The sequence below is a fragment of the Aeromonas sp. 25-AL00135 genome (assembly GCF_054052385.1).
The window spans coordinates 55,877-103,519 of record NZ_JBSTYQ010000017.1 but is presented as its reverse complement, the minus strand read 5'-3'; the positions used below and the strand labels follow the sequence as shown (position 1 = coordinate 103,519).

At 60.1% G+C, this 47,643-nt stretch carries 42 protein-coding genes, 4 tRNA genes and 1 riboswitch (1 of these 47 running past the window's edge); of the genes, 28 read left to right on the top strand and 18 right to left on the bottom strand.

Going from position 1 to position 47,643, the window contains the following annotated elements:
* Positions 1-373: 373 nt before the first annotated feature.
* Entirely contained in the window at positions 374-778 is a 405-nt protein-coding gene (locus tag ACW5XC_RS16255) for an RNA recognition motif domain-containing protein (protein WP_236727580.1), read from the top strand.
* Between the two features lie 7 nt (positions 779-785).
* On the opposite strand, the gene murI is transcribed toward ACW5XC_RS16255, so the two are convergent.
* From murI to nhaR, 3 genes are all read right to left on the bottom strand, one after another.
* Positions 786-1,589, bottom strand: a complete 804-nt coding sequence (gene murI, locus ACW5XC_RS16250; protein WP_042054392.1) for a glutamate racemase — start codon at positions 1,587-1,589, stop codon at positions 786-788.
* Between the two features lie 110 nt (positions 1,590-1,699).
* Entirely contained in the window at positions 1,700-3,565 is a 1,866-nt protein-coding gene (locus tag ACW5XC_RS16245) for a TonB-dependent receptor domain-containing protein (RefSeq protein ID WP_042054390.1), read from the bottom strand.
* A 52-nt stretch (positions 3,566-3,617) separates the two neighbouring features.
* A riboswitch (cobalamin riboswitch) is annotated at positions 3,618-3,795 on the bottom strand.
* A gap of 35 nt (positions 3,796-3,830) precedes the next feature.
* Positions 3,831-4,733 (bottom strand): transcriptional activator NhaR, encoded by a 903-nt coding sequence (nhaR, locus tag ACW5XC_RS16240; protein WP_042054389.1) that lies wholly within the window; start codon positions 4,731-4,733, stop codon positions 3,831-3,833.
* A gap of 109 nt (positions 4,734-4,842) precedes the next feature.
* On the opposite strand from nhaR, the gene ACW5XC_RS16235 reads away from it, so the two are divergent.
* The 4 genes from ACW5XC_RS16235 to ACW5XC_RS16220 all read left to right on the top strand — a co-directional run bounded on the left by ACW5XC_RS16235 (position 4,843) and on the right by ACW5XC_RS16220 (position 7,770).
* Positions 4,843-5,769, top strand: a complete 927-nt coding sequence (locus ACW5XC_RS16235; RefSeq protein WP_042054388.1) for a sodium-dependent bicarbonate transport family permease — start codon at positions 4,843-4,845, stop codon at positions 5,767-5,769.
* Positions 5,770-5,773: 4 nt separating this feature from the next.
* A complete protein-coding gene (locus tag ACW5XC_RS16230; protein WP_005321666.1) occupies positions 5,774-6,076 on the top strand; it encodes a P-II family nitrogen regulator in 303 nt (100 codons plus the stop codon).
* 63 nt (positions 6,077-6,139) lie between these two features.
* A complete protein-coding gene (gene purE, locus ACW5XC_RS16225; protein WP_042054387.1) occupies positions 6,140-6,649 on the top strand; it encodes a 5-(carboxyamino)imidazole ribonucleotide mutase in 510 nt (169 codons plus the stop codon).
* Complete coding sequence (locus ACW5XC_RS16220; protein WP_042054386.1) at positions 6,646-7,770, top strand: 5-(carboxyamino)imidazole ribonucleotide synthase; 1,125 nt, start codon at positions 6,646-6,648, stop codon at positions 7,768-7,770. The genes purE and ACW5XC_RS16220 overlap by 4 nt, the downstream gene beginning before the upstream one ends.
* A gap of 73 nt (positions 7,771-7,843) precedes the next feature.
* On the opposite strand, the gene ACW5XC_RS16215 is transcribed toward ACW5XC_RS16220, so the two are convergent.
* From ACW5XC_RS16215 to fabV, 6 genes are all read right to left on the bottom strand, one after another.
* Entirely contained in the window at positions 7,844-9,034 is a 1,191-nt protein-coding gene (locus ACW5XC_RS16215) for an L-lactate MFS transporter (protein ID WP_005339218.1), read from the bottom strand.
* Positions 9,035-9,143: 109 nt separating this feature from the next.
* On the bottom strand, positions 9,144-9,875 hold the full coding sequence (locus ACW5XC_RS16210) for a LytR/AlgR family response regulator transcription factor (RefSeq protein WP_042054385.1): 732 nt from the start codon (positions 9,873-9,875) through the stop codon (positions 9,144-9,146).
* 46 nt (positions 9,876-9,921) lie between these two features.
* On the bottom strand, positions 9,922-11,595 hold the full coding sequence (locus ACW5XC_RS16205) for a sensor histidine kinase (RefSeq protein ID WP_042054384.1): 1,674 nt from the start codon (positions 11,593-11,595) through the stop codon (positions 9,922-9,924).
* 81 nt (positions 11,596-11,676) lie between these two features.
* Positions 11,677-12,861: a BaiN/RdsA family NAD(P)/FAD-dependent oxidoreductase gene (locus tag ACW5XC_RS16200; protein ID WP_080768653.1), complete on the bottom strand. Its 1,185-nt coding sequence runs from the start codon at positions 12,859-12,861 to the stop codon at positions 11,677-11,679.
* Positions 12,862-13,011: 150 nt separating this feature from the next.
* Positions 13,012-13,536, bottom strand: a complete 525-nt coding sequence (gene ftnA, locus ACW5XC_RS16195; RefSeq protein ID WP_005339225.1) for a non-heme ferritin — start codon at positions 13,534-13,536, stop codon at positions 13,012-13,014.
* Between the two features lie 92 nt (positions 13,537-13,628).
* Positions 13,629-14,816: an enoyl-ACP reductase FabV gene (fabV, locus tag ACW5XC_RS16190; RefSeq protein WP_042054382.1), complete on the bottom strand. Its 1,188-nt coding sequence runs from the start codon at positions 14,814-14,816 to the stop codon at positions 13,629-13,631.
* A 401-nt stretch (positions 14,817-15,217) separates the two neighbouring features.
* Here fabV and ACW5XC_RS16185 point away from each other — a divergent pair, with 401 nt between their 5' ends.
* On the top strand, positions 15,218-15,655 hold the full coding sequence (locus tag ACW5XC_RS16185; protein WP_005339229.1) for a universal stress protein: 438 nt from the start codon (positions 15,218-15,220) through the stop codon (positions 15,653-15,655).
* 192 nt (positions 15,656-15,847) lie between these two features.
* Positions 15,848-16,861 carry a tryptophan--tRNA ligase gene (gene trpS / locus ACW5XC_RS16180; protein WP_042054381.1) on the top strand — a complete coding sequence of 338 codons (1,014 nt, stop codon included), beginning with the start codon at positions 15,848-15,850 and terminating at the stop codon, positions 16,859-16,861.
* Here the strand turns inward: trpS and ACW5XC_RS16175 are convergent.
* Positions 16,840-17,799, bottom strand: coding sequence for a LysR family transcriptional regulator (locus ACW5XC_RS16175; RefSeq protein WP_042054380.1), 960 nt, complete (start codon positions 17,797-17,799; stop codon positions 16,840-16,842). The two genes, trpS and ACW5XC_RS16175, sit on opposite strands and share 22 nt — an antisense overlap.
* 91 nt (positions 17,800-17,890) lie before the next feature.
* Between ACW5XC_RS16175 and ACW5XC_RS16170 the strand changes: the two genes are divergently transcribed.
* Complete coding sequence (locus ACW5XC_RS16170) at positions 17,891-18,790, top strand: DMT family transporter (RefSeq protein WP_005357113.1); 900 nt, start codon at positions 17,891-17,893, stop codon at positions 18,788-18,790.
* Entirely contained in the window at positions 18,775-18,936 is a 162-nt protein-coding gene (locus tag ACW5XC_RS16165; RefSeq protein WP_005339236.1) for a hypothetical protein, read from the top strand. Before ACW5XC_RS16170 ends, ACW5XC_RS16165 begins: the two co-directional genes overlap by 16 nt.
* 124 nt (positions 18,937-19,060) lie before the next feature.
* Here the strand turns inward: ACW5XC_RS16165 and ACW5XC_RS16160 are convergent, their stop codons facing one another.
* Positions 19,061-19,522 (bottom strand): DUF6314 family protein, encoded by a 462-nt coding sequence (locus ACW5XC_RS16160; protein WP_080771398.1) that lies wholly within the window; start codon positions 19,520-19,522, stop codon positions 19,061-19,063.
* A 39-nt stretch (positions 19,523-19,561) separates the two neighbouring features.
* Between ACW5XC_RS16160 and ACW5XC_RS16155 the strand changes: the two genes are divergently transcribed.
* On the top strand, positions 19,562-20,416 hold the full coding sequence (locus ACW5XC_RS16155) for a carboxylate/amino acid/amine transporter (protein ID WP_042054377.1): 855 nt from the start codon (positions 19,562-19,564) through the stop codon (positions 20,414-20,416).
* A 6-nt stretch (positions 20,417-20,422) separates the two neighbouring features.
* On the opposite strand, the gene ACW5XC_RS16150 is transcribed toward ACW5XC_RS16155, so the two are convergent.
* Positions 20,423-21,286 carry a GGDEF domain-containing protein gene (locus ACW5XC_RS16150; protein WP_040069586.1) on the bottom strand — a complete coding sequence of 288 codons (864 nt, stop codon included), beginning with the start codon at positions 21,284-21,286 and terminating at the stop codon, positions 20,423-20,425.
* A 70-nt stretch (positions 21,287-21,356) separates the two neighbouring features.
* A complete protein-coding gene (locus ACW5XC_RS16145) occupies positions 21,357-22,070 on the bottom strand; it encodes a 3-deoxy-D-manno-octulosonic acid kinase (RefSeq protein ID WP_005339249.1) in 714 nt (237 codons plus the stop codon).
* A 222-nt stretch (positions 22,071-22,292) separates the two neighbouring features.
* Between ACW5XC_RS16145 and ACW5XC_RS16140 the strand changes: the two genes are divergently transcribed.
* The 8 genes from ACW5XC_RS16140 to ACW5XC_RS16105 all read left to right on the top strand — a co-directional run bounded on the left by ACW5XC_RS16140 (position 22,293) and on the right by ACW5XC_RS16105 (position 30,259).
* Positions 22,293-23,345, top strand: coding sequence for a glycosyltransferase family 9 protein (locus ACW5XC_RS16140; RefSeq protein WP_042054393.1), 1,053 nt, complete (start codon positions 22,293-22,295; stop codon positions 23,343-23,345).
* 303 nt (positions 23,346-23,648) lie between these two features.
* Positions 23,649-24,275 carry a guanylate kinase gene (gene gmk / locus ACW5XC_RS16135; RefSeq protein WP_042054375.1) on the top strand — a complete coding sequence of 209 codons (627 nt, stop codon included), beginning with the start codon at positions 23,649-23,651 and terminating at the stop codon, positions 24,273-24,275.
* A 79-nt stretch (positions 24,276-24,354) separates the two neighbouring features.
* A complete protein-coding gene (rpoZ, locus tag ACW5XC_RS16130) occupies positions 24,355-24,630 on the top strand; it encodes a DNA-directed RNA polymerase subunit omega (protein WP_005307060.1) in 276 nt (91 codons plus the stop codon).
* A 131-nt stretch (positions 24,631-24,761) separates the two neighbouring features.
* On the top strand, positions 24,762-26,879 hold the full coding sequence (gene spoT, locus ACW5XC_RS16125) for a bifunctional GTP diphosphokinase/guanosine-3',5'-bis pyrophosphate 3'-pyrophosphohydrolase (RefSeq protein ID WP_005339255.1): 2,118 nt from the start codon (positions 24,762-24,764) through the stop codon (positions 26,877-26,879).
* A 44-nt stretch (positions 26,880-26,923) separates the two neighbouring features.
* Positions 26,924-27,655 (top strand): tRNA (guanosine(18)-2'-O)-methyltransferase TrmH, encoded by a 732-nt coding sequence (gene trmH, locus ACW5XC_RS16120; protein WP_005355744.1) that lies wholly within the window; start codon positions 26,924-26,926, stop codon positions 27,653-27,655.
* Positions 27,655-28,314: a CatB-related O-acetyltransferase gene (locus ACW5XC_RS16115; protein ID WP_042054373.1), complete on the top strand. Its 660-nt coding sequence runs from the start codon at positions 27,655-27,657 to the stop codon at positions 28,312-28,314. The genes trmH and ACW5XC_RS16115 overlap by 1 nt, the downstream gene beginning before the upstream one ends.
* Positions 28,314-29,354 (top strand): alpha/beta fold hydrolase, encoded by a 1,041-nt coding sequence (locus ACW5XC_RS16110; RefSeq protein WP_042054372.1) that lies wholly within the window; start codon positions 28,314-28,316, stop codon positions 29,352-29,354. The genes ACW5XC_RS16115 and ACW5XC_RS16110 overlap by 1 nt, the downstream gene beginning before the upstream one ends.
* An 89-nt stretch (positions 29,355-29,443) precedes the next feature.
* Complete coding sequence (locus ACW5XC_RS16105) at positions 29,444-30,259, top strand: Cof-type HAD-IIB family hydrolase (RefSeq protein WP_005339262.1); 816 nt, start codon at positions 29,444-29,446, stop codon at positions 30,257-30,259.
* 34 nt (positions 30,260-30,293) lie between these two features.
* Here ACW5XC_RS16105 and ACW5XC_RS16100 read toward each other — a convergent pair whose 3' ends face one another.
* The 5 genes from ACW5XC_RS16100 to ACW5XC_RS16080 form a co-directional block, all read right to left on the bottom strand.
* Entirely contained in the window at positions 30,294-30,809 is a 516-nt protein-coding gene (locus ACW5XC_RS16100; protein WP_042054371.1) for a ricin-type beta-trefoil lectin domain protein, read from the bottom strand.
* A gap of 179 nt (positions 30,810-30,988) precedes the next feature.
* A tRNA-Pro gene (locus ACW5XC_RS16095) sits at positions 30,989-31,065 on the bottom strand.
* A gap of 76 nt (positions 31,066-31,141) precedes the next feature.
* A tRNA-Leu gene (locus tag ACW5XC_RS16090) sits at positions 31,142-31,227 on the bottom strand.
* 20 nt (positions 31,228-31,247) lie between these two features.
* A tRNA-His gene (locus ACW5XC_RS16085) sits at positions 31,248-31,323 on the bottom strand.
* Between the two features lie 51 nt (positions 31,324-31,374).
* A tRNA-Arg gene (locus tag ACW5XC_RS16080) sits at positions 31,375-31,451 on the bottom strand.
* A gap of 232 nt (positions 31,452-31,683) precedes the next feature.
* Here ACW5XC_RS16080 and ACW5XC_RS16075 point away from each other — a divergent pair.
* From ACW5XC_RS16075 to ACW5XC_RS16030, 10 genes are all read left to right on the top strand, one after another.
* On the top strand, positions 31,684-32,280 hold the full coding sequence (locus ACW5XC_RS16075) for a TetR/AcrR family transcriptional regulator (RefSeq protein WP_005339267.1): 597 nt from the start codon (positions 31,684-31,686) through the stop codon (positions 32,278-32,280).
* Positions 32,277-33,410, top strand: coding sequence for an efflux RND transporter periplasmic adaptor subunit (locus tag ACW5XC_RS16070; protein WP_005355753.1), 1,134 nt, complete (start codon positions 32,277-32,279; stop codon positions 33,408-33,410). The genes ACW5XC_RS16075 and ACW5XC_RS16070 overlap by 4 nt, the downstream gene beginning before the upstream one ends.
* A 15-nt stretch (positions 33,411-33,425) precedes the next feature.
* Positions 33,426-36,506 (top strand): multidrug efflux RND transporter permease subunit, encoded by a 3,081-nt coding sequence (locus ACW5XC_RS16065; protein ID WP_042054370.1) that lies wholly within the window; start codon positions 33,426-33,428, stop codon positions 36,504-36,506.
* A gap of 118 nt (positions 36,507-36,624) precedes the next feature.
* On the top strand, positions 36,625-38,592 hold the full coding sequence (locus ACW5XC_RS16060) for an ATP-binding protein (protein WP_042054368.1): 1,968 nt from the start codon (positions 36,625-36,627) through the stop codon (positions 38,590-38,592).
* Positions 38,593-38,668: 76 nt separating this feature from the next.
* Positions 38,669-40,018, top strand: a complete 1,350-nt coding sequence (gene gorA, locus ACW5XC_RS16055; protein WP_042054367.1) for a glutathione-disulfide reductase — start codon at positions 38,669-38,671, stop codon at positions 40,016-40,018.
* A 359-nt stretch (positions 40,019-40,377) separates the two neighbouring features.
* Positions 40,378-42,072, top strand: a complete 1,695-nt coding sequence (gene kdpA, locus ACW5XC_RS16050) for a potassium-transporting ATPase subunit KdpA (protein ID WP_042054365.1) — start codon at positions 40,378-40,380, stop codon at positions 42,070-42,072.
* A gap of 67 nt (positions 42,073-42,139) precedes the next feature.
* On the top strand, positions 42,140-44,197 hold the full coding sequence (gene kdpB, locus ACW5XC_RS16045; protein ID WP_052451215.1) for a potassium-transporting ATPase subunit KdpB: 2,058 nt from the start codon (positions 42,140-42,142) through the stop codon (positions 44,195-44,197).
* Between the two features lie 62 nt (positions 44,198-44,259).
* On the top strand, positions 44,260-44,787 hold the full coding sequence (locus tag ACW5XC_RS16040; protein WP_042054362.1) for a potassium-transporting ATPase subunit C: 528 nt from the start codon (positions 44,260-44,262) through the stop codon (positions 44,785-44,787).
* Between the two features lie 126 nt (positions 44,788-44,913).
* Positions 44,914-47,502 carry a sensor histidine kinase gene (locus ACW5XC_RS16035; RefSeq protein WP_042054360.1) on the top strand — a complete coding sequence of 863 codons (2,589 nt, stop codon included), beginning with the start codon at positions 44,914-44,916 and terminating at the stop codon, positions 47,500-47,502.
* A 58-nt stretch (positions 47,503-47,560) separates the two neighbouring features.
* Positions 47,561-47,643, top strand: partial view of a response regulator gene (locus tag ACW5XC_RS16030; protein WP_005355774.1) — the 5' end (the start) only. Its footprint extends 601 nt past the window's final position; 83 of the gene's 684 nt are visible here — the first part of the coding sequence; its start codon is at positions 47,561-47,563; its stop codon lies beyond the right edge, outside the window.

Below are 47,643 nucleotides of genomic sequence, written 5' to 3'. Positions count from 1 at the left end.
GGCGCTGCGATGACAAGACTTTTTTTGAAGAAAATCACGAAAATTTCAAATTATTCAATTAGAAACAGCTTATTCAGTGTATATATACAATGTTATCCACAATCCGGTTATTTCACTCCCATTTTAGCGTCATTTATGTCGCCTTTAGTGACCTTGGGAATGCCATACTGGAGCCGATAACCTCTCCCGAGTGGTCCATGGTAGCGCCAATCAGGAAAGCTGGTTACCATGGAGGTGAATATAGTGTTGCACCTTTTTTGCTTTCATTTACAAAAGGTCTTTTAAGATGAATTTATCCAAGTTTCCCGTATATATGCAGGCCGCAATCCTTGCTCTGGTATTGGCAGTGGTCGGCTACCTGGTTGCCTAGGCCCTGCAGTTCTCTTTGAAAGCGGAAGTGATTTTTGCAGCAGGTCTGGCCATCGGCGGTTTCGTGGTACCGCTGTTCCTGAAGCGAACCCCGGCTAATGTTGCCGAGTCGATCGCCAATCAGGAGACTTGCACCTTATATGTAGGCAACCTGCCCTATCGCGCCAATGAGATCGCAGTGCGCGAATTGTTTGCCGAACAGGGCCAGGTAATTTCCGTGCGGTTGATGAAAGACAAGGCAACCGGCAAGCGCAGAGGTTTCGGTTTCGTGGAGATGCCCGCCGCCGATGCCGCCAAAGCGATTGCCGCTTTGAATGATAAAGAGTATCAGCAGCGCACCCTCAAGGTGCGTGAAGCAAATGACAAACGTGATAAAGAGGAAAGAGAAGGTAGCGAAGCTGACGCCTAACCGCTCGTCAGAACCTAACCTCTTTCAGTGATGACAGCCCCCATGCTTGCAAGGGGGCTGTCAGTTTTTGGGCCTCCCCATCCAGCCGGGTACAGTAAGCCCTGGCAATCACCTCTTCTATATGTACAGGCTGCACGGCGGCATGCCCGCCATTGTTCAGCAACCAGGCCACCCGTTTGGCAACAGCACTGCCCGAGTCAATAAGCATGCATTGCGGCATCAGTTGCCCAATCTCTTCATTGAGTAGCGGGAAGTGAGTGCAACCGAGCACCAGCGTATCCGGCTTCTCCTCCCCTTCCAGCCAGTCGGCCAATACCTCGCGCAGCAGCGCCATATTGACCGGCAGGCCCGACAGCTTGTGCTCGGCTTCTATAACCAGCTCGGTGGTGCCCTTGAGCAGCACCCGCTTGCCGGGAGCAAACTGGGCGATCAGTTCGTGGGTATAGTCGCGGCTGACGGTGCCTGGAGTGGCCAGCAGACCGATACAACCGTTGCGAGTCTGTGCAGCGGCGGGCTTGATGGCTGGCACCACCCCCACCACGGGAATATCCAGAGCCTCACGCAAGGCCGGCAGCGCTATGGTGCTGGCCGTGTTGCAGGCAATCACCACCAGATCGATATGATGACGGGCTACCATGGTGGTCACCAAGCGGGTGCAGGCAGCAATCAGGGCGGGCTCGCTCAATTCACCATAGGGGAAGTTGGCGTTGTCGAAGCAGTAGAAATAGTTGTGTGCCGGCAGAACGCGGCGGATCTCGCGGTAGATGGTCAGGCCACCCATACCGGAATCAAACACGAGAATATTGGCCACTTGAGCTCCCCTTTGGTGCAAGGCGGCGATCATACTCCCGCCTGCCGCCAATAGAAAAGGCCCTGCCAATGGCAGGGCCTCGGTTTTTCAAAGATGAACCGAATAAAGCATCAGAAGCGATAATCGGCAGTCACTTTGAACTCGGTACCCGGTGAGGCATAACCATAGGCAGGGGCGTAATCACGATCGAACAAGTTATCTATACGCCCACCCAAGGTAAATTGCTGAGTCACCTCGTAACTGGTAGCCAGGTTCAACAGCGTATAGGCACTGAGTTCCACCCGCTGGCTAGTCGCCCAGTTGTTGTCATAGCGCTTGCCCACATAGAGCAGTTCAGCAGTTAGTGTTGCGGCATCGAATCGGGTATCTGCGATCCAGCTGCCTTTATGTTCAGCTCTACGCAGCAGCTGCAAATCCTGATTACCCGTATCTTTGGCTCTGGTGTAGTCGTAGCTCAAACGATGATGCACAGGTCCGGTGTCGATGCCGAGCTCCGTTTCCACTCCTTTGATATCCGCCGTGGTATTTTTGGGGTTGCAGGTGTAGCTCATGCTGGTCAGGCAATAAATCAGATTATCGATGCGGTTGCGATACAGATTCACAGACCAATCCCAGGCCGAATAGCGACCTGACAGGCCCAACTCCAGGTTTTTGCTCTCTTCCGGCTTGAGTGTCGGATTCTCAGACCCTGGATAATAGAGCTGGTTGAAGGTGGGGGCCTTGAAGCCAGTACCGTAACTCAACCGGACATTATGGTTCTCATCGATATCCAGCCCGCTGGCGGCAGACCAAGTGTTGTGACGACCATATTGCTGGTTGTCATCGGTACGACCTGACAGCTCCCACAGCAGCGCCTGCCAACGGTAGCTCCCTACGGCAAACAGACCGGTATTGTCGCGGTCGGGGGAATTGAAAGCTTTATTAGACCCTCGAGAGTCTGACTTCATCTCCTCACGCTGCCAATCTGCACCGCCTGTCAGGCTGACCCCTTCAATACCACTCCAGCTATTGATCCAGGATAAGCGTGTCAAACCTGTATGAATGGGCTGGCCAGTCTCTTCCCCATTACTCTCCAGCCAGTTCTTCAGCTTGTTCTCACCGTAACTGGCTTCAAATCGACTGATCAGATCCTTACTCTGGAACTTAAGACCACCGTCATATTGGAAAGCCTGAACCCGACTTTGATCTGATGATGGAACGCCGGGCGCAAGCCAGTCTTCACCACCATCTATATCAGTGAGGTTGTTATAACCCTGCGCGTTAATGTCGGCACTCCAAGCATCATTGAAACGGTGATTCAGACCAATCTGGCCATTCAAACCAGCAAACCCATCCCGATCAGGCTGTATAGGGGTAGAGCCATCTTGCGCCTTAATATCAAAACCATCGGTACGCTCGTAGCCGATCAGCATGTTCATATCGGTTTTTTGACCCAATGACTGAACCGTTTTGAGCTCGCCCTGACCATAGCCATGGCTGCCAGCACCGCCCTTCAGGTGTGTCTCGCTGCCATTCTTGGCGGATGTTTTGGTGATGAGGTTGATAACGCCGCCAATGGCATCGGAGCCATACACCGCCGCGCGTGGGCCACGGATATACTCGATGCGCTCGATATTGCCGAGCGGGATTTGGCTGAGATCAGGCGTACCCGCCACCATGGCTGCAATCGGACGACCATTCATCAAAACCAGCGAGTGGTTGGAGTTGGTTCCACGGATAAACAGGCTGCTGATGTGACCCCGGCCTCCCAGTGTCGCTATCTGCACACCAGGCAGGGTTTTCAGCAGTTCGGGCAAACTCTGAACCTGACGAGATTCGATCTCGGCACGATCGATCACCACAACGGGCGCCAGCACCGAGCTGACCGGTTGTTCCACGCGGTTGGCCGTAATGACCAGAGTTGGATTGATGGGGATGGTGGTTTGGGCAAACGCCGCCGTCGGCAACAGGGCAGCCGCCAGAAATTTCTTCGACATGAGAGATCCTTAAGTTCGCGTAAGTATCTACTTCGTGGCCGGTTTCTCTCGGCCCGAAATACGAACTCTGGCAGGTCTTCGGGCTCGGGGGCTAATGGCCTACGGCGACGGCTTCCCGCCTGACGGCAGTGCCCTGATGTCGCTTCGTTCCCCCTTACCGCTGCGCGCCAGCTCCGGATTTTCACCGGATTCCCTATTAAGCATGATGCGCCAAAGCGGGAGGATTATAGGCAGAGCCAAGCTGGATGTATAGCCATCCAGATTTCTATTTATTACCAGCCAGCGCTGCCAGCCGCCGCTGGGCCCCCTCCATTACCGCCTGCACCCCGGGATGGGAGAGATGGCGCCCTGCCGAGACCAGATAGTAAGAGAGTGTGACGTCGGTGAGGGTTGCAATCCGTTCCACCCCGTAGAGACGGCCAATCTCGTCAGCCATCGCCAGCGGTGCCGGGAAAATGCCCATCCCCGCCTTGCCAAACGACTTCATCAGGGTGGAGTCATCAAACTGCCCCACCAGATGGGGATGAATGCCCTGCTGGCGATACCACTCCAGCAGCCGATCGTGAGTGGCAGACTTCTCTCCGGGGATCAGCAACGGCAACCCCTCCAGCGAGGCGGGAAAGCCGTCCCGCGCCCGCGCCGCCAGCTCCGGGCTGGCAAACAGCGCCAGCGGGCTGCGCCCCAGCTCGTGGTTATAGCCACGCACGCCGCTGTCGGGAGGGAGCGGGCGATCGATCAGCACCATGTCGAGCTTGTGACGGGCCAGCTCGCTGAACAGCTGCTCGGCCCGCTCCTCGTGGCATACCAACCGCAGCGGGGTCGCCAGCGCCATGGCGGGAGCCAGCAGCTCGAACGCCAGGGTGCGGGGTACCGAATCGGCGATCCCCACCTGCATGGTCAGCTCCTGACTGGCGTGGCGCAGGGTGTGCTCCAGCTCGGCGCCGAGCGAGAAAATCGCCCCCGCCTGCTCCTGCGCCTGCCGACCCGCAGCGGTCAGCACCAGACGCCGCCCCACCCGGTTGAACAGCGCCACCCCGAGGGACTGCTCCAGCTCGGCCACCTGACCGCTGATGGTCTGCGGCGTGAGATGCAGCTGTTCGGCGGCCTGCGTCACGCTGCCGCTGCGCGCCACATGCCAGAAGTAGTAGAGCTGTTTGTAGTTGAGCATGCCATTCCCTATCAGTTTTTACCGAACAACCATCAGCGAGAATCTGATTTTATCGAAACATTGCGGGCTCTAGCATGCAACCATTATCTGAACTGCCCTGCGAACCATCATGCTGGACGTTGTTGTACTCTTCTTTCTGTTTGGTCTGCTGGCCGGTCTGGTGCGCTCCGAGCTCAAACTGCCGCCTGCCCTCTACGACACCCTCTCCCTCTTTCTGCTGCTGGCCATCGGCCTCAAGGGCGGCGTCGGTCTGGCCCAGCAATCCCTGCAACCTCTGATGCCACAACTGGCGCTAGTGATCCTGCTCGGCGTGGTGCAGACCCTGCTCGGCTTTGCCGTGCTGCGCCTCAAGATGAACCGGGTCGATGCCGCCGCCACCGCCGCCCACTATGGTTCGGTCAGCGTCGCCACCTTTGCGGTCGGGGTTAACTGGCTCACCGAGCGAGGCATCAGCTTTGAATCCCAGCTCTCCATCTTCCTCGCGGTGATGGAGATCCCCGCCATTCTGGTGGGCATAGTGCTGGCCCGCGGCATCAGTCGCGAGACCCGCTGGCGCATGCTGGCCCACGAGACCTTCCTCGGCAAAGGGGTGACCCTGCTGCTGGGCGGCATGGCCATCGGCTATCTGGCCGGGCCGGACGGAATTGCCCCGCTCAAACCGTTGTTTGTCGACCTGTTCAAGGGAGCGCTGGCGCTGTTCCTGCTGGAGATGGGCCTGATCGTCGCCCGTCAGTGTCAGGATCTGCGCCGCCACGGCCTGTTCCTGCTCGGCTTCGCCCTGTTGATGCCGCTCGCCTCGGCGGGACTGGGGCTGGCGGCTGGCCAGCTGATGGGCCTCTCTCTCGGCGGCCTGACCTTGCTGGCTACCCTAGCGGCCAGCGCCTCCTATATTGCCGTGCCGGCTACCATGCGCATCGCCGTGCCTCAGGCCAACCCGGGGCTGTCCCTCAGCGCCGTGCTGGGGGTCACCTTCCCGTTCAACATCATGCTGGGGATCCCGCTCTACCACAGCTGGGCCCGCCACTTCACGGAGTAGCCACATGCAGACCGAGACCCGCACCCTGCTGACCGTCATTACGGAAGCCAATCTGGAGCCGACCCTGCTGCGCACCCTCACCCGCGAGGGGCTGCGCGGCTACACCATCACAGATGCCCGCGGCCGGGGGGATCATGGCGAGCGCAACGCCAGCTGGAGCGAGAGCGGCAACATCCGGCTGGAGGCGATCTGCAGTCGGGAGCAGGCAGAGCGGCTGCTGGCCCACCTGCAGAGTCGCTACTACCCCGACTACGCCATGATCGCCTTTCTGCAACCGGTCGAAATCGTGCGACCCGAGAAATTCTGAGCCGGCTTGCCGGCTCTTTTTGTTTACCAAAAGCAAACGTTTAACAGCAAGGAACAAATACACATGAACACCCCTCCGCTGATCGGCCTGGTAATGGGCTCCGACTCCGACTGGCCCGTGCTGCAGGCCGCCGCCCGCATCCTCAAGGAGCACGGCGTGCCCTACGAGGCACAGGTGGTCTCGGCCCATCGCACCCCGGATCTGCTGTTCGAGTATGCCGCCACTGCCCGCGAGCGCGGCCTGCGCGCCATCATCGCCGGGGCCGGTGGTGCCGCCCACCTGCCGGGTATGGTCGCCGCCAAGACCACATTGCCGGTGCTGGGGGTGCCCATCCCCTCCCGTCATCTCAAGGGGATGGACTCCCTGTTCTCCATCGTGCAGATGCCCAAGGGGGTGCCGGTCGCCACCTTCGCCATCGGCGAGGCGGGGGCCGCCAACGCCGCCCTGTTCGCGGTCTCTCTGCTCTCGGTCGCCCGAGATGACGACGCCCCCCGCTACCGGCAGCAGCTCGACGACTTCCGTACCCACGAGCGCGACCGGGTGCTGGCGCTGCAACTGGAGGAGCCGACATGATAGTGCCACCCGCCACCCTCGGCATGCTGGGGGGCGGCCAACTTGGCCGCTACTTCGTGATGGCCGCCCACCGCCTCGGCTACAAGGTGGTGGTACTGGATCCCGATCCGGCCAGCATCGCCGGTGCCGCAGCCGATCACCATATTGTCGCCCCCTATGACGACCAGACCGCCCTGCTCGAGCTGGCCAGCCGCTGCGCCGCCATCAGCTGCGAGTTCGAAAATGTGCCAGCCGCCACCCTCGCGCTGCTCGAAAAACACAAGCCGGTGCGCCCAGGCGCCAGCGCGGTGCGCATCTGTCAGGATCGCCGCGAGGAGAAAGCCTTTCTGCGCGGTGCTGACATCCCGATCGCCCCCTATCTGGCGCTACTGCCGGAAGCGCCCATCCCCGCACAGGCCAGCGAAATCTTCCCCGCCATTCTCAAGACGGCCCGCGAGGGGTACGACGGCAAGGGGCAGTGGCAGGTGAGCGATCTGGATGAGCTGGCGACGGCACTGGCAGCCAGTGGCGTGCCCTGCGTGCTGGAAAAACGGCTGGCGCTGGAGGGGGAGTTTGCCCTGACCCTGGCCCGCAGCCCGAGCGGCGCCATCAGCTCCCTGCCACTGGTGCAGAACTGGCACTGCGGCGGCATTCTCGATCAGACCCGCTCCCCGGCCAATGTGCCGGTGCTGGAGAGCGAGGCCAAAGGGATCGCCGAACACATCATCGCCGCCCTCGATTATGTCGGGGTGCTGACGGTGGAGTTCTTTCTGGTGGAAGGTCGATTGCTGGTCAACGAGCTGGCGCCCCGCCCCCACAACTCGGGTCACCCCAGCCTCGATAACGCCGCATACAGCCAGTTCGAGCTGCAGGTGCGGGCCCTGTGCGATCTGCCGCTGCCAGAGCAGATCGCCGTGCGTCCCGCCCTGTTAATCAACCTGCTGGGGGATCTCTGGCAAAACGGCACGCCAGACTGGGCCGCCCTGCTGACGCTGCCCGTCCTGCATCTGCACCTCTATGGCAAGGGCGAACCCCGCCCCGGCCGCAAGATGGGCCATATCACGGTGACCGGTGACGACTGGTCAATGGTGGAAGAGAGCTGCCGTCAGGCCCGCCAGCTGCTGGGGCTAGCGCCGCGCTGATCGACCATCGGAAATGCAAAGACCCGGGCATGGCCCGGGTCTTTGCTTTTGCTTGCTGTGGCAGGGAGACTTATCAGGCCCGCTCGACCGCTACCGGTGCCGGCAGGCGGATGGTGAGGGAGAGCACCAGCGCCACCACCAGCAACACCAGGATCAAGTGGAAGGTCGCCATAAAGCCGCCAAACAGGGAGGCCACGATGGAGCCGATGATGCTGCCCAGACCAAAGCCCAGATAGATGACGCCGTAGTTCTTGGTCAGGTTGTTGAGACCGAAGAAGTCGCTCACCAGCGAGGGGTAGACGGTGATGGTACCACCGAAGCTGAACGCCACACAGGCGACCGCCACGAAGAACAGATTGGCATTGAGCGGCACGAACAGCAGCAGCGCCATGCCCGCCAGGGTAATCAGCTGGGCAATGGTGATGACCCGGATGCGGGACATCTTGTCGGAGAGGATACCCAGCACCAGACGGCCACCCAGGTTGGCCATGGCGATGATGGCGACGGCATTGGCGGCGACGACAGCAGGCAGACCCACCATCTTCTCGCCGATATCCTTGGCCACGCCGATAACGTAGAGGCCACTCATGCAGGCGGTGAGGAACATCAGCGCCAGCATCCAGTACTGCGGCTTGCGCATCGCCTCAGCCAGAGTGAAGTCACGGCTCTCGCTCTGCTGCACGGAAGCGGCCTGCTTGGGCGCATCCTTCATCAGCATGCCGCCCACCAGCACCATGGACATCGCAATCAAGCCCCACAGCTGGAAGGTGGTCTCAAGGCCGGAGCTGGAGAGCAGCAGCAGGTTGATGTATTTGAAACCGAGACTGCCGAGACCATAGGCACCGATGGAGCAGGCGGAGATGAGCCCCTTGCGCTCCGGGAACCACTTCACGCAGTTGGAGAGGGTCATCAGGTAGCCGGTACCGTCGGCAAAACCGACCAGAATGCCCGCACAGAGGTAGAGCATCGCCAGATTGCTGGCATGGGCGGTGAGGAAGAAGCCGATGCCGAGCAGCACGCCGGCGCCCAGGGTCACGTTGCGCACCCCGAACCGCTCCTGCAGTTTGCCCGCCATGGAGGAGGCGACCGCCAGCGACAGGCTGAGCAGGCCGAAGGCGAAAGCAACCTGACTCACCGGCTCGTCCAGCTTGTCGGAGAGCTGGGCGTTGAACAGGCTCCAGGTGTAGACGGAACCCAGTGCGAACTGGGTGATAATGGTACCGATCAGTGTCAGGTACCGGGTGCGATTCAGATCGATGGTCATGATGCGTCTCGGTCGATGGCCTTAAGGAAATTGAGGCCACTATAGGCAAGACGCAGTTCGCGCCGATCGATTAAGGCATGAAATGCAGATCGGCGGGAATGAATGACAATCAGAGCCGCATCAGCTGACGGAACGCCTTGATGTTGCTGCGACTGACCGGCACCTCGAACGGCAGATCATGGAGTCGGATGAGATAGGTGCTGTTAAACCAGGGGACTATTTCGCGGATCTTGTTGATGTTGACGCAGTAGGAGCGGTGGCAACGGAAGAACCCCTCGGCAGGCAGGCGGCTGACAAACTCGCTGATGGTCATGGTCATCACGTAGCGATCGTCGCGGGTGTAGACATAGGTGAGCTTCTCGTCGGCCTCGGCGTAGTAGATCTGCTCGCAGGGGGTGACGATGATGCGCTCCCCCTTCACCAGATTGACGGTGCGATTGTGCGCTGCCCCCGGCTCGCTCCCCTGCCCCGCCTGCGCCTTGCCCGCTAGCTCCAGCTTTTGCAGCAGGCTGATGAGGCGCGGCTCGTTGTAGGGTTTGAGGATGTAGTCGAACGCCTCCAGCTCGAACGCTTCCACCGCAAACTCCTTGTAGGCGGTGACGAAAACAATGTGGGGCGGGTGACTCGACTTGTGCAGGTTCTTGGCCAGCAGCAGGCCGTCGATGGAGGGGATCTGGATATCCAGAAACACCACGTCCACCTCGTGATCCTGCAGGTATTTGAATGCCTCCAGCCCATCCTCAAAGCTCGCCACTATCTCGATCTGGCTGTGCTGATTCACCAGATAGATGAGCTCCTCGCGAGCCAGATACTCGTCTTCCACAATGATCGCTTTCAGCATGACAACACCTCTCGCGGCACACATTTATCCTCAACCATGATGGCACTCAGCATGGCATCGATTCCTGATCCGGCAGATAGAAACTCACCTCGGTACCCGGTTCCAGCCGCTTGAGATGCAGGCCGTCGCCATAAAGCAGCTTGACCCGCTGATGCACGTTCATCAGGCCGATGCTGCGACTCTCCACCCGACCGGCGGCGACCCTGTCGATCACCGCCTGACTGATGCCGTAACCTGTGTCTCGTACCGATACCCGGATGCCGCCCGCCAGCTGCTTCACCTCGATGGTGACCCGGCCCGGCGCGCTGCGGGGCTGGATGCCGTGCAGGATGGCGTTTTCCACCAGCGGCTGCAACAGCAGGCTCGGCACCTGAATGTGCACGTCGTCCACCTCGAACACCACCTCCAGCTTGTCGCCGAAGCGGGCCTGCTCGATGGCCACGTAGTCGCGCACCTGCTGCAGCTCCTCCTGAATGTCGATAAGCTCATCCCCCTTGTTGAGGTTGTAGCGCAGGTAGTCCGCCAGATTGGCGATCAGCTGGCGCGCCTGCTGGGGCCGGATGCGGATCAGCGACGAGATGGCGTTGAGGGCATTGAACAGGAAGTGCGGGTTGATCTTGCTCTGCAGCGCGGTGAACTCCGCCTTGCGGGTCATCTCCTTGAGCTGCTCGATGCGCGACACCTCCATCTGGGTGGAGATGAGCTGGGAGAGGCCCACCGCCATCTCCCGCAGCGAACTGGTGATGCTGTGGGTGCGGCGGTAATAGATCTTGAGAGTGCCGCTCACCGAGCCGTTCTCCCGCAGCGGAATAATGATGACCGAGTGGAAATCGGAGAGGTGATACTGGCGCAGATCGTTGTTGATGATGATCTGGTCGAGCAGCACCGCCTGCTGGGTCATGCCGCTGATGGCGTGGTGCTCGTCCAGCTCGTAGTAATCCTTGCCCACCCCGACATAGGCCAGCACGTCATGGGTATCTGTGATGGCCACCGCATCGGCGCTGATGTCGCGCCGGATCACATCGCACACCTGACTGAGGGAGTGGCGATCGATGTTCTGGAAGAAAGGCAGCGTCTTGTTGGCGATATCGAGCGCCAGCTTGGCCTGCTTGGCGGCAATCAGCTCCTTCTCGTCATCCAGATCCTGCACCAGCTTGATAATAAGGCCGATGCAGAGCGCCCCGGCGATCATCGGATAGGCGATGTGGTTGACGATCTCCACACCGACTTCGTGGGGCTCGGTCAGCAGCCAGATGAGCAGCATGGTGAGCCCTTCGCAGAGCATCCCCGCCAGAATGCCGTAGAGCCAGAGCCGCGACTTGCGACAGCGCAGGTGCAGCCAGGTGGCGAGCAGACCGGCGATGATGCTGGCGATAAGGCAAGGGATGGAGGTGTGGCCATCCATATCGATGAGATAGCGGTGCAGGCCGGAGATGACCCCGGCCGGTATGCCGACCCAGGGGCCGAACAGGATGCCGCCGGAGATAATGGCAATGATCCGCACGTTGATCAGCGCCCCCTCTACCGGAATGCCGGTGTAGGTACTGAACACCGCAAACAGGCCGAAGATAGAGGCCACCAGCACCAGCTCCGCCGGGGTGTGATCCCGCTTCTGGAACAGCCGCTGGAACGGCCGGGTGCGGGTCAGGAAGAAGAGGGTCATCAGCATCAGCGCCGCCCGCTCGAACACCGCCAACAACATCATCTGATTCTCAAGCATCTGCGCTCCCTTGCGGCAACCCGACCGATCACCCTAACCCTGACCAATAAATCGGGGCCGGATAAACCAGCCCCTGTGACATCAACAGTACTGACCGGCCACCCAGCCGGAGGACCAGGCCCACTGGAAGTTGTAGCCACCCAGCCAGCCGGTCACATCCACCACTTCGCCGATGAAGTAGAGGCCCGGCACCTTGCGCGCTTCCATGGTCTTGGAGGAGAGCTCGTTGGTATCGACGCCCCCCAGGGTCACTTCGGCGGTGCGATACCCCTCGGTGCCGTTGGGCAGGATCTGCCAGTCACCCAGCAAATTGGCCACTGCTTCCAGCTCCCGCTCGTTGTACTGACGCATCGGCTTGCTGACCAGCTGACCCAGCTCCACCAACTTGTCGACGAAGCGCTTGGGCAGCTCGCGCCCCAGCACGGTTTTCAGCTCCTGCGCCGGGTGTGCCTGCGCCCACTCACGCAGGGCGGCCGGAATATCCAGCTCCGGCAGCAGGTTGATGTGGATCTTCTCGCCAGCGTGCCAGTAGGAGGAGATCTGCAGGATAACGGGGCCGGAGAGGCCGCGATGGGTAAACAGCATCGCCTCCTTGAAGCGGGTGCCATCCTCGGCGGTCACCGCCACCGGCAGGCTGATGCCCGCCAGATCGGCGAACGCCTCTTTCTCTGCCTGATGGAGGGTGAATGGCACCAGACCTGCGCGGGTCGGCAGCACCTTGAGGCCGAACTGCTCCGCCAGCTTGAAGCCATAAGGGGTCGCCCCCAGCTTGGGCATGGAGAGACCGCCGGTCGCCACCACCAGCGAGTGGCAGCCGATCTCACCCTTGCTGGTGGTCAGCAGAAAGCCCTCGTCCTGCTTGCTGACGGTGAGGATCTCGGTCTGGAACTGCAGGGTCACCCCGGCCCAGTCACACTCGGTGAGCAACACATCGACGATATCCTTGGCACTCTCGAGACAGAACAGCTGCCCCAAAGTGCGCTCGTGATAGTTGACCCCGTGGCGGTCCACCAGATCGATAAAGTCCTGCTGGGTGTAGCGGGCCAGCGCCGACTTGCTGAAGTGGGGATTCTCCGACAGGTAGGCGTGAGCACCCGCCTGATGGTTGGTGAAGTTGCAGCGGCCACCGCCACTGATGAGGATCTTGCGGCCCGGCTTCTTGGCGTTGTCGAGCACCAGCACGGAGCGGCCACGGTAGCCCGCCTGCGCCGCACACATCAATCCGGCCGCACCGGCCCCGATCACCACCACATCGACCTGCTTCATCATCACTCACTTATCAAAATAGAAACGGCACCTGGCCAGAACCGAGATCGCCTCTGGCAGAACACAACCATAGTGGCTGCCCACCAGAATAAACAACGGCCCTTAAAAGGGCCGTTATTGTACTGGCTGAACACTAAGTGTCCACGACTATCAGGCGTTGCTGTCCATGATGCTGGCAGGGGCGCCCTTGGCCAGTTCGGCCAGCTCCTTGTCGATGAAGTAGAGGCCTTTGCCATCTTCACCCACCAGACCCAGACGGTCGACGATGCTCTTGAACAGCTTCTCTTCTTCATGCTGCTCGGCCACATACCACTGCAGGAAATTGAAGGTGGAGTAGTCCTGGGTGGTGAAGGCTACGTGGGCCAAACCATTGATACACTTGGTGATGTGATACTCGTGCTCCAGAGTGGTACGGAACACATCGCCCAGCGACTTGAACTCGTGGGGAGGGGCATCAATGGCACCCAGCTTGGGCATGGCGCCGGTCTCGCTCACATAGGTGAACAGACGCTCCATATGCTGGCGCTCCTCGACCGCGTGCTGACGCAGGAAGGTCGCCGCCCCTTCAAAGCCCTTGTCTTCGCACCAGGCGCTCATCTGCAGATAGAGATTGGAGGAGTAGAACTCCAGGTTAATCTGCTCGTTCAACTTCTCGATCATGGCTTGGGCCAGCATCTTGTTTCTCCTCAGTGATTTGGTATCGATTGTCGCCACACTCCCGCCGCGAATCAACCCGCCAACGAGAGGGAGATCCCGTTTCTTTCAGCTCAGGGGGTCAGCTCCCTAAGGGAGGCGACATTCACCGGCGCTGCATAATCGACGCCCGGCAGCTCGAAGCCGTTGAGTTGCATGAAGTCCTGCCGCAGCCCTGCAAAGTCCCCCAGCGCATGAAAATTCTCCGGCGTCACCTTGGGCCAGAGCGCCGAAACGGCGGCCTGAATGGCCGGGTCGAGCTCGTGGTCATCCATCCGGATCAGCCGGTTACCATCGGCCACCACCCCATTGGGCCCGTACATCTTGGCGGCGAACAGTCGCTGCATCTGCTCGATGCAGCCTTCGTGCACACCGCGCTCCTTCATTACCCCCATCAGCAGGCCCAGATAAACCGGCAACACAGGAATATAGGCGCTCGCCTTGGTCACCAGCGCCTTGCAGACCGATACCCAGGCATGACCACCGATCTCCGCCAGTTGCAGGTTGATGGTCTCGGCGGTGGCGTGCAGATGCTCCTTGGCATAACCGATGGTGCCATCCCGATAGAGGGGATAGGTGGATTCGGGGCCGATATAGGAGTAAGCGACGGTTTGCGCGCCGGGGGCCAGACAGTCGGCCTGCTGCAACGCCTGCATCCAGAGCTGCCAATCCTCGCCCCCCATCACGGTGACGGTATCGCGGATCTCCTCAGGCGTGGCGGGCGCCAGCGACTGCTGCACCAGGGTATCGCGCTCCAGATCCAGCCCCCAACCGCTAAATGGCTGGCCGGTGGTCTTGAGCACCGAGCGCACTTGCGTACCATCGGGCAGCACCCGGATACCGCTCGCCAGCGAATAGATCACCAGATCCACCTGCCCAAGCTGCTGGCAGATGGTGTCGATGGCCTGCTGGCGCATGCCGTTGGAGAAGGCATCGCCAATCAGGTTGATGGCGATACGCCCCTCCTGCTCCGCCTCCTTGCGAAACCAGATGTTGTTGTACCAACCGGCGCTACCCAATCCTTTGTCGGAAGGGCCACGCTCGAAGGAAATGCCGATGGTGTCGGCACCGGCCCCAAAGGCGAGAGCAATGCGCGACGCCAGTCCAAACCCGGAGGAAGCCCCCAGCACCAGCACCCGCTTGGGCCCATTGAACGGGCCCGCAGCCTTGATCCGTTCGATCTGCTGCTGCACGGCGGCGCGACAGCCGATGGGGTGACAGTTGCGGGCAACACAACCTTGAATCTGGGGATGAATGATCATGGGAAGGCCTCCAAAGAAACTGGCTACAGCATAACCAAATCGAAGGAGATTAACTTGATGCCGGATCGCTATCAGTCAGAAAAGCGGCAAGAAATGAGGCAGAAAAACAAAAGGGAGCACGTGGCTCCCCAAAGCGGTATTCAGATGCTTTTTGTTGTTTTGTGTTCATTGCGAAGCACGGGCCCATCCTATGCCTCTCCCCCCTGATCGGCAAGCCGAGGGGTGTGACCGGCGTCAAACTCTTGTTTAATTTATAGGCAAATAGTGGTTAATAACTGAGTGGCTGACCCTGTGTCACACGTCATTAAACTCATTTAAATCCCAAAACTGTGCCTGAGGCACCATTTTAGTTTCAGCAGAGATTGGTATAGTGGACTGAAGGATCGGTAAGGAGAACCCCCATGAGTGGAACAACCTATTACAAGCATATTCTGGCCGCGATCGACCTCTCTGAAGATAACCGCAAGGTGATCGACAAGGCGGTGGACAGAGCCCGCTCCAACGGCGCCAAGCTGTCGGTTATCCATGTCGATGTGGACCTCAAGGATCTCTACACCGAGATGATCGACATCGACATCGACAACGTGCAGGATCAGGTGATCGCCGAAGCGAAAGAGAAGCTGGAGGCATTTCTGGCCTCGGTGGACTATCCCATCGAGAAGAAGCTGGTGATCTGCGGCGATCTGAGCGAGCGGGTCAATCAGGCGGTCAAGGAGTACGAGATCGACCTGCTGGTGTGCGGCCATCGCCAGAGCTTCTGGAGCCTGCTCACCTCGAGCGCCCGTCAGCTGATGAATACGGTGCCCTGCGATCTGCTGGTCGTCCCCTTGCAGAAGTAATGAAACCGGCGTAGTTTGATTTGCTATGAATATGACCGCATTCAATCACAACTACTGGTGGTGCTGCTCCTAAACAGGCGGCACCGCGTTTCTATTGTAAATTTCCCAAAGAAAACACCGTGACCGCCGAGAGGCGGTCAACTGTTTTTATCCCTTTGTCGCCTCCCGGCTCACCCAACTGGAGAGAGTGACATGCACAACCCCGTAATCCTGACTGGCGATCGTCCCACCGGCAAACTGCACATCGGCCACTATGTCGGCTCCCTGCGCCAGCGCGTCGAAGCCCAGCACCACTACCGCCAGTTCGTGATGATCGCCGACTTGCAGGCGCTGACCGACAACGGCCACAACCCGGCCAAGGTGACCGACAACGTACTGGAGGTGATGGCCGACTATCTGGCGGTCGGCCTCGACCCGGCCAAGACCACCTTCTGTTTGCAGAGCGCCCTGCCCGCCCTCGCCGAACTCACCTGCTACTACCTCAATCTGGTCAGCGTCGCCCGGCTGGAGCGCAATCCCACCGTCAAGGCAGAGATCCAGCAGAAAGGGTTCGAGCGCACGCTGCCGGCCGGTTTTCTGGTCTATCCGGTCAGTCAGGCCGCCGACATCACCGCCTTTCGCGCCAGCCATGTGCCGGTCGGGGAAGATCAGCTGCCGATGCTGGAGCAGACCAACGAAATCGTCCGCCGCTTCAACTCTCTGGTAGGCAAAGAGGTGCTGACCGAATGCCAGCCGATCCTGAGCGACACCGGCCGCCTGCCCGGCATCGACGGCAAGGCCAAGATGTCCAAGTCTCTCGGCAACACCATCGAGCTCGGCATGTCGGCGGAAGAGGTCAAACAGGCGGTGTTCGCCATGTATACCGACCCCAACCACCTCAAGGTGAGCGATCCCGGTCAGGTGGAGGGAAATACGGTGTTCGCCTATCTCGATGCCTTCCATCCCGACAAGGCGCTGGTCGCCGAGATGAAGGCGCACTACCGGCGCGGCGGACTGGGGGACATGCGCTGCAAGCAGGTGCTCAATGACTGCCTGCAGACCCTGCTCGCCCCGATGCGGGAGCGCCGTGCCGCGGCCATTGCCGACAAGAAGATGCTGCTGGAGCTGCTCTATCAGGGCACCGAGCAGGCTCGCATCATCACCGATGAGGTATTGGCGGAGGTGAAAAGCGCCATGGGGCTCGACTACTTCGCCAGCATCCGCTGAGCGGGAGTACCGAGCGCATCGTCGCCGTAGAGGTCGTACACCAGCTGGTGCAGCAGGCTCTTGAACCAGCCGATCGCCTCGTCATGGGCGGTGAGCGGGTGCCCCGCCATCAGGTAGACGATGGGGATGGCGGGGTCGAGTTGATGCATCCGCAGCGGGTAGTAGCGGCAGAAGTGGCGCCCGATCATCTCGGGCACCACCACCAGATAGCGGCCGGTCGCCATCAGCGGCGGCACAGCCATAAAGCTCGGTAACCTGACCCCCAGCTCCCGCTCCACCCCGAAGCGAGCCAGCCAGAGCTCCACCATCGCCTGACTGTGACCCCAACTGGAGGTGTGGATGTGGGGACGGCTCACCAGCTCGACCGGAGTCAGCACATCGGGCAATTCGCTGCCAAGCGGCGACAGGCAGACCAGCGGGTTGTTGAACCACTCCTCCCGCCACAAGCGCGGTGAGAGGTGATTCGCCCCGGCGAAACCGATCACCAGATCCAGCTCACCCTTTTCCAACTCCCGCTCGTAGTTGCTATCGGCCAGCTCGCACACCTCAAGCCGACAGTGAGGGGCCTGCCGATGGAGCCGCTCCACCAGCACCGGCACCAGCCCGTGCTCTACCGAACCCGGGGTGGCAATACGGAAAATCCGCCGCGCAGTGGCTGGCTCAAACCCCTTGGCTTGCCGCAATCCCTGCTCCAGCATCGCCAGAGCCTGGCGCACCGGACCGGCCAGCGCCTTGGCCCGCTCGGTCGGCATCATCTCGCGCCGACTCATCACGAACAGCGGGTCATCCAGCGCCACCCGCAGCCGCCCCAAGGCGTGACTGACGGTGGATTGGGAGAGATGCAGCCGTTCGGCGGCACGGGTGACATTGCGTTCCTGCATCAGCATGTCGAATACGGCGAGCAGGTTGAGGTCGAGACGGGCGAGCGAGCTATCCATCGATATTTGCCATAGTTAAATGCCAACAATTCATTTTTACCATAGTAACAGATTGCCTAGAATGCGCTGGCTTAATACATCGGAGATTCAAATGCGTAGCTATCTGTTATTGCTGGCCATTGGCCTGCTGTGGGGTTCCCAATTCATTTTCATGCACCAGGCCGTTGCCGAGTTGCCCCCCATTCTGGTGGCTGCCGGTCGTGCCCTGTGCGGCAGCCTGACCCTGGGTCTGCTCTGCCTGTTCATGCGGCTCAAGAGTGAGCACACCCCGTGGCGCACCTATATGCTGATCGCCCTGCTGGATGCCACCATCCCCTTCATCATGGTCGCCTGGGGCCAACAGTATGTGGATAGCGCCATCGCCGCCGTGGTCATGGGCTGTATCCCGTTTGTGACCATTCTGGCTGCACCGCTGTTTATTTCTGGTGAAAGAATCACCAAAACCGGTCTGCTTTCCGTGATCATCGGCTTTGCCGGTGTGCTCACCCTGTTCTGGCCGAAACTCTCCCAGGGCATGAACGCCGGTCTGCTCGGTGCCATGGCCATCCTGCTGGGTGCCAGCTGCTTCGCCATCGGCCTGCTGATGATCAAGCGCTTTGCCAAGGACCATCCGGTAGTGGTCGCCCGCAATATCCTGATCTCCTCGGCAATCCAGTTGCTGCTGGTCGCCCCCTTCATGGTTGATCTCGGCAGCCTGACCCTGCCGAGCACCCAGGCCCTGAGCGCGATCACCGTGCTGGGTACCCTCTGTACCGGTCTGGTCTACTTCCTCTACATGGCGCTGATCCAGAAGGCCGGCCCGACGTTCGCCTCCTTCAGCAACTATCTGGTGCCGCTGTTCGGCGTGATGCTGGGTGCCCTGTTCCTCGGCGAGCAGATCCATCCCACCACAGGTGTTGCTCTGGCCCTGATCCTCGGCTCGGTCGCCATGAACCAGTGGGCGCAACAGCGTCGCATGCAGCGCGAGGTCTCCCTATGTCAGGCATCCTGACCACACTGTGCGGTGGTCTGGTACTGATTGCCGGCTGGCAGTATCGCCAGCGGCTGGCCGGGATCCTGGGCCTGCTGATGGTACTGCTGCCCTGGTTCTTCGATAGCAAGCTGCAAGCCATGCTGAGCTATGCCCTGAATGCCTGAAGTCCATCTCTGAATGTGTGACGAGAGTCTATCTCTCCTGTTTTTGGGACTGTTTTAAAAAACCTCCGATTTGTCCCCCGCTACCGGCGCTCTGCGCCGGTTTTTTTATGCCTGCCAGCCGGCGTCAGATCAGATAGCGATAGCTGAGTCGCTCGTTCTTGCGCGGCCCGGTGATCTGCCAGCTCAGCAGAAAACCACCGTCGATCTCGGTCAGCTCGGCGCTGTAGTGATCCGCCCCGCACAGATGGGGCTCGGCGGTCAGCCAGCGGCCATCCCCCTGCGGCAGCAGCTCGAACAGTTCGACCGGCGCCTCATAACGCAGATGGGAGAGACGGATCCCCCGTTCGCTGCGCTGCCACCAGAAGCGGTTGTGCATGGCGAGCTCCCTGCCATGAGGCGTGATGTAACGGCCCTGCTCGTTAAACAGCCAGCCCCCCTGATGATCGGTCACCTGCACACGCCCCTCGCCCCGACCATTCCAGTCGGTCGCCGACCCCTCGCTATTGCTGGCGGTAAAGGAAAATGCTCCGACCTGTGGCAATCGCGCCCATAAACGCTGGATTGCCGCTTCCATCTCGGCCATCATAGCCCCCTTAAAATTGACAACTGACGATAAATCAAACACATGAACTACTTGATAGGGGTCACCCTGCTCTGGTCATTCTCCTTCAGCCTGATCGGGGTCTACCTCGCCGGTCAGGTGGATGCCTACTTCTCGGTGCTGACCCGCATCGCCCTCGCCAGTCTGGTGTTTCTGCCCTTCCTGCGCCGCCGCTGGCTGCGCCCCGATCTTGTGGCCAAGCTGATGGCGCTGGGCGCCATCCAGCTCGGCATCATGTATCTCTTCTACTACCACTCCTTCCTGCTGCTGACGGTGCCGGAAGTACTGGTCTTTACCATCTTCACCCCCATCTACGTCACCCTGCTCCACGACCTGCTGGAGCGCCGCTTCAAGCCTGTTTATCTGTGGGGTGCCCTGCTGGCGGTGCTCGGGGCTGCCGTCATCCGCTTCGACGGCCTGACCGAAAGCTATGTGCTGGGATTTATGGTGGTGCAGGGGGCCAACCTCTGTTTCGCCCTAGGTCAGGTGGGCTACAAGGTACTGCTGGCACGGGAGGCGGAGCAACCGCCGCAACTGGCGGTGTTCGGCTGCTTCTATCTGGGAGCGCTGGTGATCGCACTGCCCGCCTGGTGGCTACTGGGCAAGCCGCAATACCCAACGTCAGGGTTGCAGTGGGGCATTCTGCTCTGGCTGGGGGTGGGAGCCTCCGGCCTCGGCTACTTCCTCTGGAACAAGGGGGCGACGCTGGTCACCAGCGGAGTGCTGGCCATTATGAACAATGCGCTCATTCCGGCCGGCTTGCTGGTCAATCTGCTGCTCTGGGGCAAGGATACCGACCTGACCCGGCTGACCATCGGCGGCCTGCTGATGCTGGCCTCGCTCTGGGTCTGCCAGCGTGACAAGCGCAGCCTACCCTGACCGCACTCAGCCGACGACGGTGTTGTGCTCCCGTCTGGCCTGACTGTGACAGCTGGCCAGCCGGGCCAGCAGATGATCGAGCTGCTCGCCAGCCTGACTCTGCACCAGCCCGATGCTGACGGTGACCGGCCGCTGTGACAACAGGCTGGCATCGGCAATCTCGAGGCGCAGCCGCTCGGCGATCTCCAGCGCACTCATCCGCTCGGTCTGGGAGAGCATCAGGATAAAACCGTCCTCATCCCAGCGGGCGAAGGGATCTTCCCGCCGCAGCTCGTGGCGCACGATACGCGCCAGCTTGGCCAGCATGGCGTCGCAAGCCGCTTCACCAAACAACTGCTGGATTTTGGCCATGTGATCGACCGAAAACTGCAGCAGACTGAAAGTGCCGCTCTCGGTCGCCAGCCGCTCTTCAAGCAGTTGCTCGAAACGGCCACGGCTCTCCAGTCCGGTCAGCGGATCGGTGCCATGTCGCTCCTCCACCAGCACGGCAGCGGGATCGAGGTGACGGACGACCCCCAGCAGATAACCCCGCTCATCACGACGCATCCGCTCTTCCAGCCGGATGTAGTGACCGTGATGATGCAGAATGCGGTATTCGAGGCGCAGACCGCTGCTACGGCCGCTCTGGCAGGCGAGCAGGGCATCTTCCAGCCGGGCAACATCGTCGGGATGCACGCGATCCAGCCAGCCGAGATCATCCGGCCAGCACTCTCCCAATCCCAACAGGCGCAGGCAGGAGGGATCACGCTGCAGTCCATGTTGGGCTGACCAGCTCCAGATCCCCGCCTCCAGCAGCGCCATGGCATCAGACAGCAGACCCGGATCAAGCCGGGCAGTCACATCGACCAAAGGTGTCTTGAGCATTTCCATGGGGCGCCTCGAAACAGGATCTGAATACCTGCTCAATAAGTAACATTGGCGTTCACGCCGAGCAACAGGGTCAGAGCGCTTTTCCCTGATACCCGTTCATCAAGGTCTGCCAGTTCTCCGGTACGAAGTGGAAACTGGTGTGCAGTTGAGACTCTTTATTGAATGAACGGAGCAAGCGTTCCAGATTGGCCTTCTGCCATTCGCCGGGGGAGCGGATCGCCCCCTTGTCAAAATCGATCACCCACACCTTGCCCTCTTTATCGAGCAGCAGGTTGTGGCTGTTGAGATCGGCGTGATAAACCCCGGCATCGTGCAGCTGACGCACCGTCTGGCCTATCTTGTGCCACACCTCGGTCGCCACCGGCCCCTGCTTGAGCAGCGCCACCATATCCTTGGCACCGCGAATTCGCTCGATCAGGATATCGGCGCGATAGAAGGGGCCCTGTTTGACCATGCGGGCACCAAACGGACGCGGCACCGGCAGCCCCAGCTCGCACAGCTTGGCCAGCAGGGTGTATTCGGCCATGGCGCGGCTCGACTCGACCCCTTCGAACCAGAAGCGATCCCGCACCACCTTGCCCACCATGCCGCCGCGATAGTAGTGGCGCAGCACCAGATGGCGGGACTCATCCTTGACGAACCAGGTCACTCCCCGTCCGATGGAAGTACCCACCACCTGACGGTTGTTCTGCCACCAGGCAGGATCGAATAACTGGGGAGAAGGGTCGCGAAAGGCCCCTTCGGCATACCAGCAGATCTGGTTGTGTTCGGTCTGTACTCGCATCGTGGAGATCCCGCTCGGTGGGTCATGGATCGCAATTTTTCAATTGGCGATGAGGCTGCCGCTCTGGCATGCCCGCAATAGTGGCCTTTAATCAACGACGTGCAGAAACAGGTCATGGCGCAGGGCCCGGCCTATCCCGGCTGACGATTGTGCGCAATTTTACAATCCAGAGGGGAGTTTGCATAATGCCATCCACCCTTTTTGCCAGCCGTGCGCCACAACATGCCGCTATTTCAAACGCCCCCCTCCTCCATCTGCATCCTGCGGCTCTCCGCCATCGGGGATTGCTGCCACGCACTGGCGCTGGTGCGCGTCATCCAGCGGGAGTGGCCACAGACCCGCATCACCTGGATCACCGGCAAAATCGAGGCAACCCTGTTTGCCGATCTGCCCGGCGTCGAGGTGATCCCCTTCGACAAGAGCAAGGGATGGCGCGGCTATCGCGATCTCTGGCAGACCCTCAAGGGGCGCAAATTCGATGCCCTGCTCCACCTTCAGGCGGCGATGCGGGCCAGCATCGCCACCCTCGGCATCAGCGCCAAGGTCAAACTCGGGTTTGATCGGGAGCGGGCCAACGACGGCCAGTGGATGTTCACCAACCACAAGGTGCCTTCGCCTGCCTCCCCCCATGTGCTGGACGGTTTCCTCGCTTTCGCCAAAGAGCTCGGCATCAAGGATCTGACCCCGGACTGGCAACTGTCCATCAGCGCCGATCATCAGGCGTGGGCAAGGGAGAAGATTGGCGGCAAACCGACTCTGCTGATCTGCGCAGCCGCCAGCAAGGCATTCAAAAACTGGACGGCCGCAGGCTATGCCGCGCTGGCGGATCACGCCGCCAACAAGGGCTTTCAGGTCTATCTCTGTGGCGGGCCTGCCAAACTGGAGCGGGATCTGGCTGCCGACATCCAGCGCTTAAGCCAGAGCAAGCCGGTCGATCTGGTGGGGCAGACCAACCTCAAGCAGCTGCTGGCGCTGATTGGCGAGGCGAGTCTGGTACTGGCCCCCGATACCGGCCCCACCCATATGGCCACCATAGTGGGCACGCCGGTGATCGGTCTCTATGCCCACCACAATCCGGCCCGCACCGGCCCATATCTCTGCCGCGACTACGTGGTCAGCGTCTATCAGGAGCTGGTCGAGCAGGAGACCGGCAAGCCGCTGGCCGAATTGAGCTGGCGCACCCGTCTCAAAGACCCGGAGGCCATGCGAAAAATCACCAGCGAGCAGGTGATCGCCGCCTTCGACCGCCTCTGTGCAGATCGTCAGCTGCCGTAGTGACAGAGCACCTCGGGAATTCCGAGCCATCAGGCAGGGATAACCTGATAGCCTCTGCCCTCAGCCAAAGGCACAATGCAGGCTGATGTGGGTTACGCTCCCGCAGCAAGCTACGAATACTTTGATCGGCTGGAATATGATTCCGGCCGTTTTTTTATTCGCCGCATTCTGGTAAAATTCGCCGCCTTTACATCCTCCTGACTCAAGAATTTTCCGCGTTTTGCGTTTGGCTGTCTCCCTTTCGGGCACAAGACGGCGGTCTCTGCTACAACCAAAACAGCGGTTTCGATTAAAGGTAATAATATGGCGCGACAAGGCACTCTCTATATCATCTCTTCTCCGAGCGGCGCGGGTAAATCCAGTCTGCTCAATGCCTTGCTGACCCAACATAACGCTGCGGGCAAGATGCAGCTGTCGGTTTCCCACACCACTCGCGCCACCCGCCCGGGCGAAGAGCACGGCGTGCACTACCACTTCGTCCAGGTGGAAGAGTTCAAGGCGCTGATTGAACGCGGTGATTTTCTGGAGTGGGCCGAAGTGTTCGGCAACTACTACGGCACCTCACGCGCCGCCATCGAAGCCTGCCTGGCCAAGGGGATCGACGTATTCCTCGACATCGACTGGCAAGGTGCCCGCCAGATCCGCGAGCAGATGCCGACCAAATCCATTTTCATCCTGCCCCCCAGCCGCGAAGAGCTGGAACGCCGCCTGATTGGGCGCGGTCAGGACAGTGCCGAAGTGATTGCCGGCCGAATGGCGAAAGCCATTGCCGAAATGGTGCACTACGACGAGTATGACTATGTCATTATCAATGAAGACTTCGAGCAGGCGCTGTTCCAGCTCAGGTCCATTATTGAGTGCCAACGGCTGGAGATGCGTCACCAGCAACAGGCTCAAAAAAACTTGCTGCAACAGCTACTGGCAGAGTAAGCCAAAAACAAGTAAACTTTTGCGTCATTTTTAAACACTGCTTTTCTAAATACAGAAAGCCCAAACACTGGAGTCCTGCATGGCACGCGTTACTGTAGAAGATGCTGTAAAACAGGTAGGTAACCGTTTTGACCTGGTGCTGGTCGCCGCGCGCCGCGCTCGTCAAATCGCGGTACAAGGCAAAGATCCCCTGGTCGACGAAGAGAACGACAAGCCGACTGTGATCGCCCTGCGTGAGATCGAGCTGGGTCTGGTGAACAATCAAGTGATGGACACCCAGGACCGCTACGAACAGCAAGAGCAGGAAGCCGCCGAGCTGGCTGCCGTTGCTGCCATCGCCGAAGGCCGCGGTTAAGTTATTCCTCCGGTTGGCACCCGCCCGGGTGCCGACTGTTCATCCCCATTTACAACCGCTCGAAAACCTCGCAAACTCAGGGCTATACCCTCAATTCCACGAATTGCCGTTTCACCGCTGCGGGGACTGTCTTGTATTTATTTGAAAACCTTAAAGAAATAGCCAGTTCCTACCTGCCGCCAGAGCAGGTTGAGAAGCTCAAGCAAGCCTATGTGGTGGCCCGTGATGCCCACCAGGGCCAGATGCGTTCCAGTGGCGAACCCTATATCACCCACCCTGTTGCCGTTGCCCGAATCCTGGGTGACATGCGCCTCGATCATGAAACCCTGATGGCCGCTGTGCTGCACGACGTCATCGAAGACACCTCTGTCACCAAGGCCGATCTGGCCGAACAATTCGGCAATGCGGTTGCAGAACTGGTGGCCGGGGTCTCCAAGCTCGACAAGCTGAAGTTTCGCGATCGCAAAGAGGCGCAGGCCGAGAACTTCCGCAAGATGGTGATGGCGATGACCCAGGATATCCGGGTCATTCTGATCAAGCTGGCCGACCGCACCCACAATATGCGCACCCTGGGCTCGCTGCGCCCTGACAAGCGCCGCCGCATCGCACGGGAAACCCTCGAAATCTTCGCCCCCATCGCCAACCGCCTCGGTATTCACACCATGAAGAACGAGCTGGAAGAGCTGGGCTTCGAGGCGCTCTATCCGATGCGATCCCGCGTGTTGCGCGAATCGGTGCGCCGCGCCCGTGGCAATCGTCGCGAGATCATCGACTCCATCCAGAGCGAAATCAGCGGTCGCCTGAAAGAGGCGGGGATCGAGCATCAGGTCAGTGGCCGCGAGAAGAACCTCTTCTCCATCTACAACAAGATGGAGAAAAAAGAGCTGCAATTTCATGAGGTAATGGATATCTACGCCTTTCGGGTCAAGGTGAAGGACATAGATACCTGTTACCGGGTACTGGGGCAGATGCACAGCCTCTACAAACCGCGCCCCGGCCGCTTTAAGGATTACATCGCCATCCCCAAGACCAACGGCTACCAGTCGCTGCACACCTCTCTGGTGGGGCCGCACGGGGTACCGGTGGAGGTGCAAATTCGCACCGAGTTCATGGATCAGATGGCCGACAAAGGGGTTGCCGCCCACTGGGCCTACAAGCAGGATGGCGACAGTTCGGGCACCACTGCCCAGATCCGCGCCCAGCGCTGGATGCAGAGCCTGCTGGAATTGCAACAGAGCGCCGGCAGCTCGTTTGAATTTATCGAAGGGGTCAAAACCGACCTCTTCCCCGACGAAATCTACGTCTTTACCCCCGAAGGGCGCATCATGGAGCTGCCCGCTGGCGCAACGCCGGTGGACTTTGCCTACACGGTGCACACCGATATCGGCCACGCCTGCGTCGGTTCTCGGGTCGACCGCCACCCCTACCCGCTCAGCAGTCCGCTGCACTCGGGCCAGACGGTGGAGATCATCACTGCGCCGGGCGCCCGCCCCAACGCGGCCTGGCTCAACTTCGTGGTGACCACCAAGGCGCGCTCCAAGATCCGTCAGTTCCTCAAAAACCTGCGCACCGAAGAGTCGGTGGTGCTGGGTCGCCGCCTGCTCAACCATGCGCTGGGCGCCAAGAATATCGAAGACATCCCCGAGCCGCGCATCAAACAGGTGCTGGCCGATACCAAGCATGAGAACCTGCAGGGGCTGCTGGCCGATGTGGGCCTCGGCAACGCCATGAGCGTCATGGTGGCGCGCCGTATGCTGGGGGATGAACTGCCGCCGGAAGAACAGCCCAAAACCAGCAGCAAGAAGATGCCGATCAAGGGTGCCGACGGCATGCTGGTCACCTTCGCCAACTGCTGCCGTCCGATCCCGGGGGATGCCATCATCGCCCACATCAGCCCGGGCAAGGGTCTGGTGATCCACCAGGAAGCCTGCCGCAACATCAAGGGCTACAGCAAGGAGCCGGACAAGTACCTGCCGGTGCAGTGGGAAGTGGACAAGGAGCAGGAACAGGAGTTCCGCACCGGTATCAGCATCGAGATCGTCAACCATCAGGGTGCGCTGGCCGAGCTGGCCAACGTGATTGCCGCCACCGGCGCCAATATTCACGCCATCAGCACCGAAGAGAAGGATGGCCGGGTCTATCAGGTCAGCCTGCTCATCACCACCAAGAGCCGCATCCACCTGGCCAACATCATGCGCAAGATCCGCGTCATGCCCAACGTGCTCAAGGTGAGCCGACAGAAGAACTGAACACAGGCGGCGCAAGCCGCCTGCTGCTTTTATTGAGACAAGCCATGACCCCCGAACGCTTCAAGCGCATCACCGACATGCTGGCCCAGCGTCAGCTCGATTTGACCGTCTGTATGGAAGAGGTACACAAACCTCACAATCTGGCCGCCATCGTGCGTACCGCCGATGCCATCGGCATCCACCGGGTACACGCCGTCTGGCCCAAAACCTGGATCCACAAGCGCAAGGGCACCGCCCGCGGCAGCCAGAACTGGGTGGATGTAAAACTGCACCCGGATATCGGCACAGCCGTTGCCGAGCTGAAAGCCTCCGGCATGCAGATCCTAGCGACCCATCTATCTGACAGCTCGGTCGATTTTCGCGCCATCGACTACACCAAACCGACCGCCATTCTGGTGGGTCAGGAAAAGCACGGCATCGGTGAAGAGGCGCTGGCGCTGGCCGACCACCATATCGTCATTCCCATGGTCGGCATGGTGCAGTCCCTCAACGTCTCGGTGGCTGCTGCCGCCATCCTCTACGAAGCCCAGCGTCAGCGCGAGCTGGCCGGTTGCTATCAGCGCGGCTGCCCGCTCACGCTGGAGGAGCAGAACAGCATCCTGTTCGAGGGGGGTTATCCTATCTATGCCCAACTCTGCAAAGAGAAAGAGATGCCCTACCCCCAGCTCGGCCCGGCCGGTGAAATTCTGGCGGACGAAGAGTGGTGGCAGCGGATGCAGCTGACCCGCAAAGGGTGGGCGCAGCAGAGCGAGCAGGACGACCTACAGGAGGAGTGATGGAAAACCCTTTTGGCAGCTGGCTGGAATCGCAAATCATCCGGGATCACCTGACCAACCCGAACATAGAGGCCGGCGACTACAGCTACTACTCCGGCTACTACCACGGCAAGCCGTTCGAGGATCACTGCGTCCGTTACCTGCTCGGCGATGGCTCGACCCGCGATACCTGGGAGAGCGGCCTCTGGGGCGAGGTGGATCGGCTGATCATCGGCAAATTCTGCTCCATCGGCTCGGGCGCCACCTTCATGCTGGCGGGCAATCAGGGCCACAGGCTGGATTGGGTCTCCACCTTCCCGTTCAACCCCGACACCTTTGGCGAAGGGGCCCGCAGCGGCTTTCTGCGCAAGGGAGACACCCGGATTGGCAACGATGTCTGGATCGGCTCGGAAGCGATGATCATGCCCGGCATCACCATAGGTGATGGCGCCGTCATCGCCACCCGCGCCGTGGTAACCAGGGATGTGGCCCCTTACACCATAGTCGGCGGCAACCCGGCTCAGCCGATCCGCCGTCGTTTCAGCGATGAGCAGATCCTCATGCTGCAAGAGATGCAGTGGTGGGACTGGCCCCTGCCTCGCTTGCAAACCAGCATGACGCTGCTCTGCTCGGGGGATATCGCCGCCCTTTATCACCATTGGCAACAGGAGTGTGCCTGATGAAATCCCTCTCTCTTTCCCTGTTGGCCCTGACCCTGTTTTCTGCCGGAGCCCTTGCCGTGACCAATACCTATCAGCTCACCAGCGAAGCCGATGTACCCAGCCTCTACCAGCAAACCCTGCCCGACTTCTGGCGCCAGCATGCGGTTGAAGGAGAGTTCAAGGGCAAGGATGGGGTGACCATCCGCTATGCCGCGCTGCGGCAGGAGAAGGTTGATCGCGCCATCCTCATCGTCAATGGCCGGGTCGAAAGCTACCTCAAGTATCAGGAGCTGGCGTGGGATCTCTGGCGTCAGGGCTACAGCCTCTATCTCATCGACCATCGTGGTCAGGGGATGTCCGACCGGATGCTGAATGACCCGCAGAAGGGATATGTCGACCAGTTCGACGATTATGTGGTCGATCTCAAGCAGTTTCACGACCAGATCATCATGGCGGACCAGCCTGCCAAGCTGTTCCTGCTGGCCCACTCCATGGGCGGCGCCATCTCGGCCCGCTATCTGGAACGCTGGCCCGATGATATCAAGGCGGCCGTGCTCTCCTCCCCCATGCTGGGCATCAATCTCGGCGGTCTGCCCAAGTGGCTGGCCAAGGGATTGGCGAGCACCATAGGCACGGTCGGCGGCTGGCTTGGCGAGCCTCCCTACGGCCCCGGTCAGGGCGCCTATCAGGATCACGGCTTTGCCGACAACGAGCTGACTCACAGTCAGTCCCGCTATCAGGCGTTTCGCCAAATCTACGAGCAGCACCCGCAGATCAAGCTGGGTGGTGCTACCGCGCACTGGATTTATCAGGGGATCACCGGTGCCGATGCCGCCATCGCCGATGCGGGCGCCATCAAAACCCCGCTGCTGGTGCTGCAAGCTGGCAACGACAGCGTGGTGGACAATGCCGCGCAGGATCGCTTCTGCACCATTGCCAGGTGCGAAGGGGGCAAACCACTGCGCATCGAGGGTGCCTGGCACGAGCTGTTTATCGAATCCGATGACAAGCGCCAGCCCGCCCTGACCGCGATGGTCGACTTTTTCGCCCGCTTCTGAGCTGGCTATTTTTTGTAACCCTAAATAAATGGGGTGACAGTGCGGGCTAAGGTAAACTGCCCCTGTTTTCAATCGATGCCGAGGTAATGATGTTCAAGGTAGTTGTATCCGATCTCGATGGCACTCTGCTCAACAAGCAGCACCAGATCTCTCCCCGTACCCGGGATACCCTGCACCGCCTGGTAGAACAAGGTGTGAAATTCGTGGTCGCCACCGGCCGTCATCATGTTGACGTTCGCAGCTTCCGCGATGCGCTGGGGATGGACATCTACCTCATTACTTCCAATGGCGCCGTGGTCCATGACAAACAGGATCAGCTCATTTTCAACCAGCCGCTGCCGACCGAGATCGCCGCCGAACTGATTGCGCTGGAGCGCGACCCCTCTATCCACCTCAATGTCTATCAGGGTGATGACTGGGTGGTGGAAGAGGAGCTGCCCTGGCTGCTGCAGTTCCACGACGAGTCAGGGTTCACCTACCGTCTGGTCGATGACCTGAAGCAGGAACCGAAAGAGCAGATCAACAAGGTGTTCTACATCGGCGACCACGAGAAGCTGCTGAAGATCGAGGCACACCTCAACCAGCGCTATGGCGACCAGCTCAACGTCACCTTCTCATTGCCGGACTGCCTCGAAGTGATGCACGCCGGGGTGCATAAGGGCAATGCGGTGCGTGCCGTGCTGGAGCAGAACGGGTTCGATATGTCGGAGGCGATCGCCTTCGGCGATGGCATGAACGACTTCGAGATGTTGACCATGGTGGGACGCGGCATCGTGATGGGCAACGCCCATGACCGCCTGAAAATGGCGCTGCCGGAGTATGAGCAGACCCTCACCTCTGACGAAGATGGCGTCGCCGTCTATCTGGAGAAGCTGTTCGAGCTGGAGAGCGTCAGCGCAGCCTGATCCTCTTCATCCCGACATTCGATTCAACAAAGCCTCACCATGTGAGGCTTTGTTTTTTCAGTGTTTCCAGCCAGGGATTGGGCCGCTGCCAGCTGAAGCTCTGGTTCGCCCCGCCGTAGCATTCAGCCAGCCGCAGCGGCGTGCCGGGGGTATGACGTCGCCCGGCCACATCGAGGCAGCGGGAGACCTTGCTATTGAACAGCCTGTCTTTCTGCCACTCCCACTGCGCCTGACCGTCACAGGGTGCCAGCATCACTTCGCTGTCGTTTTTGGCTTGCAAACAGAGATCCTGCAGGCGCAACTCACCCAGATCCCATTCGAACAGTTGATCGTCTTTTCCGCTGCAAGGTTGTGCCAACACCTTCTGCTGGGACACCGCAACGCAAAAATCACCGCTGGTCAGCAAGGGGGAGAGAGAACGCTCCTCCTGCGGTTGTGATGCAATGGAGCCCATCATCACATCGGTGGATGGCGGCTTGATGGTACAGCCCCCTAGCAGCAAGGCAGCCAGCATGGCGGGGGAGTAAGCAAAGGAAATTTTGTTATTCATGGAAAAATGCCTGAAATGGGCCGATGACATCCGGTTGTCAGTGACTCGAGGCTGAAGCATAACCGAAAGGCAGGGCGCGCTGCCCAAATAGAGTGTAAACAGACGTAACAGGGAGAGAGTACTGGCCCAGCGGAGGCCAGAAAGCAAAAAACCCCGCCTAAGCGAGGTTTTTCTAAATGTGGTCGGTGATAAAGGATTCGAACCTTTGACCCTCTGGTCCCAAACCAGATGCGCTACCGGACTGCGCTAATCACCGAGGCTATTTCTTTCAAAATAGTTTACTTCAAAAAAACAAAGACGACCTGATGGTCATCCTCGTCATACAGCAAGTATGGTGCGAAGAGAGGGACTCGAACCCTCACACCCGGGGGGCACTAACACCTGAAGCTAGCGCGTCTACCAATTCCGCCACCTTCGCGTACCTGACAAGCTGTAAAATGGGGTGGCTGATGGGGCTCGAACCCACGACAACCGGAATCACAATCCGGGACTCTACCAACTGAGCTACAGCCACCACAGCTGTTTTCGTTCCACAACAACGCCCGTTTAACCGACGCACTTTTGATGGTGCGCCCGACAGGATTCGAACCTGTGACCTCTGCCTCCGGAGGGCAGCGCTCTATCCAGCTGAGCTACGGGCGCTACGCTGTCGAACGGGGCGCATTATTAATGATGGTTGCTGGTTTGTCTACACTTTTCTGTCACCGAAACACTGTTCGTTGTTTTTTCAAGCACATTGCGCACTTTTCTTCCACTATTCCCCTGCAGCCAGCCGAAAAGGGGCAGATCGCAGTCGCAAATCGCCTTGCTGCCTTGACTTGATTTGATGCCCATCTAGAATGAATGAACGTTCATTCAATCGAAAGTCACACTGATGATTCTGGATAAAAAAGAGAGCATCTTCAACGCGGCCCATGAGGTGCTGGGTGAACGGGGTTTTCATGGTCTGTCGATTGCGGAAGTCGCCAAGAAGGCCAATGTTGCCACCGGCACCATTTATCGCTACTTCGGCGACAAGGATGATCTGATCCGGCAACTGCACCAGCACACTATCTTGCAGTGTGTGCCCATGGTCATGGCCGATGTAGCAATCGATAAAGTTTCATTTCAACAATTTCGCCAATTATGGCTCAATATTCATGCCATTTTTGTTAACGAACCCAACGCTATCCGGTGCAAATTGCAGTACGAGAGCTCTCCGCTAGGGGCAGAATTGGAGACCAATCCTGTCATTCTGGCAGCCTGGGAGCCTCTGGACCGATTTTTTGAACAGGGCGTTGAACAAGGATTGTTTATTGATTTACCGATACGGGCACTCCAGGTGTTGAGTCTGGACAGTGTCATGCATCTGGCCCTGCAGTGCAGGGTGCACAACATCACGCTGACCGAATCGCAGTTGGAAACCGCGATCCGGGCCAGCTGGAATGCCATTTTATCCCCCAATCTTTCCACCTCAGGAGCCTGTTCATGAAAAAGTGGATGGCCATTATGTTGCTGATAGCGATCGCCTTGTTTGGCAGCGTCATCGGCTTCAATTTGTTCAAACAGAAGATGATTGCCCAGTACATGGCCAACCGGCCGGAACCCGAGTTCCCCGTCACCGCCATGGTGACCAAGGCACAGGATTGGGTACCGACCATCGAAGCGATCGGCTTCATCGAGCCGAATCAGGGGGTGACCCTCTCCACCGAACTGGCAGGCACTATTGATGCCATCACCTTCGAGTCGGGCAAACCGGTCAAGGCTGACCAGCTGCTGCTGAGCCTGGACTCCACCGTGGAGCGGGCCAATCTGCGCGCCTCCCAGGCCAAGCTGCCGGCGGCAAAAGCCAAGTTCGATCGTTTCCAGAACCTCTACAAGACCAGCTCCATCTCCAAAGAGCAGCTGGATGAAGCCGAAGCGGCCTATCGCTCGCTGGAAGCAGATATCGAGAGTCTGAAGGCGACCATTGCCCGTCGTGAAGTCCGTGCGCCCTTTAGCGGCGTGGTCGGCCTGCGCAATGTGTTCCTCGGTCAGTATCTGCAGCCGGGCACAGATATCGTGCGCCTGGAAGATACCAGCGTGATGCGCCTGCGCTTCACCGTGCCCCAGACCGATATCTCCAAAATCAAGCTGGGCCAGACCATCAAGATCAATGTGGATGCCTATCCGCAAACCCAGTTTGATGGTCACATCACCGCCATCGAACCTGCGGTCAACTTCCAGAGCGGCCTGATCCAGGTACAGGCAGACATTCCGAACAACGACGGTCAGCTCCGTTCCGGTATGTTCGCCCGCGCCAGCATCATTCTGCCGACGGTGAAAGATCAGATCGTGATCCCGCAAACCGCTATCTCCTTCACCCTTTACGGTCAGAACGTCTACGTGCTCAAAGAGGGCGAAGAGACCGACAAAGAGGGTAACAAGGTGAAAGTGCTGCGAGCCAAGCAGGTTGTGGTCAAGGCCGGTGAGCGCCGTGGCAACGATGTGCATGTGCTCTCCGGCATCCAGGCCGGTGACCAGATCGTACTGTCGGGTCAGGTTCGCCTGAGCAACGACACCAAGGTGCATGTGGTCGAGAACGACGCCCTGGCCGTTCCGGCACAAACCCCGATGCTGTAAGCGCGGAGATCTGCGATGCGATTTACTGACATATTTATAAAACGGCCTGTGCTGGCGATCTCGCTCAGCTTCCTGATCGCCTTGCTGGGCTTTCAGGCCATCTTCAAGATGCAGGTACGGGAATACCCCGAGGTGACCAACACGGTGATCACCGTCAGCACTGGCTACTATGGCGCCAGTTCTGATCTGATCCAGGGGTTCATCACCCAGCCGCTGGAACAGGCGGTCGCGCAAGCCGACAACATCGACTTCATGACCTCCTCCAGCCAGCTGGGCAGCTCCACCATCACTGCGTACATGAAGCTCAACACCGACCCCAACGCCGCGCTGTCCGACATCCTGGCGAAGGTGAACTCGGTGCGATCCCAGTTGCCGAAAGAGGCGGAAGACCCGTCGGTCACCTCCTCCACCGGTTCAACCACGGCGGTGCTCTACCTCGGCTTTACCAGCCCGGAGCTCAACTCCAGCCAGATCACCGACTATCTGGAGCGGGTTATCAAGCCGCAGCTCTTTACCGTGGGCGGGGTCTCCAAGGTTGACCTCTACGGCGGTGTCGAGTTTGCCCTGCGGGTATGGCTGGATCCGGCCAAGATGGCGGCCTTCAACCTGACTGCCAGTGACGTGATGACGGTGCTCAACAGCAACAACTATCAGTCCGCGACAGGTCAGGCGACCGGTTACTTTACCCTGTTCAACGGCAACGCCGAGACCCAGGTCAAGGATGTCGACGAACTGAAGCGTCTGGTCGTTGCTACCCGTGACGGCAAGGTGATCCGCCTTTCCGACATTGCCAAGGTGACCCTCGAGAAGAGCCACGACATCTATCGCGCCAGCGCCAACGGCCGCGAAGCAGTGGTCATGGCGGTCAACGCCGCGCCGACAGCCAACCCCATCAACATCGCCCACGATGTGCTGGCGTTGCTGCCGAGCCTTGAGCGCAATATGCCGAGCACCATGCGTCTCAACGTGATGTATGACTCAACAGTGGCGATCAACGAGTCCATCCACGAGGTTATCAAGACCATCCTGGAGGCTGCCGCCATCGTTCTGGTGGTCATCACCCTGTTCCTCGGTTCGTTCCGCGCGGTCATCATCCCGATCATCACCATTCCGCTCAGTCTCATCGGCGTAGTGATGATGATGGATATGTTCGGCTTCTCGATAAACCTGATGACCCTGCTGGCGATGGTGCTGGCGATCGGTCTGGTGGTGGATGACGCCATCGTGGTGCTGGAGAACGTCGACCGTCATATCAAGGAGGGGGAAGAACCGTTCCGGGCAGCCATTATCGGTACCCGTGAAATTGCGGTGCCGGTTATCGCCATGACGGTTACCCTGGCGGCGGTATACGCCCCTATCGCCCTGATGGGGGGTATCACAGGCTCCCTGTTCAAGGAGTTTGCCCTGACCCTGGCCGGTGCCGTGTTTGTCTCGGGCATCATCGCCCTGACTCTGTCACCGATGATGTGTTCCAAGATGCTCAAGGCCAACGAGCAGCCAGGCAAGTTCGAGAGCACAGTCCATCACCTGCTGGAGCGGATGACCGATCGCTACGACAGCATGCTGCACGCCGTGATGAAAAAGCGCCCCGTCATCGTGGTGTTCGCCGTCATCGTCTTCGCCAGCCTACCGCTGCTGTTCAAGTTCATCCCGAGCGAACTGGCACCGTCAGAGGACAAGGGGGTAATGGCCGTGCTGGGTACCGCACCGTCCAACGCCAACCTGGACTACATCGAAAACACCATGGCGGATGTGAACAAGATCCTGGACGACCAGCCCGAGATCGCCTTCTCCCAGGTCTTCTCCGGGGTGTTCAATGCCAACCAGGCGTTCGGTATCGCCTCCATGGTGCCCTGGAGCCAGCGTGAAGCGAGCCAGAAAGAGGTGCTGGATCGGGTCGCCAATCTGGTGAAAGACATCCCGGGTATGGCCATCACCACCTTCCAGTTCCCGGAACTGCCGGGTGCATCGAGTGGTCTGCCTATCCAGTTCGTCATCACCACCCCCAACAGCTTCGAAAGCCTGTTCCTGGTGGCCGGTGAAATTCTGGCAGCGGCGCAGAGTAACGGTCAGTTCGTCTATTCGGATCTCGATCTGAACTACGACTCCGCCACCATGAAGATCCGCATCGACAAGGACAAGGCGGGTGCCTACGGCATCACTATGCAGGATATCGGTATCACCATGGGCACCATGATGGCGGACGGTTACGTCAACCGTATCGACCTGGATGGCCGCTCCTACGAGGTGATCCCGCAGGTCGAGCGCAAATACCGTCTCAATCCGGAGTCCATCAAGGGCTATTACGTGCGGGCCGCAGATGGCAAGTCGATCCCGCTCGGCAGCCTGATCACCATTGAAGTGGTTGGCGAGCCCCGTGCCCTGCCCCACTTCAACCAGCTGAACTCCGCCACCATAGGCGCTGTTCCGGCTCCGGGCGTGGCCATGGGTGATGCGATCAACTGGTTCCAGACCACCGCTGACGAGAAGCTGCCGCAAGGCTATCGTTACGACTTCATGGGTGAAGCCCGTCAGTTCGTCACCGAAGGCAATGCGCTCTATGCCACCTTCGCGCTGGCACTTGCCATCATCTTCCTGGTGCTGGCAATCCAGTTCGAGTCGGTGCGTGACCCGCTGGTCATCATGGTCTCTGTACCGCTCGCCATCAGCGGGGCCTTGATTGCCTTGGCTTGGGGACTGGCGACCATGAACATCTACTCCCAGGTGGGCCTCATCACCCTGGTGGGTCTGATTACCAAGCACGGCATCCTGATCTGTGAAGTAGCGAAGGAAGAGCAGCTGCTGCGCGGCATGAACCGGATGGAAGCCGTGATGCAAGCCGCCAAGGTGCGTCTGCGTCCGATCCTGATGACCACCGCCGCCATGATTGCCGGTCTGATCCCGCTGCTCTACGCCGCTGGTGCCGGTGCGGCACAGCGTTTCAGCATTGGTATCGTCATCGTGGCCGGTCTTGCCATCGGTACCCTGTTCACCCTGTTCGTGCTGCCAGTGATCTACACCTATCTGGCTTCCGAGCACAAACCCTTGCCGGTATTCGATGAAACCATTCCGCCCAAAGCAAACGGCGGACATTAATCATCAATGACATGCAAAGGCCCCGTATCGGGGCCTTTTTTATGCTTCGCAGGAAAGACGACATAAGTGCATGAAGCAGTTAAACTAAAAAACACCACATCCAGACCGCAAGGACGCCATGTCAGGACTCTTCTCCAAGACCGCCAGGGCCGTAGGCCGCAACGGACTCTCATATCGCCTGCTCTCCTACATTCTGGTCTGCAGTACCGTATTGGCGATGATCATTACGGCGCTGCAACTCGCCTGGGATTACCGCAAGGATGTCGCCGTCATCGAAGACAGCATCGGCCAGATCGAGGCCTCGTTCCTGCAACCCATCGCCGCCAGCTTGTGGAACCTGGATGAAGAGCAGGTCAAAGTGCAAATTGAAGGGATCATGAACCTGCCCAACATGCAGTTCGTGATGGTCAAGGAGATGCTCGGCAACTCCGAAGTCCCGCTGCTGACCCAAGGGGTCGAGCGGGAAAGCTATGATATCTCCCGCGAATTCAACCTCACCTATCAGGGTGAAATCGTCGGCAAGCTGTTCGTTGCCGCCTCTCTCGAGCAGATCTACCAGCGCCTCATCGAAAAATCGGTGCTGATCATGGTCAGCCAGACCATCAAGACCCTGGTGGTCTCATTTTGCATCCTGATCATCATTTACTATCTGGTGGTCAGGCACATCAACCGCATCGCCAACTACGCCCAGAAGTTCAACCTCGATCGGCTCGACATGGCGCTGGAGCTGGAAGGCCGCCCGCAGCCACGCAAGAAACCCGATGAGCTGGATACCCTGGTCTCCACCCTCAACCAGATGCGTACCCGACTGCGTGACGAGCTGGTTGCTCGCCATCAGGCGGTCGAACAACTGCAAAAGGAGCGGGACTTCTCCGCCACCCTGATCAACTCCGCCAACATGGTCATCTGCTGCATGGAACCGGATTTGACCATCGCCAGCATCAACCCGGCAGCCATCCTGCTGACCGGCTACCACCAGCAAGAATTGTTGCAGCACAACTGGCTGGATCTCTTTGTCAGCCCGGCGCAACGGGAAGAGCTGAACGATATTCTGACGGCGGAAGGTTCACTGTCAGACAAAGAGGTCATCATGCATGACCAGCAGGCTCATGAACTGGTACTGCAATGGACCTTCGTACCCTTCTACGATGGTCCCAACCTCAAGTACCAGATCGGCTTCGGCTACGACATCACCCAGCTGAAAAAGGTCGAGCGGGAGATAATCCAGCTCAACGAACAGCTGGAAGGCAAGGTGGTGGAACGTACCCGCAGCCTGAGTGAAGCCAACAACCAGCTCGGCAAAGCGTACGACGACCTGAAACAGGCCCAGCAGACCCTGGTGGAGTCGGAGAAGATGGCCTCCCTCGGCTCGCTGGTGGCCGGGGTGGCACACGAGATCAACACTCCGATCGGCATCAGCGTGACCGCCTCCTCCTACCTGCAGGAGCGGGTCGCCGACTTCAAGTCCCATATCGACTCCAAGCAGCTGTCGCGCACCTACCTCAACGAGTTCACCGTCAACCTCGACGAATCGATGCAGCTGCTGCAGAGCAACCTGCGGCGCGCCTCCGAGCTGATCGCCAGCTTCAAACAGGTAGCGGTCGACCAGTCATCGGAAGCACGCTACAACTTCAGCCTCGCCGACAACCTCCATCAGGTAGTGGTCTCGCTTGGCCACAAACTGAAGAAGAGCCAGTGCGAAGTGGATATCCAGTGCGATCCCAAGCTGTCGATCTTCTCCTTCCCGGGCAGTTTTACCCAGATCTACTCGAACCTGATCCTCAACTCCATCAACCACGGGTTCGACAGCTGGGATAAACCGAAGAAGATCACCATCAAGGTGGAACAGCAGGGAGAGGAGCTGTTTATCGACTATTCGGACAATGGCCGCGGGATCCCGCCCGAAATATTGCCGCGAATCTTCGATCCCTTCGTCACCTCCAAGCGGGGTCAGGGTGGCAGCGGTCTGGGCACACACATCATCTACAACCTGGTGGTGCAACTGCTGAAAGGCCGTATCAGCTGTGCCAGCGAACCGGGCCAGGGCGCCCAGTTCCATATTCGCCTGCCGATCCAACATAACTGAGCGCTGGCTCTTGTGAGCCAGCCGCTTTATCCCCATCATGCTGTGATTGCATTCTTAATGAGCGGAGAACCTCGCAATGGCACAGCATTTTGACTATATCGCCATCGGCGGCGGCAGCGGCGGTATTGCGTCTGCCAACCGGGCTGCCATGTACGGTAAGAAAGTTGCCCTGATTGAAGCCAAAGAGTTGGGTGGAACCTGCGTCAACGTAGGCTGCGTACCGAAGAAGGCCATGTGGTATGCAGGCCAGATCGCCGATGCCCTGAAATATGGCGCCGACTACGGCTTTGACACCACCCTCAACCACTTCAACTGGGCCAAGCTGGTCGAGTCCCGCCAGGCCTACATCGGCCGCATTCACCAGTCCTATCAGAACGTGCTGGGCAAGAACCAGATCACCGTCATCAAGGGCTTCGCCCGCTTCGTCAGCAGCAACACCATCGAGGTCAATGGCGAGCACTACACGGCCGATCACATTCTGATCGCCACCGGTGGCCGCCCGGAAATTCCGGCGATCCCGGGTGCCGAGCTGGGTATCGACTCCGACGGTTTCTTTGACCTGCAAAGCCAACCCAAGCGGGTTGCCGTAGTGGGTGCGGGCTACATCGCAGTCGAGATCGCTGGCGTGATGCAGGCACTCGGCTCAGAGACCCATCTGGTGGTGCGCAAGCACGCGCCGCTGCGCAACTTCGACCCCATGATCCACGAGACACTGGTAGAAATCATGGCGCAGGAAGGGCCCAAGCTGCACACCCACGCCATTCCCAAAGCCGTGCTCAAAAACGCTGACAACAGCCTGACCCTGCAACTGGAAGATGGTCGTCACCTCACCGTTGACTGCCTGATCTGGGCCATCGGCCGGGTACCGGCTACCGACAACCTCAATCTGGCCGCCGCAGGCATCACGCTGGACGAGAAGGGCTTTATCCCGACCGACAAGTTCCAGAACACTTCCGTCGCCAACATCTATGCGGTGGGTGACAACACGGGTCGCATCCAGCTCACGCCGGTGGCCGTCGCGGCGGGCCGTCGCCTCTCCGAACGGCTGTTCAACAACAAGCCGAACGAACACCTCAACTACGATCTGGTGCCGACCGTGGTGTTCAGTCACCCGCCCATCGGCACCATCGGCATGACCGAACCGGAAGCCATCGCCGAATACGGCGAGGACCAGGTGAAGGTCTACCGCAGCCAGTTCACCGCCATGTACTCGGCACTGACCCAGCATCGCCAGCCAACCCGGATGAAACTGGTCTGCGTCGGCCCGGAAGAGAAGGTGGTCGGTCTGCATGGCATCGGTTTTGCGATGGACGAGATCCTGCAAGGCTTTGGCGTCGCCATGAAGATGGGTGCCACCAAGGCGGACTTCGACAACTGCGTGGCTATCCATCCGACCAGCGCGGAAGAGTTCGTCACTATGCGCTAAGGGCAGATGAAGTTGGCCTGTCACGAGCAGCCGGCGTCTACAGCCATGTAGCCCCTTCACCCAAACCCGGCTCAGGCCGGGTTTTTTTGATCCCTCCTCGCTTTTTCTCTCGCAAATCCGTCGTTCTTTACGCCGATTTTACGCCTGCCACATGGCGCTTTATGGCGCCTTTACGCCTGTTTTACATACCCTTTTCAGCGTCAATGACACCAACAGAGTCGATATGGTCTTACATCGGCTCTCGCAGCTAATTATCTCAATGGAGTCGATATGAATTGGCTATATCTGCTGCTCGTCCTCGCCTTGATGGCCTATCTGATGCGCGCACTCACGCGCACTCACGAGTGAGGAACTAGAACATGTGGCAAGAAATAATCTATCCGGTGGCCTTCGTGCTGCTGGTGCTGCTGCCGGCGCCTCTGCTTGGCAACTACCTGTATCGGGTATTTGAGGGCAAGAGTCGCTGGCTGGCTCCCGTCGAGCGCGCCACCCTGGCCTGCTGCGGCACGGACGGGCGCGAGCAGGACTGGAAGTCCTACGCCCTCAGCCTGCTGGCCTTCAACGGCGCCGGCTTCGGCCTGCTGTTCCTGATCCTGCTGGCGCAGGGGCTGCTGCCCCTCAACCCGCAACAGCTGCCCGGGCTGAACTGGCAACTCGCCTTCAACACCGCGGTCAGCTTCATGACCAACACCAACTGGCAGGCCTACTCCGGCGAGGCCAGCCTCTCCTACTTCAGCCAGATGGTGGGGCTCACCACCCAGAACTTCGTCTCGGCCGCCACCGGCGCCGCCGTCGCCATCGCCCTGTTCCGCGGCATCGCCCGCCAGCAGACCACCCACCTCGGCAACTTCTGGCAGGATCTGGTGCGTTTCTGCCTCTATGTGCTGCTGCCCATCGCGCTGATCATGGCGCTGGTGCTGGTATGGCAAGGGGTGCCGCAAAGCCTGTCAGCCTATCTGCCGTTCCACGGTGTGGAAGGTCAGGAGCAGCTGCTGCCCCTCGGCCCGGCGGCCTCGCAGATCGCCATCAAGCAACTGGGCTCCAACGGCGGCGGCTTCTTCGGTATCAACTCGGCACATCCGTTCGAGAACCCGACAGCCCTCTCCAACTGGCTGGAGATGGTCGCCCTGCTCACCATCGCCGCTGCAATGGTCTTTACTCTGGGCCGCTATGTGAAAGACATGGCCCACAGCCGCGCCATTCTCGGCGCCATGACCCTCATGCTGGTGCTAGGGCTCTTCGTCTCACTCTCTCAGGAGCTGAAACCGGATCCCACCCTCGCCCAGCTCACCACTGACGCCAGCAACATGGCTGGCAACTGGGAAGGCAAGGAGAGCCGCTTCGGCCCTGTGCTCTCCAGCATCTGGGAAGTGGCGACTACTGCCGCCTCCAACGGTGCCGTCAACGCCATGCACGACAGCTTTACTCCGCTCGGTGGCATGGTGGGCATGATCAACATGCTGCTGGGTGAGGTCATCTTCGGCGGCGTCGGCTCCGGCATCTACGGCATGATGCTGTTTGTGCTGCTCACCGTCTTCCTGTGCGGCCTGATGGTGGGACGCACCCCGACCTATCTGGGCAAGCGCCTCGGCATCACCGAAATGAAGTGGGTCGTCGCCAGCATGCTGGTAATGCCGGTGGGTGTTTTGGTGATCGGGGGTGTCACCCTGCTGATGCCGGATGCCAGCACCATCATCGGCCATGATGGCCCGCACGGTCTGTCGCGCCTCATCTATGCCTACGCCTCGGCTGCCGGCAACAACGGCTCCGCCTTTGCCGGTTTTGCCGCCGGTGACAACTGGCAGTGCATCGCCATCGGTCTGGCCATGCTGCTCGGTCGCTTCGGCTACATCATTCCGGTACTGGCCATCGCCGGTCAGCTGGCCCGTGCGCCCCGTCAGGAGACGAGCGAAGGGGACTTCCCCATCAGCGGCCCGCTGTTCGTTACCCTGCTGATCATCACCGTCCTGCTGATAGGTGGCCTCTCCTTCCTGCCGGTGCTGGCACTGGGCCCGGTGGCCGAACATCTGAGCCTGATCGGAGGAGCATTCTGATGAACCTGACCCTGTCGATCACCATCCGGATGCCAATGGCCAACTATCTGATGCTGGGAGCTTTCCAATGAGCAAGTCCACTGCAATGAGCACCGACACCATGTTGGTGAAGGGCAAAAAACAGAAATCACAGATCATCCAGGCAATGGTTGAGGCCCTCTATCGCTTCAATCCCAAGGCGCTGTTTGGCAGCCCCATCCTGTTCACCCTCTGGCTGGCCGCAGTCATGGCGACCGTGGAGTCCCTGCTGGGGCAGCCTTTCTCCGGCGTCGCCCCCTCGCTGGCCTGGCAGCTGACCGCCTGGCTCTGGCTGACCCTCTGGTTTGCCAACTTCGCGGAAACCCTGGCCGAGGGGCGCGGCAAGGCTCGCGCCGACAGCCTGAAGGCGGGCATGAGCCAGCTCAAGGCCCGTCGGGTGGCGAATGCCAAAGATGGTCAGGGCGAGTGGGTACCCGCCACCAGCCTGATGAAGGGGGACCTGGTGCTGGTACGCAGCGGAGAGATGATCCCGGCCGACGGCGAGGTGATCGCCGGTATCGCCTCAGTCAACGAGGCCGCCATCACTGGCGAATCCGCCCCCGTCATCCGCGAGTCGGGCACCGACCGCAGCGGCGTGACCGGCAACACGACGGTCGTCTCCGACGAGATCTGGGTGCGCGTCAGCAACAATCCGGGCGAGAGCACGCTGGATCGGATGATCGCACTGGTGGAAGGGGCCAAGCGCCAGAAGACTCCCAACGAGATGGCGCTCGACGCCCTGCTGGTGGGCCTGACCCTGATCTTCCTGCTGGTGGTCGCTACCCTGCCCTTGTTCCTCGACTACAACGGCACCCAAGTACCGCGCCTCTACCTGATCGCCCTCTTCATCACCCTGATCCCGACCACCATCGGCGGCCTGCTCTCCGCCATCGGCATTGCCGGTATGGATCGACTGGTGAAGCTGAACGTCATCGCCAAGTCTGGCCGTGCCGTGGAAGCGGCTGGTGATGTACGCACCCTGCTGCTGGACAAGACCGGCACCATCACCTTCGGTAACCGGATGGCGGATGAGCTGATCCCGGCCCCCGGCGTCGACCCAGCCCTGCTGGCACAAGCGGCCATGCTGGCCTCGCTGGGTGACAATACCCCGGAGGGCAAATCCATTCTGACTCTGGCCAGCAAGAGCATGGCCAAGCCGAGTCAGCTGGAGAGCGACAAGGTGATCCCCTTCAGCGCCGAAACCCGGCTGAGCGGACTGGATCGCAACGGTCATCAATATCGCAAGGGGGCGGTGGATGCCGTGCTGAACTACCTCAGCCTCGACCGCAAGGCGGTGCCTGAGCTGGTGCTCAAGTCAGTCGACAGCATCGCCCGTCAGGGTGGTACTCCGCTGCTGGTCTGCACTCAGGAGAAACTGCTGGGGGTGGTCTACCTCAAGGACATCATCAAGCCCGGTATCAAGGCTCGCTTCCAGATCCTGCGCCACATGGGGATCCGCACCGTGATGATCACCGGCGACAACCCGAAAACCGCCGCCGCCATCGCCGCCGAAGCCGGGGTGGATGACTTCATCGCCGAAGCGACGCCGGAGAAGAAGCTCGCCTATATCCGGCAGGAGCAGGCCGATGGTCGTCTGGTCGCCATGTGCGGTGACGGCGCCAACGATGCGCCCGCACTGGCGCAGGCTGACGTGGGTCTGGCCATGAACGAGGGCACCCAGGCCGCCAAGGAGGCGGGCAATCTGGTGGATCTCGACTCCAACCCCACCAAGCTGCTGGATGTGGTGCTGGTCGGCAAACAGTTGCTGGTGACCCGTGGCGCCCTGACCACCTTCTCCATCGCCAACGACGTGGCCAAGTACTTCGCCATCCTGCCAGCCCTGTTCATCGCCGCCTACCCGCAACTGGGCGCGTTGAACCTGATGCAGCTGGGCAGCCCGCAGAGCGCCATCCTGTCGGCCATCATCTTCAACGCCCTGATCATTGTGGCGCTGGTACCGCTGGCACTGCGTGGTGTCGACCTGAAAGGCTCGGCCGCCAGCCTGCTGCGCCGCAACCTGCTGATCTACGGTGTCGGTGGCCTGCTGGTGCCGTTTATCGGCATCAAGCTGATCGATCTGGTCATTACCGGCCTGGGTCTGGTGTAACGACATAACCGGGATGCGGGGCAGACCCGCATCCCCGGCCATCCATTTGGAGCAAGAGAATCATGATAGCAATCAGAACCCTGTTGACCCTGACCCTGCTGCTGGGAGTGGGTTATCCACTGGCCGTCACCGGGCTGGCCCAACTGCTGTTCCCCTGGCAGGCCAACGGCAGCCAGCTGACCGACAGCAAGCAACAACTTATCGGTAGCGCCCTGCTAGGGCAGAAATTCGAGCGGGCTGACTACTTCCATCCCCGTCCCTCCGCCAGCGATTTCAACACCATTGGCGGCAGCGCCAGCAATCTGGGGATGAGCTCACCGCTGCGGGCAGAGTTTGCCGAACAGGCCGCCAAGGCACAGCCTGGAACCCGCTCCCCCGCCATGCTGACCCGCTCCGCCTCCGGCCTCGATCCCCACCTGCCGCTGGATGCGGTGCTGGCTCAGGTGGACCGCGTCGCCAAAGAACGTGGACTGGATCCCGCCCAACTGACGGAGCAGGTCAAGTCGGCCACACAAGCTGGTATCCTTGGCCCGCAGGTGGTCAACATTCTCCAGCTGAATCTGCAACTGGATCATCAAAAGGGCGCCTGATGGTGCCCATTCCGGTTTGGTGATGACCTCGATTTTCGAAACGGGCGGTTGGCTCGATAGGGATAACAATGGCTGATGTAGCAAGCGCTGATGCCCTGCTGACGAGTCTGATGCAGGAGCATGGGGATGCGTGATGAGGTAAGGGCCGACGCCCTGCTGGCGAGCCTGGAACAGGAGCACAAGGGCAAGCTGAAGGTGTTTCTCGGGGCCGCCCCAGGCGTGGGCAAGACATACGCCATGCTGCAGGCGGTGCGGGAGCAGGCCAAAGAGGGGGTCGACATCCTGATCGGCGTGGTGGAGACCCACGGCCGTCAGGAGACCCTGGCCCTGCTCGACAAGCTCGCCATCATGCCGCGCAAGATCCACATGCACCGCCAGCAGCGACTGGAGGAGATGGATCTCGACGGCCTGCTCGCCCGTAAACCGGCCATCGCCGTGGTGGACGAGCTGGCCCACAGCAACGCCCCCGGCAGCCGCCACGAGAAGCGCTGGCAGGATGTGGAGGAGCTGCTCAACGCCGGGATCGACGTCTACACCACCCTCAACGTGCAGCATCTGGAGAGTCTCAACGATCTGGTGTGGCAGCTGACCGGGGTCAGGGTGAAAGAGACTCTGCCCGATCAGGTGCTGCTGGAAGCCGACAGTCTGGTGCTGATCGACCTGCCCCCCAAGGAGCTGCTCGGCCGCCTCAAGGAGGGCAAGGTCTATGTGCCCCATCAGGCCAAGGCGGCACTGCAATCCTTCTTCTCCCTCAACAACCTCACCGCATTGCGGGAGCTGGCGATGCAGACCGCCGCCAGCCATGTGGAGGGCGATCTGCAACTGCAGTGGCAGGCAGCAGGCAAGAGCACCTTGCCGCTGCGGGGCAAGCTAATGGTTTGCCTCGGTGACCTGCACGGCTCGGCGCTGGTGCGCTACGGCCACCGCTTTGCCCAGCGCCGTCAGCTCCCGTGGCTGGTGGTGCATGTCGACAGCAATGGCCGCCGCTCGGCCGATGTGGAGCAGGCGCTGGCGCTCGCCTCCCACCTCGGTGCCAAGGTGCTGACCCTCTCCAGTCCGGCGGTCGCCAACACCCTGCTGGAGACCGCCGAACAGCAGCAGGTCTCCCAGCTGCTGCTCGGCAAACCTCACAAGGCGCCGTGGCGTCGCTCGCTGGTGCAACACCTGCTCAAGCAGGCGCAGGGGCTCGAAATCACGCTGGTCGATACCGAGAAGCAAAAGCCCGAAGTGGGGATGCGCGTCCCGACCCCGAAGGATATACACCACAGCATGCTGGCAGTGGTGATCATGGGGATCACCTCGGCCGCCGCCTGGGGGCTCTCCTACTGGCTGCCGCCAGCAGCGTTGCCGCTCATTTTCGTGCTGGGGGTGCTGGCGACTGCCCTCACCACCAGTCTGGTGCCCGCCACACTGGCGGCGGTGCTGGGCTTTATCGCCCACAATCTGCTGTTCACCGCCCCCTACTTCTCCCTGAGCGTCGCCAACCACAGCGACCTGCTCACCCTGTTTGTGCTGCTTATCGTCGGCATGACGGCGGGACGGCTTGCCTCCCGCCAGCGGCAACAGCTGATCGGTCTGCGCGAGACCCAGCAGCTGGGCAATGCCCTGCTCTCCCTCAGTCAGGGGCTGGCCACCGCCAGCAGCCCGGAGGAGGTGCTCAGACAAGGTGCCCAGGCCATTTCACTGGCGCTAAGCCAGCCGACCGTGGTGATCGACAAGGAGTTCAACGATCGGCTCGGCAACGAGAAGCACAGGCCCGGCCAGACCGACAAGGCGGCCATCGACTGGTGTCTGGCCCAAAAGCAGAGCGCCGGAGCCCACACCGCCACCCTCAATGCCGCCGAGGCCCAGTATCACCACCTCAGCGATGATCTGGTGATCGGCATAACGCTTGCCAATCCGCTCTCCTCCTCTGCCGAGCACCAGCTGCAGGCGCTGCTCACCGATATACGCGCCGCACTGGCGCGGATCGACCTCAACGAGCGGCTGGCCGACAGCCAGTTGCAGGCAGAGACAGACCGGATGCGCGCGGCCCTGCTCTCCTCGGTCTCCCACGATTTGAAGACCCCCTTGGCGACCATCATGGGTGCCGGCAGCACCCTGCTGGAATATGGTGACCGGATCCCCGCCGAAGACCGCGACGAACTGCTCCACTCAGTGCAAGAGGAGGCGCGCCGCCTGCACAGCTATGTGCAGAACCTGCTGGATATGACCCGCATCGGCTCCCCCGACTTCCAGCTGAAACGGGACTGGGTCGATCTTGCGGATCTGGTGGAGAGCGCCCGCAAGCGGCTCGACTCCTCCTGGCGCCAGCACAAGCTGCTGGTCCATTTCGATCAGCATGTGCCCCAGCTCTATGTCCATGGCGCCCTGATCGAGCAGGTGCTGGTCAACATCCTCGACAACGCCTCCCGCTACTCGCCGGCAGGCACCCCCATCGAGTTCAAGGTGATGGTGGCCGAGCCCGACCTCATCATCGACATCATCGATATCGGGGTCGGTATCGCCGAGTCGGATCGGGAGAAAATCTTCAACCTCTTCTACACCCAGCCGGTGGGTGATTGCGGTAGCCGTGGCACCGGGCTTGGCCTCGCCATTTCCCGCGCTATGATAGAGGCCCACGGCGGCAAGATTTGGGCCTTCTCCGGCCCCAATGGCAACGGCACCTGCATGCGCATCTCCCTGCCGCTCGCCCTCAATTCACCGGAGGTCTGATGGTTGACCGCCAGATCGGGTCACTCAGCCCCTCCCACCATTCGCCTCTGGAGGTTCGATGGCGCACATTCTGGTCATAGATGATGAAGCGGCGATCCGTCGCTTTCTGCGGATCAGCCTGATTGCCGAGGGGCATCAGGT

Excerpts from the sequence above, each read along its gene's own strand:
- ACW5XC_RS16245 (WP_042054390.1), bottom strand. The coding sequence starts at position 3,565 with ATGTCGAAGAAATTTCTGGCGGCTGCCCTGTTGCCGACGGCGGCGTTT.
- nhaR (WP_042054389.1), bottom strand. The coding sequence starts at position 4,733 with ATGCTCAACTACAAACAGCTCTACTACTTCTGGCATGTGGCGCGCAGC.
- ACW5XC_RS16235 (WP_042054388.1), top strand. The coding sequence starts at position 4,843 with ATGCTGGACGTTGTTGTACTCTTCTTTCTGTTTGGTCTGCTGGCCGGT.
- ACW5XC_RS16230 (WP_005321666.1), top strand. The coding sequence starts at position 5,774 with ATGCAGACCGAGACCCGCACCCTGCTGACCGTCATTACGGAAGCCAAT.
- purE (WP_042054387.1), top strand. The coding sequence starts at position 6,140 with ATGAACACCCCTCCGCTGATCGGCCTGGTAATGGGCTCCGACTCCGAC.
- ACW5XC_RS16220 (WP_042054386.1), top strand. The coding sequence starts at position 6,646 with ATGATAGTGCCACCCGCCACCCTCGGCATGCTGGGGGGCGGCCAACTT.
- ACW5XC_RS16215 (WP_005339218.1), bottom strand. The coding sequence starts at position 9,034 with ATGACCATCGATCTGAATCGCACCCGGTACCTGACACTGATCGGTACC.
- ACW5XC_RS16210 (WP_042054385.1), bottom strand. The coding sequence starts at position 9,875 with ATGCTGAAAGCGATCATTGTGGAAGACGAGTATCTGGCTCGCGAGGAG.
- ACW5XC_RS16205 (WP_042054384.1), bottom strand. The coding sequence starts at position 11,595 with ATGCTTGAGAATCAGATGATGTTGTTGGCGGTGTTCGAGCGGGCGGCG.
- ACW5XC_RS16200 (WP_080768653.1), bottom strand. The coding sequence starts at position 12,861 with ATGAAGCAGGTCGATGTGGTGGTGATCGGGGCCGGTGCGGCCGGATTG.
- ftnA (WP_005339225.1), bottom strand. The coding sequence starts at position 13,536 with ATGCTGGCCCAAGCCATGATCGAGAAGTTGAACGAGCAGATTAACCTG.
- fabV (WP_042054382.1), bottom strand. The coding sequence starts at position 14,816 with ATGATCATTCATCCCCAGATTCAAGGTTGTGTTGCCCGCAACTGTCAC.
- ACW5XC_RS16185 (WP_005339229.1), top strand. The coding sequence starts at position 15,218 with ATGAGTGGAACAACCTATTACAAGCATATTCTGGCCGCGATCGACCTC.
- trpS (WP_042054381.1), top strand. The coding sequence starts at position 15,848 with ATGCACAACCCCGTAATCCTGACTGGCGATCGTCCCACCGGCAAACTG.
- ACW5XC_RS16175 (WP_042054380.1), bottom strand. The coding sequence starts at position 17,799 with ATGGATAGCTCGCTCGCCCGTCTCGACCTCAACCTGCTCGCCGTATTC.
- ACW5XC_RS16170 (WP_005357113.1), top strand. The coding sequence starts at position 17,891 with ATGCGTAGCTATCTGTTATTGCTGGCCATTGGCCTGCTGTGGGGTTCC.
- ACW5XC_RS16165 (WP_005339236.1), top strand. The coding sequence starts at position 18,775 with ATGTCAGGCATCCTGACCACACTGTGCGGTGGTCTGGTACTGATTGCC.
- ACW5XC_RS16160 (WP_080771398.1), bottom strand. The coding sequence starts at position 19,522 with ATGATGGCCGAGATGGAAGCGGCAATCCAGCGTTTATGGGCGCGATTG.
- ACW5XC_RS16155 (WP_042054377.1), top strand. The coding sequence starts at position 19,562 with ATGAACTACTTGATAGGGGTCACCCTGCTCTGGTCATTCTCCTTCAGC.
- ACW5XC_RS16150 (WP_040069586.1), bottom strand. The coding sequence starts at position 21,286 with ATGGAAATGCTCAAGACACCTTTGGTCGATGTGACTGCCCGGCTTGAT.
- ACW5XC_RS16145 (WP_005339249.1), bottom strand. The coding sequence starts at position 22,070 with ATGCGAGTACAGACCGAACACAACCAGATCTGCTGGTATGCCGAAGGG.
- ACW5XC_RS16140 (WP_042054393.1), top strand. The coding sequence starts at position 22,293 with ATGCCGCTATTTCAAACGCCCCCCTCCTCCATCTGCATCCTGCGGCTC.
- gmk (WP_042054375.1), top strand. The coding sequence starts at position 23,649 with ATGGCGCGACAAGGCACTCTCTATATCATCTCTTCTCCGAGCGGCGCG.
- rpoZ (WP_005307060.1), top strand. The coding sequence starts at position 24,355 with ATGGCACGCGTTACTGTAGAAGATGCTGTAAAACAGGTAGGTAACCGT.
- trmH (WP_005355744.1), top strand. The coding sequence starts at position 26,924 with ATGACCCCCGAACGCTTCAAGCGCATCACCGACATGCTGGCCCAGCGT.
- ACW5XC_RS16115 (WP_042054373.1), top strand. The coding sequence starts at position 27,655 with ATGGAAAACCCTTTTGGCAGCTGGCTGGAATCGCAAATCATCCGGGAT.
- ACW5XC_RS16110 (WP_042054372.1), top strand. The coding sequence starts at position 28,314 with ATGAAATCCCTCTCTCTTTCCCTGTTGGCCCTGACCCTGTTTTCTGCC.
- ACW5XC_RS16105 (WP_005339262.1), top strand. The coding sequence starts at position 29,444 with ATGTTCAAGGTAGTTGTATCCGATCTCGATGGCACTCTGCTCAACAAG.
- ACW5XC_RS16100 (WP_042054371.1), bottom strand. The coding sequence starts at position 30,809 with ATGAATAACAAAATTTCCTTTGCTTACTCCCCCGCCATGCTGGCTGCC.
- ACW5XC_RS16075 (WP_005339267.1), top strand. The coding sequence starts at position 31,684 with ATGATTCTGGATAAAAAAGAGAGCATCTTCAACGCGGCCCATGAGGTG.
- ACW5XC_RS16070 (WP_005355753.1), top strand. The coding sequence starts at position 32,277 with ATGAAAAAGTGGATGGCCATTATGTTGCTGATAGCGATCGCCTTGTTT.
- ACW5XC_RS16065 (WP_042054370.1), top strand. The coding sequence starts at position 33,426 with ATGCGATTTACTGACATATTTATAAAACGGCCTGTGCTGGCGATCTCG.
- ACW5XC_RS16060 (WP_042054368.1), top strand. The coding sequence starts at position 36,625 with ATGTCAGGACTCTTCTCCAAGACCGCCAGGGCCGTAGGCCGCAACGGA.
- gorA (WP_042054367.1), top strand. The coding sequence starts at position 38,669 with ATGGCACAGCATTTTGACTATATCGCCATCGGCGGCGGCAGCGGCGGT.
- kdpA (WP_042054365.1), top strand. The coding sequence starts at position 40,378 with ATGTGGCAAGAAATAATCTATCCGGTGGCCTTCGTGCTGCTGGTGCTG.
- kdpB (WP_052451215.1), top strand. The coding sequence starts at position 42,140 with ATGAGCAAGTCCACTGCAATGAGCACCGACACCATGTTGGTGAAGGGC.
- ACW5XC_RS16040 (WP_042054362.1), top strand. The coding sequence starts at position 44,260 with ATGATAGCAATCAGAACCCTGTTGACCCTGACCCTGCTGCTGGGAGTG.
- ACW5XC_RS16035 (WP_042054360.1), top strand. The coding sequence starts at position 44,914 with ATGCGTGATGAGGTAAGGGCCGACGCCCTGCTGGCGAGCCTGGAACAG.